General features: G+C 66.8%; 50 protein-coding genes and 1 pseudogene (1 of these 51 only partly in view). 31 read left to right on the top strand and 20 right to left on the bottom strand.

What is annotated here, in order from left to right:
* The 7 genes from mltG to DMX10_RS18505 all read left to right on the top strand — a co-directional run.
* Positions 1-108 carry the 3' end of an endolytic transglycosylase MltG gene (gene mltG / locus DMX10_RS18535; protein WP_111262426.1) on the top strand. Its footprint begins 948 nt before the window's first position, so only the last 108 of its 1,056 coding nucleotides appear in the window; its start codon lies beyond the left edge, outside the window; its stop codon occupies positions 106-108.
* A complete protein-coding gene (gene tmk / locus DMX10_RS18530; RefSeq protein ID WP_111262425.1) occupies positions 105-737 on the top strand; it encodes a dTMP kinase in 633 nt (210 codons plus the stop codon). Before mltG ends, tmk begins: the two co-directional genes overlap by 4 nt.
* On the top strand, positions 730-1,716 hold the full coding sequence (locus tag DMX10_RS18525) for a DNA polymerase III subunit delta' (protein ID WP_111262424.1): 987 nt from the start codon (positions 730-732) through the stop codon (positions 1,714-1,716). Before tmk ends, DMX10_RS18525 begins: the two co-directional genes overlap by 8 nt.
* 35 nt (positions 1,717-1,751) lie before the next feature.
* Positions 1,752-2,108, top strand: a complete 357-nt coding sequence (locus tag DMX10_RS18520) for a PilZ domain-containing protein (protein ID WP_021217603.1) — start codon at positions 1,752-1,754, stop codon at positions 2,106-2,108.
* A gap of 54 nt (positions 2,109-2,162) precedes the next feature.
* On the top strand, positions 2,163-2,948 hold the full coding sequence (locus tag DMX10_RS18515; protein WP_111262423.1) for a TatD family hydrolase: 786 nt from the start codon (positions 2,163-2,165) through the stop codon (positions 2,946-2,948).
* 556 nt (positions 2,949-3,504) lie between these two features.
* The gene (locus tag DMX10_RS18510; RefSeq protein WP_021217601.1) at positions 3,505-4,143 is read left to right on the top strand and encodes a TetR/AcrR family transcriptional regulator; all 639 of its coding nucleotides are present in this window, start codon (positions 3,505-3,507) and stop codon (positions 4,141-4,143) included.
* An 86-nt stretch (positions 4,144-4,229) separates the two neighbouring features.
* Positions 4,230-5,198, top strand: coding sequence for a GTP 3',8-cyclase MoaA (locus tag DMX10_RS18505; protein WP_111262422.1), 969 nt, complete (start codon positions 4,230-4,232; stop codon positions 5,196-5,198).
* A gap of 32 nt (positions 5,199-5,230) precedes the next feature.
* On the opposite strand, the gene DMX10_RS18500 is transcribed toward DMX10_RS18505, so the two are convergent.
* The 6 genes and pseudogenes from DMX10_RS18500 to DMX10_RS18480 form a co-directional block, all read right to left on the bottom strand.
* Positions 5,231-6,310 carry an HD domain-containing phosphohydrolase gene (locus tag DMX10_RS18500; protein ID WP_111262421.1) on the bottom strand — a complete coding sequence of 360 codons (1,080 nt, stop codon included), beginning with the start codon at positions 6,308-6,310 and terminating at the stop codon, positions 5,231-5,233.
* Entirely contained in the window at positions 6,300-9,161 is a 2,862-nt protein-coding gene (locus tag DMX10_RS18495) for an ATP-binding protein (protein WP_111262420.1), read from the bottom strand. The genes DMX10_RS18500 and DMX10_RS18495 overlap by 11 nt, the downstream gene beginning before the upstream one ends.
* Positions 9,162-9,284: 123 nt before the next feature.
* A complete protein-coding gene (locus DMX10_RS33655) occupies positions 9,285-10,148 on the bottom strand; it encodes a methyl-accepting chemotaxis protein (RefSeq protein WP_371921706.1) in 864 nt (287 codons plus the stop codon).
* Positions 10,140-10,898: pseudogene (locus DMX10_RS33650) on the bottom strand (MCP four helix bundle domain-containing protein); the annotation flags it as partial. The pseudogene DMX10_RS33650 and the gene DMX10_RS33655, both read right to left, overlap by 9 nt.
* Before the next feature lie 391 nt (positions 10,899-11,289).
* Complete coding sequence (locus DMX10_RS18485; protein ID WP_111262419.1) at positions 11,290-12,276, bottom strand: diguanylate cyclase domain-containing protein; 987 nt, start codon at positions 12,274-12,276, stop codon at positions 11,290-11,292.
* Positions 12,277-12,281: 5 nt separating this feature from the next.
* Positions 12,282-16,382 (bottom strand): CHASE domain-containing protein, encoded by a 4,101-nt coding sequence (locus tag DMX10_RS18480; protein ID WP_111262418.1) that lies wholly within the window; start codon positions 16,380-16,382, stop codon positions 12,282-12,284.
* Positions 16,383-16,687: 305 nt separating this feature from the next.
* Between DMX10_RS18480 and DMX10_RS18475 the strand changes: the two genes are divergently transcribed.
* The 7 genes from DMX10_RS18475 to DMX10_RS18445 are packed head-to-tail and all read left to right on the top strand — an operon-like array spanning position 16,688 to position 22,991.
* Entirely contained in the window at positions 16,688-17,362 is a 675-nt protein-coding gene (locus DMX10_RS18475) for a thermostable hemolysin (RefSeq protein ID WP_111262417.1), read from the top strand.
* A complete protein-coding gene (locus DMX10_RS18470) occupies positions 17,352-18,818 on the top strand; it encodes an AMP-binding protein (protein ID WP_111262416.1) in 1,467 nt (488 codons plus the stop codon). The genes DMX10_RS18475 and DMX10_RS18470 overlap by 11 nt, the downstream gene beginning before the upstream one ends.
* 8 nt (positions 18,819-18,826) lie before the next feature.
* A complete protein-coding gene (locus DMX10_RS18465; protein ID WP_111262415.1) occupies positions 18,827-19,510 on the top strand; it encodes a TenA family transcriptional regulator in 684 nt (227 codons plus the stop codon).
* Entirely contained in the window at positions 19,497-20,303 is an 807-nt protein-coding gene (locus tag DMX10_RS18460) for an SDR family oxidoreductase (protein ID WP_111262414.1), read from the top strand. The genes DMX10_RS18465 and DMX10_RS18460 overlap by 14 nt, the downstream gene beginning before the upstream one ends.
* Positions 20,300-20,935, top strand: a complete 636-nt coding sequence (locus tag DMX10_RS18455; protein ID WP_111262413.1) for a tetratricopeptide repeat protein — start codon at positions 20,300-20,302, stop codon at positions 20,933-20,935. Before DMX10_RS18460 ends, DMX10_RS18455 begins: the two co-directional genes overlap by 4 nt.
* 8 nt (positions 20,936-20,943) lie before the next feature.
* Entirely contained in the window at positions 20,944-21,606 is a 663-nt protein-coding gene (locus DMX10_RS18450; RefSeq protein ID WP_111262412.1) for a response regulator, read from the top strand.
* Positions 21,603-22,991: a sensor histidine kinase gene (locus DMX10_RS18445; protein WP_111262411.1), complete on the top strand. Its 1,389-nt coding sequence runs from the start codon at positions 21,603-21,605 to the stop codon at positions 22,989-22,991. Before DMX10_RS18450 ends, DMX10_RS18445 begins: the two co-directional genes overlap by 4 nt.
* Here DMX10_RS18445 and DMX10_RS18440 read toward each other — a convergent pair.
* Positions 22,988-23,536 carry a cytochrome b/b6 domain-containing protein gene (locus DMX10_RS18440; protein ID WP_111262410.1) on the bottom strand — a complete coding sequence of 183 codons (549 nt, stop codon included), beginning with the start codon at positions 23,534-23,536 and terminating at the stop codon, positions 22,988-22,990. The genes DMX10_RS18445 and DMX10_RS18440 overlap by 4 nt on opposite strands.
* Positions 23,536-23,802: a PepSY domain-containing protein gene (locus DMX10_RS18435; protein ID WP_111262439.1), complete on the bottom strand. Its 267-nt coding sequence runs from the start codon at positions 23,800-23,802 to the stop codon at positions 23,536-23,538. The genes DMX10_RS18440 and DMX10_RS18435 overlap by 1 nt, the downstream gene beginning before the upstream one ends.
* Positions 23,803-24,186: 384 nt before the next feature.
* Here DMX10_RS18435 and DMX10_RS18430 point away from each other — a divergent pair, with 384 nt between their 5' ends.
* Both DMX10_RS18430 and DMX10_RS18425 read left to right on the top strand, forming a co-directional pair.
* Positions 24,187-24,789: a DUF4823 domain-containing protein gene (locus DMX10_RS18430; RefSeq protein ID WP_111262409.1), complete on the top strand. Its 603-nt coding sequence runs from the start codon at positions 24,187-24,189 to the stop codon at positions 24,787-24,789.
* 10 nt (positions 24,790-24,799) lie between these two features.
* Positions 24,800-25,360: a DUF1285 domain-containing protein gene (locus tag DMX10_RS18425; protein WP_111262408.1), complete on the top strand. Its 561-nt coding sequence runs from the start codon at positions 24,800-24,802 to the stop codon at positions 25,358-25,360.
* Between the two features lie 58 nt (positions 25,361-25,418).
* Here the strand turns inward: DMX10_RS18425 and DMX10_RS18420 are convergent, their stop codons facing one another.
* Entirely contained in the window at positions 25,419-27,083 is a 1,665-nt protein-coding gene (locus DMX10_RS18420) for an electron transfer flavoprotein-ubiquinone oxidoreductase (RefSeq protein ID WP_111262407.1), read from the bottom strand.
* A gap of 324 nt (positions 27,084-27,407) precedes the next feature.
* Between DMX10_RS18420 and DMX10_RS18415 the strand changes: the two genes are divergently transcribed.
* Complete coding sequence (locus tag DMX10_RS18415; RefSeq protein ID WP_111262406.1) at positions 27,408-28,157, top strand: electron transfer flavoprotein subunit beta/FixA family protein; 750 nt, start codon at positions 27,408-27,410, stop codon at positions 28,155-28,157.
* On the top strand, positions 28,158-29,087 hold the full coding sequence (locus tag DMX10_RS18410) for an electron transfer flavoprotein subunit alpha/FixB family protein (protein WP_111262405.1): 930 nt from the start codon (positions 28,158-28,160) through the stop codon (positions 29,085-29,087).
* Between the two features lie 61 nt (positions 29,088-29,148).
* Here DMX10_RS18410 and DMX10_RS18405 read toward each other — a convergent pair whose 3' ends face one another.
* On the bottom strand, positions 29,149-30,072 hold the full coding sequence (locus tag DMX10_RS18405) for an alpha/beta fold hydrolase (RefSeq protein WP_111262404.1): 924 nt from the start codon (positions 30,070-30,072) through the stop codon (positions 29,149-29,151).
* A gap of 114 nt (positions 30,073-30,186) precedes the next feature.
* Here DMX10_RS18405 and DMX10_RS18400 point away from each other — a divergent pair, with 114 nt between their 5' ends.
* The 10 genes from DMX10_RS18400 to DMX10_RS33455 all read left to right on the top strand — a co-directional run bounded on the left by DMX10_RS18400 (position 30,187) and on the right by DMX10_RS33455 (position 40,709).
* Entirely contained in the window at positions 30,187-31,008 is an 822-nt protein-coding gene (locus tag DMX10_RS18400) for an ABC transporter substrate-binding protein (protein WP_111262403.1), read from the top strand.
* A 39-nt stretch (positions 31,009-31,047) separates the two neighbouring features.
* The gene (locus DMX10_RS18395; RefSeq protein ID WP_111262438.1) at positions 31,048-31,377 is read left to right on the top strand and encodes a DUF4398 domain-containing protein; all 330 of its coding nucleotides are present in this window, start codon (positions 31,048-31,050) and stop codon (positions 31,375-31,377) included.
* Entirely contained in the window at positions 31,374-32,183 is an 810-nt protein-coding gene (locus tag DMX10_RS18390; protein WP_111262402.1) for an OmpA family protein, read from the top strand. Before DMX10_RS18395 ends, DMX10_RS18390 begins: the two co-directional genes overlap by 4 nt.
* A 209-nt stretch (positions 32,184-32,392) precedes the next feature.
* Positions 32,393-33,832 carry a PLP-dependent aminotransferase family protein gene (locus tag DMX10_RS18385; RefSeq protein ID WP_111262401.1) on the top strand — a complete coding sequence of 480 codons (1,440 nt, stop codon included), beginning with the start codon at positions 32,393-32,395 and terminating at the stop codon, positions 33,830-33,832.
* Positions 33,833-34,036: 204 nt separating this feature from the next.
* Positions 34,037-35,800: a VWA domain-containing protein gene (locus DMX10_RS18380; RefSeq protein ID WP_111262400.1), complete on the top strand. Its 1,764-nt coding sequence runs from the start codon at positions 34,037-34,039 to the stop codon at positions 35,798-35,800.
* Between the two features lies 1 nt (position 35,801).
* Positions 35,802-36,392 (top strand): RNA polymerase sigma factor, encoded by a 591-nt coding sequence (locus DMX10_RS18375; RefSeq protein ID WP_256604834.1) that lies wholly within the window; start codon positions 35,802-35,804, stop codon positions 36,390-36,392.
* Positions 36,389-37,192 carry a hypothetical protein gene (locus tag DMX10_RS18370; protein ID WP_111262398.1) on the top strand — a complete coding sequence of 268 codons (804 nt, stop codon included), beginning with the start codon at positions 36,389-36,391 and terminating at the stop codon, positions 37,190-37,192. Before DMX10_RS18375 ends, DMX10_RS18370 begins: the two co-directional genes overlap by 4 nt.
* Before the next feature lie 59 nt (positions 37,193-37,251).
* Complete coding sequence (locus DMX10_RS18365) at positions 37,252-39,690, top strand: hypothetical protein (RefSeq protein WP_111262397.1); 2,439 nt, start codon at positions 37,252-37,254, stop codon at positions 39,688-39,690.
* Entirely contained in the window at positions 39,687-40,025 is a 339-nt protein-coding gene (locus DMX10_RS18360; protein WP_111262396.1) for a hypothetical protein, read from the top strand. The genes DMX10_RS18365 and DMX10_RS18360 overlap by 4 nt, the downstream gene beginning before the upstream one ends.
* Before the next feature lie 87 nt (positions 40,026-40,112).
* On the top strand, positions 40,113-40,709 hold the full coding sequence (locus DMX10_RS33455) for a hypothetical protein (protein ID WP_146603031.1): 597 nt from the start codon (positions 40,113-40,115) through the stop codon (positions 40,707-40,709).
* Between the two features lie 416 nt (positions 40,710-41,125).
* Here DMX10_RS33455 and DMX10_RS18350 read toward each other — a convergent pair whose 3' ends face one another.
* The 8 genes from DMX10_RS18350 to DMX10_RS18315 form a co-directional block, all read right to left on the bottom strand.
* Positions 41,126-42,952, bottom strand: a complete 1,827-nt coding sequence (locus DMX10_RS18350) for a long-chain-acyl-CoA synthetase (RefSeq protein ID WP_111262394.1) — start codon at positions 42,950-42,952, stop codon at positions 41,126-41,128.
* Positions 42,953-43,119: 167 nt separating this feature from the next.
* Positions 43,120-43,944: an NAD(P)-dependent oxidoreductase gene (locus tag DMX10_RS18345; protein ID WP_111262393.1), complete on the bottom strand. Its 825-nt coding sequence runs from the start codon at positions 43,942-43,944 to the stop codon at positions 43,120-43,122.
* Positions 43,945-44,057: 113 nt separating this feature from the next.
* Positions 44,058-46,049, bottom strand: a complete 1,992-nt coding sequence (gene atuF / locus DMX10_RS18340) for a geranyl-CoA carboxylase subunit apha (protein WP_111262392.1) — start codon at positions 46,047-46,049, stop codon at positions 44,058-44,060.
* Positions 46,050-46,290: 241 nt separating this feature from the next.
* A complete protein-coding gene (atuE, locus tag DMX10_RS18335; protein ID WP_111262391.1) occupies positions 46,291-47,085 on the bottom strand; it encodes an isohexenylglutaconyl-CoA hydratase in 795 nt (264 codons plus the stop codon).
* On the bottom strand, positions 47,082-48,239 hold the full coding sequence (gene atuD / locus DMX10_RS18330; RefSeq protein ID WP_111262390.1) for a citronellyl-CoA dehydrogenase: 1,158 nt from the start codon (positions 48,237-48,239) through the stop codon (positions 47,082-47,084). The genes atuE and atuD overlap by 4 nt, the downstream gene beginning before the upstream one ends.
* Before the next feature lie 49 nt (positions 48,240-48,288).
* Positions 48,289-49,905 carry a geranyl-CoA carboxylase subunit beta gene (gene atuC, locus DMX10_RS18325; RefSeq protein ID WP_111262389.1) on the bottom strand — a complete coding sequence of 539 codons (1,617 nt, stop codon included), beginning with the start codon at positions 49,903-49,905 and terminating at the stop codon, positions 48,289-48,291.
* A gap of 3 nt (positions 49,906-49,908) precedes the next feature.
* Positions 49,909-50,778 (bottom strand): SDR family oxidoreductase, encoded by an 870-nt coding sequence (locus tag DMX10_RS18320; RefSeq protein WP_111262388.1) that lies wholly within the window; start codon positions 50,776-50,778, stop codon positions 49,909-49,911.
* 7 nt (positions 50,779-50,785) lie between these two features.
* On the bottom strand, positions 50,786-52,579 hold the full coding sequence (locus DMX10_RS18315) for an acyclic terpene utilization AtuA family protein (RefSeq protein ID WP_111262387.1): 1,794 nt from the start codon (positions 52,577-52,579) through the stop codon (positions 50,786-50,788).
* Positions 52,580-52,788: 209 nt separating this feature from the next.
* Here DMX10_RS18315 and DMX10_RS18310 point away from each other — a divergent pair, with 209 nt between their 5' ends.
* The 3 genes from DMX10_RS18310 to DMX10_RS18300 all read left to right on the top strand — a co-directional run bounded on the left by DMX10_RS18310 (position 52,789) and on the right by DMX10_RS18300 (position 55,157).
* Positions 52,789-53,412 (top strand): TetR/AcrR family transcriptional regulator, encoded by a 624-nt coding sequence (locus DMX10_RS18310; RefSeq protein WP_197970226.1) that lies wholly within the window; start codon positions 52,789-52,791, stop codon positions 53,410-53,412.
* A 54-nt stretch (positions 53,413-53,466) separates the two neighbouring features.
* A complete protein-coding gene (locus tag DMX10_RS18305) occupies positions 53,467-54,261 on the top strand; it encodes an ABC transporter substrate-binding protein (RefSeq protein WP_111262386.1) in 795 nt (264 codons plus the stop codon).
* A 110-nt stretch (positions 54,262-54,371) separates the two neighbouring features.
* On the top strand, positions 54,372-55,157 hold the full coding sequence (locus DMX10_RS18300) for a substrate-binding periplasmic protein (protein WP_371921705.1): 786 nt from the start codon (positions 54,372-54,374) through the stop codon (positions 55,155-55,157).
* Here the strand turns inward: DMX10_RS18300 and DMX10_RS18295 are convergent.
* Both DMX10_RS18295 and DMX10_RS18290 read right to left on the bottom strand, forming a co-directional pair.
* Entirely contained in the window at positions 55,108-55,866 is a 759-nt protein-coding gene (locus tag DMX10_RS18295) for a CPBP family intramembrane glutamic endopeptidase (RefSeq protein WP_111262385.1), read from the bottom strand. The genes DMX10_RS18300 and DMX10_RS18295 overlap by 50 nt on opposite strands.
* 49 nt (positions 55,867-55,915) lie before the next feature.
* Positions 55,916-56,083 (bottom strand): DUF2897 family protein, encoded by a 168-nt coding sequence (locus DMX10_RS18290; protein ID WP_111262384.1) that lies wholly within the window; start codon positions 56,081-56,083, stop codon positions 55,916-55,918.
* Positions 56,084-56,721 lie beyond the last annotated feature (638 nt).

Below are 56,721 nucleotides of genomic sequence, written 5' to 3'. Positions count from 1 at the left end.
TCCGAATCGCTCGCCGACCACAACCAGGCGGTGCGTGAATACCAGTTGAAGCGGCGCGCGGACTATCGCTCCAGCCCCGCTCCCATCACCAACAAGGACACCCCGTGAGCGGCCTGTTCATCACGCTCGAAGGTCCCGAAGGGGCCGGCAAGAGCACCAATCGCGACTTCCTCGCCGAGCGCCTGCGCAGCCACGGCATCGACGTGCTGCTGACCCGCGAACCCGGTGGCACGCCGTTGGCCGAGCGCATCCGTGAACTGCTCCTGGCGCCCAGCGATGAAGCCATGGCCGCCGATACCGAGCTGCTGCTGATGTTCGCTGCCCGCGCCCAGCACATCGCCGGGGTGATCCGCCCGGCGCTTGCCCGGGGCCAGGTTGTGCTTTGCGACCGTTTCACCGATGCCACCTACGCCTACCAGGGCGGAGGGCGAGGGCTGCCCGTCGAGCGCATCGCGTTGCTGGAGAACTTCGTCCAGGGCGAACTGCGTCCTGACCTGACCCTGGTCTTCGACCTGCCCGTGGATGTCGGCCTCAGCCGTGCCGCCGCACGCGGTCGCCTGGACCGTTTCGAGCAGGAAGACCGCAGCTTCTTCGAGGCCGTGCGGCAGACCTACCTGCAGCGGGCCGCCGCAGCACCTGAACGCTACCGTGTGCTGGATGCCGCCGCCCCGCTGGCCGACGTCCAGCAGACCCTCGAAGCCCTGCTGCCCGAACTGCTGGAGCGTTGCCGTGGCTGAAGCCTATCCCTGGCAGGAATCGCTCTGGCAGCACCTCGCCGGTCGTCCGCGCCATGCCCACGCCTATTTGCTGCATGGCCCGGCCGGCATCGGCAAGCGGGCCCTGGCCGAGCGCCTGATGGCGCGTCTCCTGTGCCAGAAGCCCGAGGGCCTCGATGCCTGCGGCCAGTGCAAGTCCTGCTACCTGCTGGCCGCCGGTACCCACCCGGACAACTTCGTGCTGGAGCCGGAAGAAGCGGACAAGGCGATCAAGGTCGACCAGGTCCGCGAGCTGGTCGAGTTCGTGGTGCAGACCGCACAACTCGGTGGGCGCAAGGTCGTCCTGCTCGAACCCGCCGAAGCGATGAACCTGAACTCCGCCAACGCCCTGCTCAAGAGCCTGGAAGAGCCTTCGGGCGACACCGTGCTGCTGCTCATCAGCCACCAGCCCAGCCGGCTGCTGCCGACCATCAAGAGCCGCTGCGTGCAACAGGCCTGCCCACTGCCGGGCGAGGCCGACAGCCTGGCCTGGCTGGCGAAGGCACTGCCGGATGCCGACGAGCAGGTCCGTCGGGACCTGCTGGTGCTGGCCGGCGGCTCACCGCTCACCGCGCAGCGCCTGCACGGCCAGGCGGTGCTGGAGCAGCGCGCCCAGGTGGTGGACGGGGTGAAGAAGCTGATCAAGCAGCAGGTGGGGGCCAGCCAACTGGCCGAAGGCTGGAACGCCGTGCCGCTGATCCTGCTGTTCGACTGGTTCTGCGATTGGGCACAACTGATGTTGCGTTACCAACTGACGGGCGATGAAGACGGCCTGGGCATGGCCGACATGCGCAAGGTCGTCCAGTACCTCGCCGGCAAGGCACCCCAGCACAAGGTGCTGGGGTTCCAGGACTGGTTGCTGCAGCAGCGGCAGAAGGTACTGGGCAAGGCCAACCTCAACCGTGTCTTGCTTCTCGAAGCCTTGCTGGTGCAGTGGGCAAGCCTGCCCGGACCGGGCTAGAATCCACCGCTGAGCCAGCTAGCCAGGAAAGCCGCATGAGCCTGCCACCCAATCTGGGCCCGCGTAACGGGATCCTGTCCTTGACCATCAAGGACAAGTCCGTGCTGTATGCCGCCTATATGCCCTTCATCAAGAACGGCGGCCTGTTCATCCCGACGAACAAGAGCTACAAGCTCGGCGACGAAGTGTTCATGCTCCTCAACCTCATGGACGAGCAGGAAAAGATCCCGGTGGCCGGCAAGGTCGTCTGGATCACCCCGAAGGGCGCCCAGGGCAACCGTGCCGCCGGCATCGGCGTGCAGTTCAACGATGGCGACACCGGTGCGCGCAACAAGATCGAGACCTACCTCGCAGGCGCCCTCAAGTCGGACCGCCCCACCCACACCATGTAAAGCCGCGCCGGCCCCTCGTGGCCGGCGCCTGCTGACGTCCAAGTGATCCGAACCATGCTGGTCGATTCCCACTGCCATCTCGATCGCCTCGATCTCGCCGCTCATGGCGGTTCCCTCGATGCGGCGCTCGAGGCTGCCCGTGCCCGCGGTGTCGGGCAGTTCCTCTGCATCGGCGTCAGCGCCGACAACGCCGCCGCGGTCAAGGACCTGGCCAGCCGCTATGCCGACGTGCATTGCTCCGTTGGCGTGCACCCGCTGGACCTGGCCCCCGGTGAAGCACTGGCGCTGGACTGGCTGCTGGGTGAGCTCGACCATCCCCGCGTTGCCGCCATCGGCGAGACCGGCCTCGACTACCACTACGAGCCCGAGGCCGCCGAGTTGCAGCAACAAGCCTTCCGCCTGCATCTCGAAGCCGCCCGCATCACCGGCAAGCCGGTGGTCGTGCACACCCGCGAGGCGCGCGCCGATACCCTGGCGCTGCTGCGCGAGGCAGCGCTGCCCCAGGCGGGCGTGCTGCACTGCTTCACCGAGGATTGGGAAATGGCCAAGGCGGCCCTGGACATCGGCTTCTATATCTCGCTGTCCGGCATCGTCACCTTCCGCAACGCCGAAGCGCTGCGCGAAGTCGCCCGGCAGGTGCCGGCCGACCGCCTGCTGGTCGAGACCGATTCGCCCTACCTGGCCCCCATTCCCCATCGAGGCAAGCCCAACCTGCCCGAGTACGTGCGGGAGGTCGCCGAGTTCCTCGCCCAGCTGCGCGGGGTGGAGTTCGAGCGCTTCGCCGAGCAGACCACCGCCAACTTCCGGCGCCTGTTCCCCTTGGCGCGCCTGGCGGGTTGAAACTCGCGGGCAAAAAAAACCCGGGTTCTGGGGGATGAATCCGGGTCAAGACCATTAGGAGTAAAACAAAGGTACGCGATCCTCGGTACCTTGACTGGTGGGGCACTTGGGGGGAGATGCCGCACGCCAGTCATTTGAGTATTGGTCAATATCCCCTACCGTCCAGACGCGATTGCTCGTTTTTTAAACAGATTTGGAATACGCGCAGGGCGTCTGAGTCCTCAAGCGTCTGCCGACTGGGCCTGTGCCCGCTGGTGACGGCCTTGCCTCTTCCTGACCGGGCTGCGCTCAATGGTCGCACCCCGAATCCATGCGCTGGCGTGCGTCATCTTATGCGGGTGGTGTGGCGTTGTGATCCGAAAGCCTACTGCGGGCGCGCTTCGCGTTCATCGGTATTACCGCTGCAAGCCATCTGGTTCGCGGTTTCCAGAGCGTTCGAGCGCGCCCTGAAACATGTCGAACCCATCTGGCAATAGGCTCATAGTCGGATGTTCCGTGCATTTTGGCGCTAATTAGGCATAATACGCGGCTTGATTTTTGACCCTACAGTCCCTTTATGCAGAAAGAACCCCGTAAAGTCCGTGAGTTCCGCCGTCGCGAGCAGGAAATCCTCGACACCGCCCTGAAACTGTTCCTGGAACAGGGTGAAGACAGCGTCACCGTCGAGATGATCGCCGACGCGGTGGGCATCGGCAAAGGCACCATCTACAAGCACTTCAAGTCGAAGGCGGAGATCTACCTGCGCCTGATGCTCGATTACGAGCGTGACCTGAACGAGCTGCTGCATTCGGCGGATGTGGACCGTGACAAGGAAGCGCTGTCGCGCGCCTATTTCGAATTCCGCATGCGTGACCCGCAACGCTACCGCCTGTTCGACCGCCTGGAAGAGAAGGTGGTGAAGAACAGCCAGGTGCCCGAGATGGTCGAGCAACTGCACAAGATCCGTGCGTCCAACTTCGAGCGCCTGACCCAGCTGATCAAGGGTCGCATCGCCGAAGGCAAGCTGGAGGACGTCCCACCCTACTTCCACTACTGCGCGGCCTGGGCCCTGGTGCATGGCGCCGTGGCGCTCTACCACTCGCCGTTCTGGAGCAACGTCCTCGAGGACCAGGAAGGCTTCTTCCAGTTCCTGATGGACATCGGCGTGCGCATGGGCAACAAGCGCAAGCGCGAGAATGACGCCCCATCGGGCTGAGTGATCGCGCCCAGCCGGATGGCAAATGCATGGGACTGGCGATGGGGCGGCGATATACTTCGCCCCATTCCCCGTCGGAGCGTCCCATGATCGTCGACCGCCAAGGCAGGCGCTTCCGCAACCTGCGCATCAGCCTGACCGCCGCCTGCAACTACGCCTGCACCTACTGCGTGCCGGACGGCAAGCGCCTGGTCGCGGCACAGGACGAGCTTTCCGCCGAGGCCATGGTGCGCGGCGTGTCCTACCTGATGGAGGCCGCCGGCATCGAGCGCCTGCGCATCACCGGCGGCGAGCCGCTGGTGAGCCCCAAGCTCGATCACTTCCTTCGCGGCGTCAGCGGCCTCGGCCTCGATGACATCAGCCTCACCACCAACGGCCAGCTGCTCTCGCGCAAGCTGCCGCTGCTGGTCGATTGCGGCATCCGCCGCCTCAACGTTTCCCTCGACACCCTGGATGCCGATGCCTTCCGGGGAATCGCCCGTGGCGGTGACTTGAAGACCGTGCTGCAGGGGCTCGCCGAGGCCCGGGCGGCGGGGCTGAAGATCAAGCTCAACATGGTGCCCCTGCGTGGACAGAACCTGGACCAGGTCATGCCGCTGCTGGAGTACTGCCTGGAGAACGGCTTCGAGCTGCGCTTCATCGAGCTGATGCGCATGGGCCACCTGGCTCGCGATGGCGTCGGCTTCCAGCAGCAGTTCGTCGGCCTCGACGAGCTGCTCCGGCTGATCGGCGAGCGTCACGAATTCGTCCAGGCCGAGGCGCCGGTGGATGCCACCGCGCTGCGCTATGCGATTCCCGGCCAGGGGCATTTCGGCATCATCGCCAACGAGAGCGTGCCGTTCTGCCGGACCTGCTCGCGCCTGCGCCTGTCCTCCACCGGCTGGCTGCATGGCTGCCTGTCATCGAGCAACCGTCACTACGTCGGCGACCTGCTGGACAAGCCTCGCCACCAGGCCCTCCCGGGCCTGCAGCGGCTACTGGTCAAGGCCCTGGCGGACAAACAGGACATCGCCTTCTCCGGCGGCGTCACCGTCATGAAGATCATCGGCGGCTGAACGCCCGATCCCGATGGGTGCGGCGCCGCAGTTCAGGTCGCATGCCTGCGCTCCTCGTAGGCATCGTCCTCCACCAGCAGCGCCTCGATGGCGGGGAAGCAGCTCTCCATCGCGGCGACGAGCCTCGGATCGAAGTGGCTTCCCGCCTGCTCGCGGATGAAGGCCTGGGCGCGAGCGCTCTCCCAGGCCCGCTTGTAGGGGCGGTCCATGCGCAGCGCATCGTAGACATCGCAGAGGGCGACTATCCGCGCCGAGAGGGGGATGGCCTCGCCGACCAGGCCACGTGGGTAGCCGCTGCCGTCCCACTTCTCGTGGTGGCAGTAGGCGATCTCGGCGGCCATCTCGCTGAGCTCGGTGCCGGGGTCCTCGTGCAGGATGGTGTAGCCGATCACCGGGTGTTCCATCATCTGGCTACGCTCCTCCGCCGTCAGCGTGCCCTGCTTGAGGAGGATGCCGTCGCTGATGCCTATCTTGCCCAGGTCATGCATCGGGGCTGCCAGCCGTATCGTCTCGCACCAGGCGCTGGGCATGCCCAGCTTGGCGGCCACCATCGCGGCGGATTCCCCGATGCGCATGATGTGATCGCCAGTGTCGTTGTCGCGGTAGCAGGCGGCCCTGCCCAGCGCGCGTATGGCCGAGCGGTAGCTTTCCTCCAGTTGGGCCGTTCGGGCCTGTACCTTGCTCTCCAGGTCCCGATTGAGCTGCTCGAGGCTGGCGGTGGCGTGCGCCAGGCTCAGGCAGTTGCGCATCCGCAGGAGCAGTTCGGGCAGGTCCACCGGCTTGGTCAGGTAATCGTTGGCACCCAGTTCGAGACCACGCCGACGGTTTTCCGGGTCGTTCAGCGCGGTGAGGATTATCACCGGGCAGCGCGAACGGTTCCGGCCACCCAGATGGCCAAGGATTTCAAAGCCATCGGGTGCCGGCATGTCCAGGTCGAGCAGCAGCAGGTCCCATGGATTGGACCTCAACCATTCCAGGCCCGCTGCGGAATCGGTGAAGCTGGTGACATGGCGCAGGCCGAACGCCTTGACGCTGGATTCCAGGAGCCGGAGGTTGGCCGGGATGTCGTCGATGATGACGATGCGGGTTTCCGGGGGGATGCTAGAGAACATCTGACTCCTCCTGAATCATCAGCGCGCTGACCAGCTCGCGCATCTCGTCGATGTTGATCGGCTTTCTCAGCACCGCCTTGAAGGCGTAGTGCTGCAGGGCGCGATGATCCGGTGCTTCGCTGAGCAGGATGACGGGGATGTCGCCGCCTCCGGGGAGCGTCTTCAGGCGATCGGTCGCTTCGGCGCCCGGCACCGTGCAGTCCATCAGGAGCAGGTCCGGGAGCTCCTTGTCCAGCGCCTGCGCAAGCCCGTCGCCATGCTCGAACGGTGTCACCCGGGCGACACCGCGAAGCGCCTGCGCCACCCGTTGCTGGCTGGCCGGCTGATCATCGAGGTAATACACGCTCAGTGGCCTTGGCCCACGCTGCCTGGGCGTCTCCTCGGGAGCGAGGGAGAGCTCGATCCAGAACCGGCTGCCCACGCCCGGCTCGCTGTGCAGGCCCATGCAGCCCTGCATCAGTTCGGCCAGCTCGCGACACAACGACAGCCCGATCCCGGTGCCCTGGATGGACGTGTTCTCCTTGCCCAGGCGCTGGAAGGGTTCGAACAGCGCTTTCTGCAAGGCCGGCTCGATGCCTTCGCCGCCATCTTCCACGTAGAGGCGCAAGCGGCCGCCGATGGTTTCCGTGCCCATCGCCAGCAGGCCGGCAGGGCGGTTGTACTTGATGCCGTTGGACAGCAGGTTGATCAGCACCTGGCGCAGGCGCCTCGCGTCGGCCATGACGTGCACCGGCCCGTCCGGCAACTGCACGTGCAGGTCGAGGCCCGCCGTCTCCGCCTGTGCCCTGATCATCTCGGAGCATTCGAGCATCAGTGCACCGATCTCCACCGAGCGCAGGGTGAGCCGGGGGGCCTCGGCCTGCAGGCTGGACCAGTCCAGCAGATCGTCGACCAGTTGCCCCAGGTGTCCGCTGGCCAGCAGGATCTCGTCCAGGGGCTGCGTATCCGCCTGCTCCTCCTCGGCCTTCATGCGCAGCAGCTGTGCGAACCCGTGGATGGCGTTGAGCGGCGTGCGCAGCTCGTGGCTGATGCTGGAGATGAAACGCGATTTCGCCTGGCTGGCGGCCTGGGCCTCGCGCGTGCGATGACGGAGGTCCTCCTCCACCTGCTTGAGTACCTGGATGTCCACGAAGGTGCCGGCGGCAAGGCGCCTGTCGGGCTCCTGCTCCAGATGGAGTATCCGGCCGCGGCAGAGCATCCAGATGATCGACTCGTCAGGCCCGAGCACACGCAGCTCGAGATCGATGCGGGTGAGGTTGCCGATCCGCAGCCCCTGCAGTGCGGCGTCGAGCCTGGGAACGTCCTCGGGAGCGATGCGGGAGAACAGGTCCGCCCGGGCCAGCTCGCTGTCAGGCAGTTTGAAGCGTTTGCCGAACTCCCCGCGAAAAAGCAGGCGGTCCTTCGCCAGGTCGTACTCCCAGAGCCCGGCGGTGACGCTTTCGATCACCAGCTCCAGGCGTTGCTGGGTCGAGCTGCGCTGCATTTCGCTGAGATTGAGCTGCTCGCCCATGACCATCACGGATTCGGCCATCTGGTCCAGTTCATGGATAGAGGACACCGCACGCCTCGGGTGCCATTCACCCCTGCCGATCCTTCTCAGCATCTCGGCGATGCCGTCGATCGAGTCCCGCAGCTTCTCGCTCAGGCTTCTCGCCCTTATCCACATGTAGGTGAAGAAGCAGAGATAGAAACCGATCATCCCGGCGATCAGCAGGTAGCCGATCGCCTGGTAGTGGCCGGCCAGCGAGTTCGTCGCCGCCATCACTTCGCTCTTGTCCGCCAGGGCGACCAGGCGCCATCCGGCGGGTTGGATCTCGTCCCAGGCAACCAGGTGCGTCTTGCCGCGCAGGGTGATCTCCGCATGGCCGCCGGGATTTTCCGCGAGCAGCCCGGCCAGGGCCCTGGTATCGGGACGGCGGTCCAGGTTGAAGTCGTCCGGCTTGAAGCGTTCGGTGCGGACCGCCTCCCGGTAGGTGTGCCCCGTCAGTTCCCGCAAGTCGAAGTCATGCTCTGCCGCACGGGGCAGCGCCAGGATGTTCATGTCCTTGCTGACGAGCACCAGGTAGCCGCCCCAGCCGATATGCAGCTTGCCGATCTCCTGGAGGATGCCGTCCACCGTGAGGTCCATCCCGACCACGCCCTCCAGGAAGCCGTCGCGGTAGACGGGGAAGATCGAGGATGCCATCCAGCCGTTGCCGGCCGGGTCGAGGTAGACGTCGGTCCAGCGCTGCAGGCGATCCGGGTTGTGGGCCGCATCCGCCAGGTAGTAGAAGTTGTAAGCGGGGATGCGCATGTTGTGCGGGTACAGCAGGTCGGTGCGAAACCACGGGTAGATCCTGTTGTAGCTGTCCCAGGCATTGAAATAGAGGCTGGAGATCAGCGGCTGGTGACGCTTCATCTCCTTCATCAATGGGTCGAGCATCGAGAGCCGTCGCGCCCTTTCCTGGCTGGCCTTGCCGGCGGACGAAAGGCTGGAGTAGAACGATGCCGCCCCGCCCAGGTCCTCGGGGCTGTAGCGGGCGCCATCCTCGGTGGTGGCGAGCTGCTCGATGGGCGCGAGGGAGGCAGTGGAAAGTGCCAGCTCGGCCAGGTGGCCGAACAGTTCGGTGTTGCTCGCGATGTGCGCCAGGTGGTCCTGGATGATCTGGGCGTTCTGGTTGGCCGTAGCCTCCAGGCTGTCGAGTGCGTTCTGCTGCAGGTAGGTGATCTGGGCATCGCGCATCTGCTGGTTGCTCAGCAGGTAGCAGGCGATCAGTACCGTTTCGACCAGGATCAGCGGCAGCAGCGCGCTCTGCACGAAGGCTTTCCAGATCCACTGGCGCAGGCCGATCTTGCGGGCGATTCCACTCATCTACCTTTCCTTGCGCGGTGCGCCGGGCATTGCCGTATCCACAGGCTATCCCAGCCGGGGCTGCGCCGATCCCGAGCGATCAGAACGACTCGAGATAAGCGCAGCGGCGGCTATTGCGATCCGTCACAGGCGGAACGAGGCGACGGCGGACTTGAGCTCCACGGCCAGGCGCGACAGGTCCTGGCTGGAGGCGCGGGTCTGGTTGGCTCCCGCCGAGGTCTGGGTGGACAGGTCGCGGATGTTCACCAGGCTGCGGTCGACCTCGCGTGCTACAGCTGCCTGTTGCTCGGCAGCGCTGGCGACCTGGACGTTCTGTTCGTTGATCGAGGCGATGGTCCGGGCGATGTCGCCCAGGCTGCCATCGGCGGCCTGGGCGAGGTCCACCGTTGTCTGGGCCAGGCGCGAACTGCTCTGCATCGTGGCGACTGTGGCGCTGGCCTCCTGCTGCAGCTGGTTCACCATCTGCTCGATTTCCTGGGTGGATTGCTGGGTGCGCTGTGCCAGCAGGCGAACCTCATCGGCCACCACCGCGAAGCCGCGCCCCTGCTCGCCGGCACGGGCGGCCTCGATGGCGGCGTTGAGGGCCAGGAGGTTGGTCTGCTCGGCGATCGAGCGGATCACATCGAGCACCTTGCCGACGTCCTGCATCTGCCGGGCGAGCTTCTCGACACGCTCGGCGCTACCGGTCACGTCGGTCGCCAGGGCGTTGATCGAGCGCACCGTCTCACCCACCTGCTCGCGGCCATGGCGCGTGGCGGTGTCGGCCTGGCGCGAGGCGTCCATGGTCGTGGCCGCGTTGTGCGCCACCCCATCCACCGCCGCACTCATCTGGTTGCATGCCGTGGCCGCCTGCTCGATTTCCTGGTTCTGCCGCAGGAGGTCCCGGCTGGTGTCTTCGGTCACCGCATGCAGTTGCTCGGAGGCCGAGGCGAGCTGGGTGGAGGAGTCGGCGATGAGGCTGATGGTCTGCCGCAGGTTCTGCTGCATGCCGCGCAGGGCGCTCATGAGGGAGGTCGCCTCGTCGTGCCCTTCAACCGGAATGTCACGGCTCAGGTCGCCCTGGGATACCTGGCTCGCCACTTCGACCGCCTGGTTCAGCGGCCTCACGATGCTGCGCGAGAGGAGGAGGGCAAGGATGACGGCCAGGCCGACGGCCCCGGCGAGGATCAGCCAGACCAGCAGGTTGGCGTGTTGGAATGCGGAGTTGCTGGCCGTCGAGGCCTGCCTGGCTCCCTCCTCATTGATTTCGATCAAGGCCTTGAGGTCGGTGCTGAGCGCACTGCCCAGTTCATTGAGCCTGGTGGTGACGATCGATTCGGCTTCTTCCCGCTCACCGGCTGCCAAGCGTTCTATCACTGCGCGGCGGACCTCCAGGTAGCCGCGCAGGTGCTCGACATAGCGATCGAAGAGCTTCTGCTCCTCGTCGCTCGAAATCAGTTTGATGTAGGTGTCCTGGGCTTTTTGCAGGGTGGCTTCGTCCGTGACGAGGCGGGCCTTGGCCGCTTCATCGAATGTCACCAGGGCCCGCAGCGTGGAGGCTCGAAGCTGGAGGGTCGCCTCGTCCATGTGGCTGATCGCGACGATGCTGGGCAGCCAGTTTCCATCGACCGCTTGGGAGCTGTCATGCATCTGGTGCATCTGCATCAGGGAGCCGCCCCCGACCAGCATCAACAAGGTGACCAGCACCGCAAAGCCTGCATTGATGCGGGTGGAGACACGCAAAGAGCGAATCAGCATGATGATCTCCCACGTTGCACGGGTGTAGCGATGGGTATGCCCGGTAGAAGGTTTAGGTCATGGGCGGATGTTTAACGAGCCGTTCGTGAAAAGTGCGTGAATTCAAGAGTACGGCCATCTCAGGGTGGCGTTACCGCGATATGCCTGAGTCACTGATGGCAAAGTGCTTTTAGCGTATTTCCAGTTGTTCCCATGGTATTTCCATTGGCGACAGGCGGTATCAGACTTTAGTGGCTAGTTGAATTGTCGATAATAATTCGCACTGGAATTCGCTTGCCGTTATTGATTGCAGGTAGCGCTCTATTGGGCAGGGCCCGTCTTGTCGAGCTGTGTCGCATCGGCGATTTCAATAGCGCGTTCAATCTTCCAGGCCCTTGTGATCCTTGCACCGCTAGCCTTTCTTGATACCCGAACCACTCGCTGGCAATAACGCTGCAAGTTCGATGTTCCTGAATCGGCTGCAATCCCGTCCCGCTTCCTTGGCCTCGTACAAGGCGGCATCCGAAAACTCGAGAAGCCTTGCGATATCCGGTACGACTTCATTGCTTTCACTGGAATGCGGCCAACTGGGACTTTCTTCATCGAAACTGGCGACGCCGATTGAAACAGTCACTTTCCCGTGGGGGCTGTCGAGATGAGGGATATTCAAGTGCCTGACGCTGTCCCCCAGTTGGTCGGCTATACGGCAGGCACCGACATGGTCGGTTTCGGGCAATAGCACGGCGAACTCTTCGCCGCCATAACGGGCCACCAGGTCGGCGGGCCTGTTGATGCAGGCACGCAGGGCGTGCGCGGCGGCGATCAGGCACTGGTCGCCCTGCAGGTGGCCGTTGCGGTCGTTGTAGCGTTTGAAATAGTCGATATCCATCAGCAGCAACGAGAAGGGTTGCCCGTTGCGGCGGGTCCTGAGCCATTCACGTTCGATGTTCTGGTCGAGGAAGCGGCGGTTGGCCAGGCCCGTCAGGCCATCGGTCTGCGCCAGCAGGTTGAGCCGGTCCATGGCCAGCTTCAGGTGCAGGTGCGTCTTCACCCGCGCGTTGACGATGGCGGGGCGTATCGGCTTGCCGATGAAGTCCACCGCGCCCAGGGCGAGGCCCGCTTCCTCCATGCTCGCCTCGGTGTGGCTGGTGATGAAGATGACCGGGACGTCGCGCAACCCCATTTCGGTCTTCATCCGTTCACAGACCTCGAAGCCGCCCATGCCGGGCATTTCGGCATCCAGCAGGACCAGATCGGGCCTTTGCTCCTGTACCGCCCGGAGTGCATCGGGGCCGTTGGTGGCGAAGCGGACCTTGCCGAGGCTGCCGATCGCCTTGCTGAGGATGCGGATCGCCGAAGTGTCGTCATCGACGATCAGCAGGGAGGGTGTGTAGTCCATGGGTGTCACTCCTTGGCCACGAGGCCTGCGGACTCGAGCAGGTGCAACGCCTGTTCGAAGTCCAGGTTGTCGATCGCCTGCCAGACCTGTTCGGCCAGCGCCTGGCTGGAAATCCGGATGGCAGGGTATGCCTGGGCGAACTGCTCCAGCGCGGCCATGTCGTGGTCGCGCAGGTGGTCGATCAGCCTCGCCAGCGCGGGGCCTGCTGCCAGGTGGTCCGCGTCGCTGCGGGGGAGGGTGATCGCCTCGATGACGCCCGTCTGGCGTTCGAGTTCGAGATAGGCCTCCACCAACTGCCCGAGCAGTGCCGGCAGGTGTGGGGCGTCGGGTTCGACCCGCAGCAGGGTCTCCGCCTCACCTGCAAGCTTGTGAAGGCGCCGGGCACCGAGCATGCCCGCCGACCCCCTGAGCTTGTGCAGGCGCGCTGTCAGCCCGGGCGGGTCGTCCTGCAGGCGCCGCCGGGTCGCTTCGTCGTCGCGGAATTCGCCGAACTCGCTGAACAGCCGCCGCAGCGAGGAGTTGAACAGCTCCAGGTCGTGACTCATGCGCTGGGCGACTTCAACGGTATCGATGCCTTCTATCGTCGGCCAGGGGCGGGAAGGCCCGGTGGGCGCCTCGATCGGACGTATGGGCAGGGGAGCGCCCCGGGAGTCCTGGACCGCCCGGCGGATGGCGCGGATCAGCACCTTGGGTTCCAGGGGTTTGCTGAGGAACTCGTCAATTCCGGCCGCCTTGGCCTGGCGACGTTCTTCCGGCAGCGCTCCGGCGGTCAGGGCGAGCACGGGCAGTCGTTGCAGGCCGAGTTCGCCACGCAGTCGGCGGGTGGCCTCGAACCCGTCCATTTCCGGCATGTGCAGGTCCATCAGCACCACATCGAAGGCGGTGGTGTCCTCGCGCAGACAATCCAGCGCCTGGCGGCCGTTCATGCAGGTCTGCACCTCGGCGCCCTGCTGCTGTAGCATGAGACTGGCCACCTCGAGGTTGATGTCGCTGTCATCCACCAGCAGCAGCCTTATGCCCTCCAGCCACCGGGCCTGGGTGATGTCCAGCTCGGTGGCGTGGATCAGTTTCTCGCCGTGGCCGTTGGGATGCCCGAGGCTGGCGGCAGCGATGGCGTTGTAGAGATCGGAGCCGTCCAGTGGCGTTCGGGCGTGATGGTCCACCAGTGCATCTTCCAGGGTGGGTGCAGCCGATGTCCGTGGCGCCGAGAACACCACGCTGCTGGGCATGCGTTCGCGTCCCAGCAATGCCCTGAGCTGTTCGAGCGTCTCCAGCACATCGGCGCCGGCCAAGTGGTCGAGTAGCAGGACATCGGCCAGTGGATGGCGGCGTGCGAGCCGTTGCCCGAGGTGTTCGAGCAGGTCTTCCCGTCTGAAGAATGGGGTGGCTCGCCAGCCCAGCGAGCGGCACAGCTGGGTGAGTCGCTGGCGTTCGCTCTCGTCCTGGCTCACCACCAGCACATCCAGGCTGGACGTGTTATCCGACAGGGCCTGTTCGTCGATGATCGGATCGAACGGCAGGCGTACCCAGAATTCGCTGCCCACCCCGAGGGTGCTGCGCACACCGACCGTCCCGCCCATCTTCTCGGCCAGGCCGCGTACCACCGACAGGCCCAACCCCGTGCCGCCGAAGCGACGGGTGGTGGAGGTGTCTGCCTGGGTGAAGGGGGAGAACAGCCGCTCGATCACCTTGGCATCGATACCACAGCCGGTGTCCCGGACGCTGATGCAGAGCCAGCAGCGTACGTCGGTCTCGTGGGTGCACTCGACGTTGACCTCGATGCTGCCGGCGGCCGTGAACTTGAGGGCGTTGCCGATCAGGTTCATGAGGATCTGATTGAGTCGCAACGCGTCGCCGGCAAGTTGTTCGGGCAGCGCATCGGCCTTGACCTCGAACCGCAGGCCCTTGGCTTCGGCCTGGGGCGCGAACAGTTCGGCGAGGTCACCGAACAGCCGATGGGGACGGAACGGGCTGTTCTCCAGAAGCATCTCGCCGGCCTCGATCTTGGCGATGTCGAGGATGTCGTTGATGATCCCCAGCAGGGAGCGCCCGGCGATCTGCAGCTTGCCGAGCAGTTTCTCCTGCTGCTCGTCCAGGCGCGTGCCCTGCAACAGGTGGGCGATGCCGATGACCGCGTTCATGGGGGTGCGGATCTCATGGCTCATGTTCGCCAGGAACAGGCTCTTGGCGGCGTTGGCGCTTTCGGCCGAGGCTTTGGCCGCAAGAAGCTCGGCGCTGTTGCGCAGGCGCTCGGTGATGTCCTGGGCGATGGCCAGGTGACCGATGAGCGCACCGGTTTCCGTGCGAATGGAGGTGATGACCATGGACACCTGGATCTGCGAGCCCCCCTTGCGGATGTAGGTCCACTGGCGTGTTTCCGCGCCTTGCTCGTCGGGTTTGCAACGGAATACCTCCATCCCCTCGATGGGGCGGCCGTATTCGCGGCTGAGTTCGACCGCACGTGCCTGGACTTCCTCTGGCAGGTGGAAGTCCAGGAGATTGCGGATGCCGATCATCTCGGCGGCGGTATAGCCCAGCAGCAGTTCCGCGCCTCGGTTGAAGACGACGATCTCGCCCTGCATGTCCACCGCAATGATGGACACCTCGGAGGAGGCGTCGAGCACCGCTTGCAACAGGCCTGCGACCCGGGAGAGCTCGGCGGTGCGTTCGCTGACCTGCTGCTCGAGGCTGGCGTTGAACTGGCGCAGGTAGTCCTCCGCGCGCTTGCGGTCGCTGATGTCGTGCATCAGCTTCGCCGCGCCGAGGATGCTGTCGTCGGCCTCGCGGATCAGGCTGCAGGTGATGGTCACATCGATCAGGCGACCCTCCTTGTGCAGGCGCTGGGTCTCCAGCGTCGGGCCGCGCTCCCCCCGCGCCACGCGTTCGAGCAGCGCTTCGTCCTCGGCCAGGCGCTCCTGCGGAACCAGCAGGGGGGCCAGGGGGCGGCCGAGGATCTCCGCCTCGGTGTAGCCGAACATCTGCTCGGCGGCACGGTTCCAGGTGATGATCCGGCCATCCAGTGCCTCGCCGATGATCGCGTCGCTGGAGTTCTCGACGATGGTCGCCAGCCGCGCCTGGCCGGCCATCACCTGGTACTGGCGCTGGCGTGACAGCAGCAGGGTGCCGACCATGCCGGTGACCAGGAGGCTGGCCAGCAGCCCGACCACGAACACCCTGGCGGGATGCACGGGGTCCAGGGACTCGACGAAGGCGGCGTAGGCGCTGACCTCGAACAGCCAGGTCCGCCCGTAGACCTCTCGTTCGAAACTGTAGGTCTGGACCCGCTCGCCGTCCGGGCTCTGGTGGTGGGTTTCGAAGATGAGCTTGCGCTGCGGGGCGTCGGTCTTGTCGTAGATCGCCAGGTGGAGGCTGTCCACGGGCAGGTCGAGGTCGGTCATCACCTCGCTCATCGCCAGCGGGGCATAGCTCCATCCGAGGATTTCCTCATGGCGGGACGGGAGATCGGCAGGGGTATCCGGGGTGCTGTAGACGGGCAGCAGGAACAGGAAGGAGCGATAGGCCTCCCTGGATTCGTTGATGAAGGTGATGGGGGCGGTGAGCGTGGCCTTGCCGCTGAGCATCGAGCGCTGCGCGGCGATCCGGCGCAGGGGCTCGGAGGCGATGTCCAGGCCGATGGCTTCGATATTGACCTCCGGCGGATCGATGTACTGGATCACGTAGCGCTCGCCCTGGGAGGGGGCGAACTGGTGCAGGGTGAAGTTCGGCTGGCCGTCGGCCCTGACCCGGCGCAGGAAGTCCGCCTCCTCGCTGACCTTGACCCGGCGGATGAAACCGAAACCGCGGGCCCCGGGGAACTCTTCCTGGAGGTTGCGCGCCCGGCTGTAGCGGGTGAACAGGTCGAGGGTGACGTTGCCTATGCCCAGCATGTGGATGGCGCCGCGCCAGCCCCTGAGGCGGAACTCGTAGATGCGCAGGCGCGACATGAGGTCGCCTTCGACCTCGCGGCTTTCATCCTTCAGGGCCTGCTGCACGTGGTTGTCGATGGAGCGGACCTGCTGGAGGCTGGCCAGCGCGCTGAGCAGCAGGCCCGAGAGCAGTACCGCTGCCATCCAGATGGCGATGTAAGTCCATGACTTTGCCTTCATCCACTCGGGTCTCTCGCCGGTTGGAGGCCGAGGCGAGCTTGGCGGCGCGCATCGAACCCTGACTTTCCTGTCTTTTTCCGTAAAGGCGGCAGCGTACTTATGCCCAATGTCACGATGACATCATTGGCTCTATGGAGAGGAAGCCGACTCGCTGTTGCCTCCTCACTATAGATGGCCCTTTGCCTGGCTTCCCGGCCAATGACGTCGCCTGCGGCCGACCTGCCGTCGGCCCGGGCTCGCTTCAGACTCCATTCAGATTGGCTGCGGATACTCGCCCCCATCGAAACGCACGTTGGGGGCCAGACATGATCCAGTCGCAATGGGAATCGTTGTTCCCGCTTCACTTCGGCAGCCTGGGGGAGCGCCACGCCTTCCTGGACCTGCACCTGCAGGGGGACCCGGGGCGCGCGGAGCTGGAGCTGTTCGTCCAGCGTGGCTTCAAGCAGGCGCATGGTGCGGATATCCAGCACTTCCTGCCGGAGATGCTCGGCCTCTACGACGGCCGGGCCACCCTCGACGCCGCCGTGGGCATCCGTCTGGCCAGCACCGGGCAACTGTTCCTGGAGCAGTACCTGGATGAGCCGATGGAGGCTGCGCTGGCGCCGCGGGTGGGCGAGGTGCCCCGGGCGGCCCTGGTCGAGGTCGGCAATCTTGCGTCGCTGTCGGCCGGTGGCGCACGGCTGCTGATCATCGCCGTGACCTGGCTGCTGGCCGCAAGAGGCCTGCGCTGGGTGGCGTTCACCGGCACCTCCACCCTGGTCAACAGCTTCCACCGCCTCGGGCTCGAACCCATGGTGCTGGGCCACGCCGATGCCGAGCGCCTTGACGACCCGGGCAGCAACTGGGGCACCTACTACGAGCAGCGCCCGCAGGTGTTCGCCGGGGACATCCAGCACGGCCATTCCGAGCTGGAGCGTCGAGGCATCTTCCAGCGCCTGGGTTTCCCGCTGCTGCAGGGGGAGAACGGTAATGCGGCCTGATACCCGCTGGTTCCGCCAGCTCCTGGAACAGCATGCCGGGGGCGAGCCGCAGCGCTGCGCGATACGTGGCATCGAACACCGCTACACCTATGCGCAACTGCTGGATGAGCTGGCCGTGCGTGAGTCGCGGCTGCGCGCGCAGCCGGCGGGGCCCATCGCGCTGCTCCTGGACAATGGCCCCGAGGCCCTGTTGTGGGACCTGGCCGCGTTGCTCAGCGAGCGCCCCTGCATCGTGCTGCCGCCGTTCTTCACTGCGTCCCAGCGGGCCCATTGCCTGCAATTGAGCCAGGCGCCGCTGGTGCTCGCTGGCGAGGCGCTGACCGACGAGCTGCATGCGCTGGGCTACCTGTTCAGCGAGGGATTCTGGAAGCGCCCGGTCAGCGCGCCGGCGATGCTGCCGGCGGCCACCGCCAAGATCACCTACACCTCCGGCAGCACCGGCACGCCCAAGGGTGTATGCCTGTCGGCCGAGTCGCTGCTGCGTGTCGCGCGGGAGCTCGAAGCCGCCAGTCGCTCCACGGGGCCGAGCCGCTACCTGGCGGTGCTGCCGCTGGGCGTGCTGCTGGAGAACCTGGGCGTCTACGCGGCGCTGATCGCCGGCGCCGAGGTGACGCTGCTGCCCCTGGACCAGTTGGGCATGAGCGGGGCCAGCGGCATCGACCTCAAGCGGCTGCTGAGCTGCATCCTGCTCAGTGGCGCGCAGAGCCTGATCCTCGTGCCGCAGCTGTTGCTGGGCCTGGTCACGGCCATCGAGCGCGGGCTCACGCAGGTCGGTGCATTGCGCTTCGTCGCGGTGGGCGGGGCGCGGGTCTCGGCGAGCCTGCTGGCGCGTGCCCAGGCCATCGGCTTGCCGGTGTTCGAGGGCTATGGCCTCTCCGAGTGCGCGTCCGTGGTCTGCCTCAATCGCCCGGAGGCCAACCGGCCCGGCACGGTCGGGCGTCCGCTGCCCCATGTCGAGGTGCGCCTTGCCGAGGATGGCGAGGTGCTGGTGCGGGGCTCGACCCTGCTCGGCTACCTGGGCGAGCCGCCGCCGGTGTCCGCCTGGTGGCCGACCGGCGACCTGGGGCACTTCGACGCCGACGGCTACCTGCACATCCTGGGTCGCAAGAAGAACCAGTTCATCACCAGCCTCGGTCGCAACGTCAACCCGGAGTGGGTCGAGGCCGAGCTGACCCAGGACGGCACCATCCTCCAGGCCTACGTCCAGGGGGAGGGGCTCGCCCACAACCTGGCGCTGCTCTGGCCGCTGTCCCCGGAGACGACCGACGCGCAGCTGGAGGCCGCCGTGCAGCGCTGCAACCGTGCGTTGCCCGACTACGCCCGGGTGCACCGCTGGGTGCGGCTGGCCGAACCCTTTACATCCGCCAACGGGCTGCTAACCGGTAACGGCCGGCCGCGTCGCGAAGCGATCTACGTCCGCTACCAGACCCTTCTCAACCAACTCGCCAACGAATGAGGCCCACCATGTCTTTCTTCGACTCGCTGCAAGCTGCAACCCATGAGGAACGCCAGGCGCTGTTCGGCGTCCCGGTGATCCGCGATGCCCTGGGCGGAACCGTCAGCCTGGAGGGCTACATCGCCTTCCTGACCCAGGCCTACCACCACGTCCGCCACACGGCGCCCCTGATGATGGCCTGCGGTGCGCGCCTGCCCAGCCGGCTGGAGTGGCTGCGCAAGGCGGTGTGCGAATACATCGACGAGGAGTACGGCCACGAGCAGTGGATCCTCAATGACATCGAGGTCTGCGGCGGCGACCCCGAGCAGGTGCGTAACGGCAGCCCGTCGCTGCCCATCGAGCTGATGGTGGCCTACCTCTACGACACCATCGCGCGGCACAACCCGGTCGGGCTCTTCGGCATGGTCAACGTGCTGGAGGGCACCAGCATCGCCCTGGCCACCCACGCGGCGGGCAGCATCCGTACGTCCCTCGACCTGCCCGCCAATGCCTTCAGCTACCTGAGCTCCCACGGCGAGCTGGACCAGGACCACATGGCCACCTACCGCCAGTTGATGGACCGCCTCGACCAGCCGGAGGACCAGCAGGCCGTCATCAGGACCTCCAGGGTCGTCTACGGGCTCTATGCGGACATGTTCCGTGGCCTGCCGCGCGCCAGCGTCCGCGACGAGGTGCGTCATGCGCTTGTCTGACTGCCGTGCCGTGCTCACCGGCGCCAGCGGGGGGATCGGCCTGCAGTTGGCCGAGCAGTTGTGCGAGGCGGGGGCCCAGGTCCTGGCGGTGAGTCGCCACGAGGGCAGCCTGGCGGCGCTGCGGCAGCGCTTCCCCAACCAGCTGCGCTGGCAGGAGGCCGACCTCAACCAGGCTTCCGGACGCCAGGACGTGCTGAGCGCTGCCTGGCAGATGGGCGGGACCAACCTGCTGATCAACGCGGCGGGGATCAACCACTTCGCCCTGTTCGAGCAGGCCAGCGAGGAGGGCATCGCGGAGCTGCTCGACCTCAACGTCAAGGCGACCCTGCAGCTGACCCGCCTGTTGCTGCCGCTGTTGCGCCGGCAGGAGCACGCGCTGATCACCAACATCGGTTCCACCTACGGCTCGATCGGCTACCCCGGCTATGCGGCCTATTGCGCCAGCAAGTTCGCCCTGCGCGGCTTCTCGGAAGCCCTGCGCCGCGAGCTGGCGGACACGGCCGTGGATGTCCTCTATGTTGCGCCGCGCGCGACCCGCACCGCGATGAACGGCGCTGCCGCCAGGGCGCTCAACGATGCCCTCAAGGTCGGCACCGACGACCCCGGCGACGTCGCCATCGCGGTGCTCGAGGCGATCGAGCGCAATCTGCGCGAGCTCTACCTGGGCTGGCCGGAGAAGCTGTTCGTGCGCCTGAACCACCTGCTGCCGGGGCTGGTCGACCGCGCCCTGCGCAAGCAACTGCCCTTGATTCGTCACCACAGCCGCCCGGGGGCGGGGGAGATCGGCAAATGAAACGACTGATGCTCATCGGCCTGCTTTTCGCGTCATCCTTCGCCTTCGCCCTGGACGGTGCCGGGCAGCAGCGCCTGGCGGATATCCAGACGCGCTGGGCGCAGATCCAGTACCGCACGGCTGAGTCGGAGCGCGCGGCGGCGTTCGCCAGGCTGGCCGCCGACACCCAGGCCTTCACCCGCCAGCAGCCGACCGCCGCCGAGGCCTGGATCTGGAACGGCATCGTCACCAGCAGCTGGGCCGGCGCCGAGGGTGGCCTCGGGGCGCTGGGCAAGGTGAAGGACGCCCGGGCCAGCCTCGAGAAGGCGCTGGCGCTGGACCCCAAGGCCCTGCAGGGTTCCGCCTACACCAGCCTGGCCGCCCTCTATGACCGGGTCCCCGGCTGGCCCATCGGCTTCGGCGATGCCGAGAAGGCCGAGACGTTGTTGCAGGAGGCGCTGCGCCTGAATCCCGATGGCATCGACAGCCTGTATTTCTGGGGGGACCACCTGTACCGTCAGGACCGCTTCGCCGAGGCGAGGCAGGCCCTGGAGCGCGCGTTGCAGGCCGCTCCCAGGCCTGGTCGCGAGCTGGCTGACCAGGGGCGGCGGGAGGAGATCGATGCTTTACTCAAGACCCTCAAGGACAAATAGGACTGGGCATGCGCCTGTTGCTGGTTGAAGACGACACTGCGTTGGGGGAGGGCCTGCGGACGGGCCTTCGCGAGGAGGGGTACACCATCGACTGGCTGCAGGATGGCGCCAGCGCATTGCATGCACTGACCCAGGAGAACTTCGACCTGGTGATCCTCGACCTCGGCTTGCCGCGGATGGATGGCATCAACGTGCTCAAGCGCCTGCGTGGCAGCGGGTCGGTGCTGCCCGTGCTGGTGCTCACGGCGCGCGATGGCATGGAGGATCGCATCGCCGGGCTCGACGCGGGGGCCGACGACTACCTGATCAAGCCGTTCGACCTCAACGAGCTCAAGGCGCGGTTGCGTGCCTTGCTGCGTCGCAGCAGCGGCCGTGCCAAGGTGCTGATCGAGCATGGCGGAGTCAGCCTCGACCCCGTCTCGCAGCAGGTCCACTACCAGGGCCGGCCGGTCGTGCTGACCCCGCGCGAATACCTGCTGCTGCACGAGCTGCTGGCACAACCGGGGAAGGTGTTCAGCCGCGAGCGCCTGACCCAGCTGTTGTACGGCTGGGACGAGGAAGCGGAGAGCAACACCCTCGAGGTGCACATCTATCACCTGCGCAAGAAGCTGTTCAGCGAGCTGATACGGACCGTCCGCGGGATCGGTTACCTGGTGGAAAACAGACTATGACGTCGTTGCGGCAACGCACCCTCTGGCGGGTGGTGATCCTGCTCATCCTCGGTACCGGCCTCCTGGCGCACTACAACTACCGGGACAGCAGCCACGAGATCGCCGAGGTCTACGACGCCCATCTGGCCCAGAACGCCCGCCTGCTGCAGGGCGTGATGAGCCTGCCGCTCGCGCCCGCCGACCGGGGGCGGCTCTACGATGCCTTCGACGAGGCCCTGCGCCAGGCCGGCAGGCCGGGTGTCGGGCACCCCTACGAGAACAAGCTGGCGTTCCAGGTCTGGCGCGACGGTGGCGAGCTTCTGGTGCATACGCCCAGTGCGCCACGGATCGATCCGTCGCAACGCCTTCCGGGGTTCTCCGACATCGTCATCGAGGGCAAGCAGTGGCGTGGCTTCCTGCTGCCGGTGCCGGCGCAGCAGGTGTCGATCTGGGTGGGCGAGCGCAAGGATGTCCGCGGTGACCTGGTCGGGCGCATCGTCCGCCATACCCTGTTGCCGTTCCTGTTCGGCGCTCTGGTGCTGGCACTGCTGGTGTGGTTCGCCATCGGCTGGGGGCTGCAGCCTCTGCAGAACATGGCGAACGTCATCCGCGGGCGCCATGCCAAGTCGCTCGAGCCCTTGCAGCTGGCGCCCCTGCCCAGCGAACTGGAGCCGATGCAGGCCGCCATCAACCGGCTGCTCAGCCAGGTCGCCGACCTGCTCAGGCGCGAGCAGCGCTTCATCGCGGATGCGGCCCATGAAATGCGCACGCCGCTGGCCATTCTCCGCCTGCATGCGCAGAACGTGGAGGAGGCCCGGACCGAGGAAGACCGGGCTCGGGCGCTGGGCTTTCTGATCGGCGGGGTGGATCGGCTGAGCCGGGTGGTGAACCAGTTGCTCACCCTGGCGCGGATCGAGCCGCGGCTCGGCCAGCGCCACCTGGAGGATGTCGACCTGGCCAAGGTGGCCATGGACACGCTGGTGGAGATGACGCCCTGGATACTGGAGCGCAACGTGGAGCCCGTGCTGGACATCGAGCCGGGCGCCTGCCATGTCCGGGGCGACGCCATGAGCATCGGCATCGCACTGCAGAACCTGGTCAGCAATGCGGTCAATTTCTCCCCGGTCGATGGCGTGGTGAAAGTCGGCCTCACCGTTCGCGAGGGGCATGTCGAGCTGTCGGTGGAGGACGAGGGACCCGGTGTTCCGGCCGATCGCCTGGCGGTGGTGTTCGAGCGCTTCTTCAGCGATGGCCACGAAGGAGGCGCCGGCCTCGGGCTGCCCATCGTGCGGACCATCATGGAGCACCTGGGCGGTGCCGTCCGCCTGGAAAACCGGCCCGGCGGCGGAGCCCGGGCCACCCTGGAGTTTCCCTTCACGGGGGCGGCCGGGCGGCCCGCAGCCTAGTGGGGCTCGTCGTCGCCCGGTAGCGGGCGGCGGCGACCGGTGATCATCGAAAGCGGCAGGTTGTCGCGCACGCGCAGGCTTTCGAACACGGCGGCGGCCATGTGCAGCGACACGAGCAGGGCCAGGCCGTTGGCGATCCAGCGATGCGCATCCTCCGGCCATTCGGCGCCCCACAGCGCATCGACTTCCTGCATCAGGTAGCCGGTGAGCCCGAGCAGCGCCATGGACAGCATCATCAGGATCATAACCAGCGCGCCGAGGGGCGAATGCCCCAGGCGGTGGTGCGGCGCGCGGTTGCGCAGGGCGCGCAGGTGCGCGGCGAGGCGCCCGGGGGTCGGCCAGAAGTCGCGCCAGCGGGCGCTGCGTGGGCCGATGAAGCCCCACGGCACCCGCACCAGCAGGCAGAAGCAGGCGTAGTAGCCCAGCCAGGTGTGCCAGGCGTCGCCTTCCTCGGTGAACAGGTAGTTGGCGAAGAAGGCGCCGGCGACCGAGGCATGGAACAGGCGGACGACGGGGTCCCAGAGCCGGATGGTCGCCCCGCCCATCAGTTTTCCACCCGGCTCTTGACCGGCTGGCCGGTGACCGGGTCGTGATAGATCTCGACCTTGCGCTTGTCCTTGTCGAAGCCGTAGATCTCATAGCAGTTGCCGGAGGTGATCTTGAACTTGCTGATCTGGTAGCCCTGTTCCTTCAGCTGTGCCTGGAATTGCTCGGGGTCCTTCCAGGTGGAGCGTTCGGCGGTGGTGCACTGGGGGGAGGCGAGGGCCGCGGTGCTGGCGATGAGCAGGGCGGGAAGCAGCAGGTAGCGCATGATGAAGTCCTCGATGGAGTTGGGAGGCTTCACTCTGCGCGCCGAAGCTTAAGGGATTCTGAGGGGCGCTATATCGACATTCGGGCGCGGTTGATGGAGGCTGTGCCGCCTGCATCTCTCCTGGCTCCCGGGGTCTGCTCTTGCAGGGGCCGATTCGCGCCAGGGTTTCGACGGTGCCGCGCCCCGGATGGAAAGCCCGCTGCGCACCCTGGCGCAGGGCCGCAATGCGCGGGAGCGGCTTGCGCGGGCGCGCTGGCAGGCGCTCGAGGGGCTGTGCCGGGCTACGGGGGCGACCCGGATTGGCGGCGTGGTACGTGATGGCGCGGAAGCTGCATCGCTGCGCCGAGTGCCGGTTTTTCGTCGCCGGCCGTGGAGGATTTGAGAATGCGTAGTTTGATGCTGTTGCTGGCGCTGCTGGCACTCGGGGGTTGCATGAAGGTCAGCGACATGACCCTCGGCGCTCGCGAGCAGATGAGCGACGCCGGGCTGCTGGATCACAGCGAGACCTATCGCTCGATGTCCTGGCGGCTGCAGCCGGATTCGTTCATTTATATCGCCCAGAGCAGTTTCATGCCCCAGGGCGGCACTCACACCAGGGCGAACGTGGTGGCCGAGGAGGCCTTCAAGGGGTTCGTCGAATACTTCCCGCTGGTGCGCCGTGCGAGCCAGCCGGTGAGCCTGGAGCAGGCGATGAGCGAGGCCCGTTCGCTCGGGGCCAACTACCTGCTCTACAGCCGCTTCGCCGATGCCGATGATCGCATCGGCACGGTGGAGGAGTGGGAGGATCAGGAGGCGGTGGATCGGCTCGGTGTCGATAACGGCGTCATCCAGTTGATGCTGATCGAAACCGGTAACCGCTATCTGGTGGACACGGCACGGATCACCCACCGGGGTGGCCTGTTCACCTTTCATGACCAGAAGCCCGAGGATCTGATCGGGCCGCCGTTGAGACAATACGCGCGCAGCCTCATGGGGCTGGGCCGCTGAGGAGGATGTGATGAACGACCCGGGCAAGGCAGGCGATCTGCTGGCGCAGATTCCCAAGGAGAAGGGGCTGCCGCCGGTGCACCTGTGGAACCCCGATTTCTGTGGCGATATCGACATGCGCATCGCCCGCGACGGGACCTGGTACTACCTGGGCACGCCCATTGGCCGCAAGCCGATGGTCAGGCTGTTCTCCACCATCATCCGCCGCGATGGCGACGACTATTTCCTGGTCACGCCGGTGGAAAAGGTCGGCATCACCGTCGACGATGCGCCCTTCGTGGCGGTGAGCGTCGAGGTGAGCGGGGAGGGCGAGGCGCAGGTGTTGCGCTTCGTCACCAATGTCGAGGACGAGGTGGAGGCGGGCGCCGAGCACCCGATCCGGGTCGAGACCGACCCGATCACCCAGGAGCCGGCGCCCTACGTTCATGTGCGCACCAACCTGGAGGCGCTGATCCATCGCAATGTCTTCTACCAACTGGTGGAGCTGGCGGTGGTGCGCGAGCTCGATGGGCGCAACTGGCTGGGCGTTTGGTCCGGCGGGCAGTTCTTCCCGATCGGCGAGGAGCCTTGACAGGGGCTTTTCGCAGGCAACAAAAAAGGCCCCGAGGGGCCTTTTTCGTTCATCGCGTTTACATGTTGGGGTAGTTCGGGCCACCGGTGCCTTCCGGCGCCACCCAGGTGATGTTCTGGGCCGGGTCCTTGATGTCGCAGGTCTTGCAGTGGACGCAGTTCTGCGCGTTGATCTGGAAGCGCTTCTCGCCGTCTTCCTGGGTCACGACCTCGTATACGCCGGCCGGGCAGTAACGCTGCGCGGGCTCGTCGTAGAGCGGCAGGTTCTTGGCGATCGGGATGCTCGGGTCGGTGAGCTTCAGGTGGCAGGGTTGTTCCTCTTCATGGTTGGTGTTGGAGAGGAATACCGAGCTCAGCTTGTCGAAGCTGAGTTTGCCGTCGGGTTTGGGGTAGTTGATCTTCGGTGCTTCGCTGGCCTTCTTCAGGCAGGCGTGGTCCGGCACGTTGTCGTGCAGGGTGAAGGGGATCTTGCCGCCGAAGATGTTCTGGTCGAGCCAGTTGATGCCGCCGCCGATGACCGGGCCGAACTTGTGCAGCGCGGCACCGAAGTTGCGGCTGCGGAACAGCTCGTCATACAGCCAGCTGGCCTTGAACGCGTCGACGTAGGCAGTCAGCTCGTCGCCGCCTTCCTTGCCGCCCAGCAGCGCTTCGGCCACGGCTTCGGCCGCGAGCATGCCGGACTTCATGGCGGTGTGGCTGCCCTTGATCTTGGCGAAGTTCAGGGTGCCCAGGTCGCAGCCGATCAGCGCGCCGCCCTTGAAGACCATCTTCGGCAGCGAGTTCAGGCCGCCCTTGCAGATGGCACGGGCACCGTAGGCCACGCGCTTGCCACCTTCCAGGTACTGCTTGATCACCGGGTGGTGCTTGTAGCGCTGGAATTCGTCGAAGGGCGACAGGTGCGGGTTGGAGTAGGACAGGTCGACGATCAGGCCGACCACCACCTGGTTGTTCTCCAAGTGATAGAGGAAGGAGCCACCGGTATTGTCGGTGCCCATGATCGACAGCGGCCAGCCGGCGGTGTGCACCACCAGGCCCTGCTCGTGCTTGGCCGGGTCGATGTCCCAGATTTCCTTGATACCGATGCCGTAGTGCTGGGCGTCGGCTTCGGAGTCCAGGTTGTACTTCTTGATCAGTTGCTTGCCGATGTGGCCACGGCAGCCTTCGGCGAACAGGGTGTACTTGCCACGCAGTTCCATGCCGGGGGTGTAGTAGCCTTCCTTCGGATGGCCTTCGCGATCCACGCCGAGGTCGCCGGTGATGATGCCGCGTACCACGCCGTTCTCGTCGATCAGCGCTTCCTGGGCAGCGAAGCCCGGGTAGATCTCGACGCCCAGGCCTTCGGCCTGCTGGGCCAGCCAGCGGCACAGGTTGCCCAGGGAGATGATGTAGTTGCCCTCGTTGTGCATGGTCTTGGGCACGAAGAGGTCGGGGATCTTGATCGCGCCTTCGGCATCCTTGAGCATATAGATGTCGTCGCGCTTGACCGGGGTGTTCAGCGGAGCGCCGAGTTCCTTCCAGTCAGGGAACAGCTCGTTCAGCGCACGCGGCTCGAACACGGCACCCGAGAGGATGTGGGCGCCGACTTCGGAACCTTTCTCGACCACGCATACGCTGATCTCCTGACCAGCTTCGGCGGCCTTCTGCTTCAGTCGGCAGGCGGCGGACAGGCCAGCAGGGCCGGCGCCGACGATGACGACGTCGAATTCCATGTATTCGCGTTCCACAGTCATTCTCCTCAAGGCTCTCTTCGATGTTTTATGTGGGAGGGCTAGGCTCGATCCCTGACCAGAGCTGGCGCATTATATCCACACCCTTTGGCCGGTCCAATACAAACGTTTGTTTGAATTTTGTAGAAGCCTGATAGGATAAGGCTCTGCGGCTTATGGCGGGGTATTTTCCCGTATTGACCGGAATAGGCGTTACGGTCAAGATACGGGCGGTTTTGCGCTCGCCGTATGGGCTGACCGTCGGTTCCGGCCGACGAGCATCACCCGCCAGAGGCTCGTCCTTGGCGACATTCTTATTCACCGGAGAGTAACGAGGAATCCATGAAGGTTCTTGTAGCTGTCAAACGAGTGGTCGACTACAACGTCAAGGTTCGCGTCAAGGCGGACAACTCCGGCGTCGACCTCGCCAACGTCAAGATGTCGATGAACCCCTTCTGCGAAATCGCCGTGGAAGAAGCCGTCCGTCTGAAGGAAAAAGGCGTGGCGAGTGAAATCGTCGTCGTCACCATTGGCCCGGCCACTGCTCAAGAGCAGCTGCGTACCGCCCTGGCCCTCGGTGCTGACCGCGCCATCCTGGTCGAAAGCGCAGAAGAGCTCAGCTCCCTGGCCGTCGCCAAGCTGCTGAAAGCCGTCGTCGACAAGGAACAGCCCCAGCTGGTGATCCTTGGCAAGCAGGCCATCGACAGCGACAACAACCAGACCGGCCAGATGCTGGGCGCCCTCACCGGCTACGCCCAGGGCACCTTCGCCTCCAAGGTCGAAGTCGCCGGCGACAAGGTCAACGTCACCCGTGAGATCGACGGCGGCCTGCAGACCGTAGCCCTGAACCTGCCGGCTATCGTCACCACCGACCTGCGCCTGAACGAGCCGCGCTACGCGTCGCTGCCGAACATCATGAAAGCCAAGAAGAAGCCTCTGGACACCGTCACCCCGGACGCCCTGGGTGTTTCCACCGCTTCCACCGTCAAGACCCTGAAAGTCGAAGCGCCTGCTGCCCGCAGCGCCGGCATCAAGGTCAAGTCCGTGGCTGAACTGGTCGAGAAACTGAAGAACGAGGCGAAGGTAATCTAAATGACTATCCTGGTTATCGCTGAACACACCAATGCCGCCCTGGCCGCTGCCACGCTGAACACCGTTGCCGCTGCCCAGAAGATCGGTGGCGACATCCACGTCCTGGTCGCTGGTGCCGGTGTCGGCGCCGCTGCCGAAGCTGCCGCCAAGGTCGCTGGCGTTTCCAAGGTCCTGGTGGCCGACAACGCCGCCTTCGCTCATCAGCTGCCGGAAAACGTCGCGCCGCTGATCGCCGAACTGGGCAAGGGCTACAGCCACATCCTGGCGCCCGCCACCACCAACGGTAAGAACTTCCTGCCGCGCGTCGCCGCCCAGCTGGACGTCGACCAGATCTCCGAGATCATCGCGGTCGAGAGCGCCGATACCTTCAAGCGCCCGATCTACGCCGGTAACGCCATCGCCACCGTGCAGTCCTCGGCTTCGGTCAAGGTCATCACCGTGCGCACCACCGGTTTCGACGCCGTTGCCGCCGAAGGCGGTTCCGCTGCCATCGAAGCTGTCGGTGCCGGTAGCGACGCTGGCAAGTCCGCCTTCGTTGGCGAAGAACTGGCCAAGTCCGACCGTCCGGAACTGACCGCAGCCAAGATCGTCGTTTCCGGCGGCCGCGGCATGCAGAACGGCGACAACTTCAAGCACCTGTACGCGCTGGCCGACAAGCTGGGAGCTGCCGTCGGCGCTTCCCGCGCTGCCGTCGACGCCGGTTTCGTGCCGAACGACATGCAGGTCGGCCAGACCGGCAAGATCGTCGCTCCGCAGCTGTACATCGCGGTCGGCATCTCCGGTGCCATCCAGCACCTGGCGGGCATGAAGGACTCCAAGGTCATCGTCGCCATCAACAAGGACGAAGAAGCCCCGATCTTCCAGGTGGCTGACTACGGCCTGGTGGCTGACCTGTTCGAAGCCGTACCGGAGCTGGAAAAACTGGTCTGACCCAGCTTTCCGCACCCACGAAAAACCCGCTCATCGAGCGGGTTTTTTGTTGCCCGGGGAATCACCGCGAATCGAGGAAGGCCTGGTAGTGCGCGGCTGTCTCGGCGGGGCGTTCGATCATCGGCACGTGTCCGCAGTCCTTCATCACCACCACGCTGGGCTTGGCCAGCAATGGCTTCATCACCTCGATGCTGGAGACATCCAGGACGCGGTCGCGGTCGCCCCAGAGCAGCAGGGTAGGGGCGGTGATCTTCGGCAGCTCCGGTTCCAGCGGCACATAGCGCTGCACCAGATGCTGGAATACCTGATCGTAATGTTCGCGGTTGGCCGCCGCCTGTTCGGCGAGATAGCGCTTGAGGGGGCCGGGTAGCGCCGGTTTCTCGACGAAGATGAAATCCATCAACGGGTCGTAGTCCGCGACCGATGCCACCACCAGCGGGTTGGCATCGCCGCGCTCCAGCCGCTCGTACAGCTCGCTCTTGTGCGGGGCGGTGATCCCGGCGTTGTCGAACAACGCCAGCGAGCGCACCTGCTGTGGATAGCGCGCGGCGTAGAGGGCGACGATGTGTCCGCCCATGGAATTGCCCACCAGGTGCACCTTGCCCGCGCCCAGCGTGGCGATGAAGGAGGCCAGGCGCTCGGCCTGGGTGCCGACGTCGTAGCTGCCGGCCGGGCGGCTGCTGTCGCCGAAGCCCGGTAGGTCCGGGACGATCACGTGGTAGCGCTCGGTGAAGTGTCGCGCCATGCGCAGCCAGTTGTCCTTGTTGGCCCCGAAACCGTGGACCATGACGATGGTTTCGCCGCTGGCCGGGCCACCCTCGTAATAGGCGATATCCAGGTCGCCGACCGTCACGTCGCGGGTGGAAAGCCCCGCCAGCTGGCACTCCACGAAACGTGCCGTGGTCATCAGGGCGGCGGGGGAGAAGTACAGGGTGGCAGCCAGGGCTGCCAGCACCGTCACAAGTCCGACAAGCAGTTTTTTCATGGCGCGTCCTTATCGCAAAAAATTATTGCAGTTCGCCTAAGCTAGCATGACGCTAGAGCGACGCAGCGCAGTCGCTGCATCGCCCAAACCAAGGTCCGGTCCAGGAAGTCCCTGATGCACATACGCCCCTTCATCGCCCCGTTGTTGCTGGTCCTGGCCACGCTGCCGGGGCTGGCTCATGCAGCCGGCAAGTGCGAGCGCCTGGTCGCCACGGGCAACCCGGAATATCCGCCCTACCTGTGGCGCGACCCGCAGAACCCCAAGCTGCTGGTCGGCGCCAACGCCGATCTGCTCAAGCGCGTGGGCGACGAACTCGGATTGAAGATCGACATCCTCTATACCGGCCCCTGGTCCCGCGCCCAGGATGAGGTGCGCACCGGTCGCGTGGACCTGATCGCCGGCGCCTTCCTCACCCTGCCGCGCCTGGAGACCATGGACTACATCCACCCGGCCTTCCTCGACACGCCCAGCGTCGTATGGGTCAAGCGCGGCCACGGCTTCCCCTACACCCAGTGGCAGGATCTGCTCGGCCATACCGGCGGCACCCTGGTGAACAACAGCTTCGGCCAGGCCTTCGACGCCTTCGCCAAGGCGAACTTGACCCTCGAAGAGGTCCCGAGCCTGACCCAGGCCTACCAGAAGCTGGTGCTGGAGCGCACCGAGTACGTGCTCTACGAGCATTACCCGGGCCTCGCCCTGGCCGACACCCTGGGCATGGCGGACGACCTCGAAGCGCTGGAGCCGCCGATCTCCAGCGAGGGCCTGTACCTGACCCTGTCCCACAATTCGGCCTGCAACGATCCCTGGCTGCGCGGACAACTCGCGAAAAAAATGACAGAATTGACCGCCGCAGGTGTGCCGCAAGTCCTCTTGCAGCGCAATCTCGAGCGTTGGAAGGCCCAGCAGTTGCAGCCGGCCAGCGCCCCGAAACCCTAGGAATCCCTCGTGATCGAACAACGCATTCTGGCCCTCGGCCTGGCCGTCCTCGCCCTGGCCGGCTGTGCCAACGACCCCGCTCCCGTGGAGCAGCTCCGCCTCACCGAGCAGGCCGTGGCCCAGGCCCGTGCCGTGGGTGCGAGCGCCGAGCAGAGCCCCGACATGAAGCTGGCCGAAGAGAAACTCGCCCGCGCGCAGAAGAACATGGGCGAGCAGGACTACAAGCGTGCCCGCATCTTCGCCGAGCAGGCCGAACTGGATGCGCGCCTGGCCGAGTCCAAGGTGCTGACCGAGAAGAGCAAGGCCCAGCTGGTCGACCTCAGTGCCCGCATCAATCGCCTGCGCAAGCAGCTGGGAGAGATGCAATGAGCCCTCGCATCGCCCTCGGCGGCCTCCTGCTGAGCCTTGGCCTGTTGGCCGGTTGTGCCAACCCGCAGCGCGCCGAAGACAGCCTGGAAGCCGCGCGTACCCGCTTCCAGCAGGTGAAGGAAGACCCGGACGTGCTGCGCAGTGCGCCCAAGGACGTGATCCGCGCCGGCGAATCCCTGGCCCGCGCCGAGCGCCTGTCCAACTACCTGGGCAACGACCAGGACGTCGAGCACTACGCCTACCTCAGCCAGCGCTACAGCGAGATCGCCAGCCAGCACAGCGAGCTCAACCTCAACCAGGAGCGTGCCGCCAAGCTGCAGATGGACCAGGAGCGCCTGCAACTGGCCCTCCGCGAAGCCAAGCTGCTCAGCGTCCAGCAGCAGGGCGACTGGATGGAAGAACAGATGGTCAGCCTCGCCGCCACCGAGACCGACCGCGGCCTGGTGATGACCCTGGGCGACGTGCTGTTCGACACCGGGCGTGCGGAACTCAAGGCCTCGGCCAACCGCACGCTGCTCAAGCTGGTGCAGTTCCTCCAGATCAACCCGCGTCGCGTCGTGCGCATCGAGGGCTACACCGACAGCAGCGGTGCCCGCGAAGAGAACCTCGCCCTGTCCCGCGATCGCGCGCAGGCGGTGGCCGACGTGCTCGGCGACCTCGGCATCGATGCCAAGCGCATGGAAGTGGTGGGCTACGGCGAAGCCTTCCCCGTTGCCGAGAATGCCTCCTCCCACGGGCGGGCGCAGAACCGCCGCGTCGAGATCGTGTTCTCCGACGAGAAGGGCAAGCTCGGCGAGCGCCGCTGACGGCAATCGTTCGAAAGACCCCGGCGGCTTCGGCCCCCGGGGTTTTTTATTGCCCGTACAGCTGCGCCGGAAGCGGCGGGCCCGTTGGAGTGACACGATACAGTCACTGGCGAAAGCGCACTGTATGGCCCACAATTCAACGCTCTGTACCGGTGCAATTTGTTACTGCTCGGGTACTGTTTCGGTCCAGTGAACCAGGTGCCGCCGCCATGACCAATCTGTTGCTCTATCAACGCATCGCCCAGCAACTGGCCGAAGACATCCGTCGCGGCGTGTACCAGCCTGGCGAGCGCGTGCCCTCGGTCCGCAAGATGAGTTCGCAGCTCAATGTCAGCCACGCCACCGTGCTGCAGGCCTACGCCAACCTGGAGGACCAGGGCCTGATTCGCGCGCGGCCGCAATCCGGCTTCTACGTGCACCAGACCCCGGCCCTGACTGCCTCCACCCCGGACATCGCCCGTGTCGAGCGCCCCGGCCTGGTCACCCGCGCCAGCATCATCAACCAGGTGCTCACCGAGTCCCGCCGCGAAGGCGTGTTCCCCCTGGGCGCCGCCGTGCCCCACGTGGACTACCTCCCCGTGCGCGCCCTGCACCAGCAACTGGCCAAGGTCACCCGCTTCCACAGCCCGCGCGCCTTCAGCTACATGTTCAGCCCCGGCTTCGAGCCGCTGCGCCGGCAGGTGGCGATCCGCATGCGCGACGCCGGCGTGGTGGTCAACCCCACCGACGTGGTGATCACCCATGGCTGCGTGGATGCGCTGCAGATGAGCCTGCGCGTGCTGACCCGTCCCGGCGACCTGATCGCCGCCGAGTCCCCCACCTACTACGGCCTGCTGCAGCTGGCGGACCTGCTCGGCCTCAAGGTCATCGAGATCCCCAGCGACCCCACCACCGGCATCAGCCTCGAGGCGCTGCAGCTGGCCGCCAACCAGTGGCCGATCAAGGCGCTGGTGCTCACCTCGCGCCTGAGCAATCCCCTGGGCGGCACCATCCCCGAGGAGCGCCAGAAGCAGCTGCTGCGCCTGGCGTCGGACTTCGACATCCAGATCATCGAGGACGATATCTACGGCGAGCTGATGTTCGAACAGGGCCCCTCAAAGGCGCTCAAGGCCCACGACCGCGAAGGGCGCGTGGTCTACTGCTCCAGCTTCTCCAAGACGCTGTCGCCGGGCGTGCGCATCGGCTGGATCATCGCCGGCAAGTACCAGGACGAGATCCAGCGCCTGCAGACCTTCAGTACCCATTCCGCCTGCAGCGTCACGCAGATGGGCGTCGCCGCCTACCTGGAGAACGGCGGCTACGACCGGCACCTGCGCTACATCCGCCAGGAGTACCGCAAGAACCTCACCGCCTTCCAGCTGGGGGTGCAGCAATACTTCCCCGAAGGCACGCAGATGAGCCGGCCCAACGGCGGCTTCATCCTGTGGATCAGCCTGCCCGCCAAGGTCAACACCAAGGACCTGCACGTCCGCGCCTTGCAGCAGGGCATCAGCATCGCGCCGGGGCTGATCTTCAGTAACACCGAGCAGTTCAACCACTGCGTGCGGCTCAACTGCGGCATCCCGTGGAACCGCGAGGCGGAGCGCGCCATCATGACCCTCGGCATGCTCGCCAAGCAGCTGTGCCAGGAGGCCGGCAGCTTCTTCTGACACCAGGCGCGCCCCGGGCTGAAGCCCGGTGCCCCTATTGCGGGAGCGGTTTCAGCCGCGATGGCCTGGCACGGCGATCGCGGTTGAAACCGCTCCCACGCCCCGCGCCCAGCCCGGAAATAATTTCATCACCCCTTTAACCCGACCTGATCGCCGCCCCCGTCTACTGGTGCGTATGGACATTCCGTCCCCAGGAGACACGCCATGACCACCCCCGCCGCACTGCTCCGCCAACCCCTCGCCGCCGGTTTCGCCGCCGGCCTGCTGCTCGCCCTGGCCGCCTGCCAGGGGCATGAATCCGGCACCACGCCCGGTGCGAGCGAGACCAAGGCCGAAGCCGAGGTCAGCGGTTCGGTGAGCGCCAACGACGACGCGCGCCTGCAGGAACTGGCCAAGCCCGCCGCGGAGCCGAACGCCGCCTATGCCCCTGCGACAGTGGCCAAGCGCTCGGCCCCGATCGCGGTGGCGGGGTCGATGGCCATGCCCGTGGCCCCCGCGCCCATGAGCGACGCCCTGGCCGCCGGCTACCGCGACGAGGGCCGCGAGCGATATGCGCACCTGGCCGACAACCCCATCCACGCCGTGGCCAGCGACCCGGTTTCCACCTTCAGCATCGATGTCGACACCGGCGGCTACGCCAACATCCGCCGCTTCCTCAACGACGGCCAGCTGCCGCCCAAGGACGCGGTGCGCCTGGAAGAGCTGGTCAACTACTTCCCCTACGCCTACCCGCTGCCCCAGGGCGACGTGCCCTTCGGCATCGGCACCGAACTGGCGCGTTCGCCCTGGAACCCCGAGGCGCGCCTGCTGCGCATCGCCATCAAGGCCTCCGACACCCAGGTCGAGCAGCTGCCGCCGGCCAACCTGGTGTTCCTGGTCGACGTCTCCGGCTCCATGGACCGCCGTGACGGCCTGCCCATGGTGCAGGGCACCCTCAAGCTGCTGGTGGACCAGCTGCGCGCCGAGGACCGTGTCTCCCTGGTCACCTATGCCGGCGAGGCCCGCTTGGTGCTCGAATCCACCCCCGGCAGCGAGAAGGCGAAGATCCGCGCCGCCATCGACCAGCTCGCCGCCGGCGGTTCCACCGCAGGCGAGTCCGGTATCCAGATGGCCTATGCCCAAGCGCAGAAGGGCCTGCTGAAGAACGGCATCAACCGCATCCTCCTGGCCACCGACGGCGACTTCAACGTCGGCATCAGCGACTTCGAAAGCCTCAAGCAACTGGCCGCCGAGAAGCGCAAGGGGGGTGTCTCGCTGACCACCCTGGGCTTCGGCACCGACAACTACAACGAACAGCTCATGGAGCAACTGGCCGATGCCGGCGACGGCAACTATGCCTACATCGACAGCCTGCGCGAGGCGCGCAAGGTGCTGGTCGACCAGCTCAGCTCGACGCTCAAGGTGGTGGCCAGGGACGTCAAGCTGCAGGTCGAGTTCAACCCCGCCCAGGTCAGCGAATACCGCCTGCTGGGCTACGAGAACCGCGCGCTCAAGCGTGAGGACTTCAGCAACGACAAGGTCGACGCCGGCGAGATCGGCGCGGGCCACACCGTCACCGCGCTCTACGAGATCGTCCCGGCCGGCGGCAGGGGCTGGCTGGAGCCGCTGCGCTACCAGCAGGCGCAGAAGGCCGATGGCAAATCCTCCGAGCTGGCCTGGCTGCGCATCCGCTACAAGGCGCCGGGCAGCGAGCAGAGCAAGCTGCTGGAGCGTCCCATCGCCGCCGCCGAGGTGCCCGCGATCGCCGGGGCCAGCGAAGACCTGCGCTTCGCCGCCGCCGTGGCCGCCTTCGCCCAGCAGCTCAAGGGCGGGCAGTACACCGGCAGCTTCGGCTTCAACGACACCCTGGCGCTGGCCCGAGGTGCCCGTGGCGATGATCGCTTCGGCCTGCGCGGCGAATTCGTGCAACTGGTCGAACTCGCACAAAGCCTGCAAAATCCAACTCCTTCACAGGCACGGATCGAGTGACTTGAGCGAACTCATCACGGATGACGACGCCGCGCTGCTGCGGCGCTACCGACACGGCGATGCCGAGGCCTTCGGCGTGCTCTACGCACGCCATCGCCTCGGCCTCTACCGTTTTCTCTGCGGGCTGTGCGGCGACGCCGGCCTGGCCGAGGAGATCTTCCAGGAAACCTGGCTGAACCTGATCCGCAGCGCCACCGAGCAGCGCGAACAGGTGGCGTTCAAGACCTGGCTCTACCAGATCGCCCGCAATCGCCTGATCGACCATTGGCGCAAGCACGGGCGGCTCCATGGCCGCGTCGAGGAGTTCGACGAGCAATTGCACGGCGATGCCCTGCCGGGCAGCAGCGACGACCCGGAGGAACAGTTGAGCCTCAGCCGTGATCGCCAGCGCCTGCAGGCCGCCCTGGAGGAATTGCCCGGTGAGCAGCGCGAAGTCTTCCTGCTGCGCGCCCATGGCGAGCTCGAACTGCACGAGATCGCCGAGATGACCCGCACGCCCGCCGAGACGGTGAAGAGCCGCCTGCGCTACGCGTTGCAGAAGCTACGTCGGTTGCTGGCCGATCCGGCTGCCACCGAGGAGGTATCCACATGAACCAGGAGCCACGCAAGCCGGATGGGCTGGAGCGCGACCTGCTCGCCCACTTCCGTGCCCATGATGCCGGCGAGCCTTCCGCCGAGCTGGATGCGCGCATCCTCGCCGCGGCCCGCGATGCCGTGCGGCCCGCCAGGCCGGGCCTGGGCGAGCGCCTGCACGCCTGGCTGTTCGGCCCCGGTGGCCGCCAGCGCTGGTCCGTGGCCTTCGCCGGCCTGGCCTGCCTGGGCATCGGTGTCAGCCTCACCTGGCGCAACCTCGATCGCCCTGACCTCGACTACGGCAACAGCGCCCCGGCCCCGGCGGCGATGATGATGCCGGCGCCCATCGTGCCCGCCGCGCCCGCTGCTGCACCGATGGCCCGCTCCAGCGTCGCTGCCGGCGACACCGCCGTTGCCGGGAGCATGGAGAGTGCCCCGGAGCCGTCCATCCAGGCCTACGCCGCTCCGGCGCCGGCCGAGGCACCGCAGATGGCCCGCGAGGCGAAGAAGATGGCGGCCTCGCGCCTGGCCGAAGAAGCCCAGCGCCAGGCGCCGGTGGCGGCCCTGAGCGATCAGGCCGACGCGCACGAGCAGGCCGCCGAGGCGCTGAAGGCCGAAGCCTCCACCCTGGCCGCCAAGCCGCGCATGGCACCGGGCAAGGCCAAGGAAGCCACCCTGGTGGAGCAGCTCGAAGAGCTGCTGCAACTGCGCGAGCAGGGCGACACCCAGGCCGCCGACGCGCTGCTGGCGCGCCTGCGCCAGGATCACCCGCAACTGGATATCGAGGCCGAGCTGGAACGGCTCGGGGAACGCCGCTAGTCCGGCTTCGGCGGTGAACCAGCACCGCCGGGACCGCGACCGGAGCAAGGAGCGCGTGATTGTCCCTTTCATCTTCCGGGCACGACGAAAAGAGCCTCGGCCGCCTGCTGCTGGAGCTGTGCGTCCAGCTCGCGCTGACCCTCCTGCCCATCATCCTCTGCGCCATGCTGCCCCTGCCGCTGTCGGCGGCCCTGGTGCTGCTGCACGTTCTCGCCCTCGGCCTGGCGGCATGCACCGGGCGCGAGGCGCTGGCCCGGCGCATCAGTGCGCAACTGTCCTGCGCCATGATCGGCTTCGGCATCGGTGTGGGGCGGCTGCTGCCTGGCTACTGGGGCATCTTCGCCGGCATCGCCGCGGTCTTCCTCGGCCTTGCCTCAGTGGCGGCGTGGGAGCGTCGCCTGGGCCTTGCCGAGCCCGAGCCGGGCGCCAACGCCTGGGGCAGCGGCGGCCCGTTGCTGACGCCCGAAGGTGAACCCGTGCGCAGCTTCAACTGGGGCGAGATCGCCATGGGCGGGCCCGCCTGGTGCGACCACCTGCTGCCCGACGGCGTGGTGCTGGAGGGGCTGGGCAGCTCGCTGTGCTTCTCCAGCGACGGCCGCTACCTGGCCGCGCCCATCCCCTCCCGGGGCGAGTGGGGCCTGGTGATCTTCGACCGCCAGCTGCGCCGCCTGCATCACTGCACCAACGCTCCGCAGTTCTGGGAGCTGGATGCCTTCGATGGCGAGGTGCTGCGCGGTCGCCACAGCCCACTGGTGTCCAACCAGGCCGTCGTGGCGCGCCTCGATACCTTGCTGGCCGATGCCCGCAGCGAAGACTTCATCGCCGTGGGCGATCTCTGGCTCAGCCCGGACCGGGCCGCACACCTGCCCGCCGCGCGCGATTTCCCCGCCCCGACGGGCAGCCACCGCCTGCGTGGCGTTCCCCACCTGCCGGGCACCCTGCGCGAGCTGGACAACCCCCTCGCGCCCCTGGCCAACCCCGCCTGCGAACTGGTGCTCGACGACGAGCCCAGCGGCCTGCTGCTGGCCGACGGCGAAGCGGTCATCTGGCGGGAGGATGGCAAGGCGCTGGTATGCCGCGCGCGTCCCGTTGCCGAGCTGGAACGGGGCTGGAGCAACGACTGCTGGTTATGGGCGGAGGGCGAGGGCTGGCGCCTGCTCGACGAGCCCTGGCAATCCCTTGAGGGCGAGCCCCGTCTCAACCTGGGCGCGCCGCTGCGCCTCGACGGTCGCCGCACCTGGCGCGCGGCCTACCTCGACTATGCCGGCACCGACCGCCTGGGCTTCGGCTATGGCCTGTACAGCATCCACGGCGACAGCGAGATCCTGGCCGGGGTCGATGAGCTGGGCCGTGCGCTGGCCGGCGAGCACCGGCTGACGCAACTGTGCCTCGGCGTCTCGCTGGACGGCGCGGGGCGCAGCGGCGCCAGCCTGGAGCTGCAGCCCATGGCCAATGGCGAGGTGCCGCGCCTGGAGTGGCTGCGCGAGGGTGCGGACGGCCGTCAGGGCGCATTCGCCTGCCGCATCGGCGACTGGCTGCTCGACGGTGAATGGTGCCTGGATCACCGGGTTTCCGACTGCGGGCGTTACCTGGCCCTGGTGGCGTTCGCCGAGGCGCCGGCCGCTCCCCATCGCCTGGTGGTGGCGGATGTCCGCGAGCGTCGCCTGCTGGCGCTGGAGCGCCCCTTGGCGATCGCCCGGCTGCACGACTTCCGCGAGGGCATCGTCAGCCTTGCCCATGTGCTCGGGCGCCTGCCCGAGGGGTGCGAATCCAATCCCCTGCAGCGTTTCACCGAAGCGGCCCCGGACGCACGGCGGGCTGCCGCCTTCATGGCCGCTGGCGGCGAGCGTTTCTACTACGAGGTGGCGCGGGTGGCGGTCGACCCGGATGCGCTGCGCCTGGTGCCGACCTGGCGGCTGGCCGAGCGCCCGCCGGTCGCCAATGCGCTGGGGGATTTCGTCCTGCCTGCGCCCGGTGGCGTGGATGCCGCCTGGCTGTTCGGCTGCGAGAACCGTTTCGCCGACAGCTACCTGCGCGAGCAGGAGCCCCGCATGGGTGGGTGCCTGCTCACCGCCTCCGGCTGCGCGATCGCCGACCTGGGGCCGGCGATGATCTGGTCGGCCGATGGCCGCTTCCTGGCGCTGACCCGCTTCGGCGAGTACCACGATCCACGGGCCGGCAGCCATCCGCTCTGGCACCTGCTGGTGCTGGATACCCACGAACACCGCCTGTATCGCTGCGCCGATCCCATCGGCCTCATGCCGCGCTTCGAAGGCTTCGATGGCGAGGGCCTGTGCATGCGCGTCCACGCCTACGCCCATGAGGTGGAAGACGATGCCGGCGAGCCGCGTCGTTTCAGCCTCGATGAGCTGCTGGCGCTGCGAGCGGAACCGCTGCGCCGCGAAGGGGGCCTCTGGCTGCCCGATGCGGAGCGGGAGCGCATCGACCTCTGGCAGCACCTGGATTCCACCCACCTCGACCCCTGGAGAGCCCCATGACCGACAGCCCTTCCGCCATCTTCTCTCTGCTCAGCTCCATCGGCCTGCTGCCCCTGGTTGTGACCTGGCTCCTGGGCTGCGCCATGGCCGCGCGCTTCTGGCGTGCCCAGCCCCGCGCCGCCGGCCTGTGCCTGGCCAGCATGCTGATCCTGCTGGTGTGGCAGGGCATGACCATCGGCCTGCACGCGCTGATCCCGATCCTGGCCTTCGATATCTGGCCCGACGCGGAGCCCATGTATTTCTACGCGGCCATCAACCTGCTCGGCAGCCTGGTTCACACCCTGGCCTTTGGCCTGCTGATCTGGGCGGTGTTCACCGGCCGGGAAGGGGTGTAAAACTTTGGCAAGTTCCCGGCCCCGGGGTTGCCAGGGCGGGATCGAGGGGCGAGCATGGCCCTTCATGCCTTGCCCTGCACACTGCCCATGACCCGTTTTCCCTTCTACCTGCCGTTGCTGCTGGGCCTGCTCGCCGGCTGCGAGCAGGACGCACCGCCCCCGCAGAAACCACCCGCCAGCCCGCCTCCGGTGACCGAGGTCGCGAAGCCCGAGCCTGCCGCCCCGGCCAGGGAGGCACCTGTGGCCAAGCCGGCCAGCGAGCCCCCCAGGGTGGCGAGTGAGGCGCCCAAGCCCGTGGCCAAGCCCGTGGCCAAGGCCGAGTCCAAACCCGAAGCCAAGTCGCAAGCCAAGCCGCAAGCCAAGCCCAAGGCCGAGGCCAAGCCCGTGGCCAAGGCAGCCCAGCCCGCCACCAGCCCGGCCGGCAATGCGCGCAAGCCGGAGAAGACCGAACTGCCCAAGGCCCAGCTCGACCTGCGCCTGCCCAGGCACCTGGTGGAAAAGCTCGAGCCCGAGATGGTCGAGGAACGCAAGGCCGAGGAGCCCCTGCTGCCGCCGATGTTCACCGAGAAGGCGCCCGAGCAGGGCCCCTTCCAGCTCAACGGCAAGCTGCTGACCAACGAGAAGGAAGACGACTACTGGCGCTCCGTGGAAGGCGCCGAGCTGCAGTTCGAGTTCAAGCAGTAACGGCGCTAGTCGCAGCGCAAGGTGGACCCCGTTTCACCGGTCCACCTTTCGTGCTCGCCGGCGACCCCGCTGGTGGATGGAAAGGGCGCCATCCACCCTACACGCCGGTTGGCACTGGGGTTCGGGTTGGGCGCGGTGCCTTAGGTTGGCGCCGAGCGCAGAGAGGCCCAACACAGCCAGGTCCGGTCTTGCGGCGGGCTCTCCCTGTGGGAGCGGCTTGAGCCGCGAAAGATCTGCAGCCGGCTCGGGGCGGCGAGTCGCCGGGTATTGCATCGCGAACGGATTCGCTCCCACGAGGCGGGCGCCGGTGCTTGCTGCAGGATCTCCTGGTGGATGAACAGAGCGTCATCCACCCTACGTCCGGCCCAACTCCGCGTTGCCAGCCCTGGCCCGCGAACCCGCGTCGAAGGGTGGGGTCAGAAGCGGTACTCCCCGCTCTGGATCGCCTGGTGCAGCGTGCTGTCCAGGGGGCGGAACGCGTCTTCGCCGGGCAGGCGCACGAACAGCGGTTCGCTGACCTGGCTGGGGTCGAAGCCGTTCTTCTTGAGGTCGGTCTTCTTGTACTTGAAGGTCCCGGTGGTCTCGATTTCCTCCAGCAGGCGGATGAACAGCGGCGCCGCGTAAGGCGGCAGTTCACGGTCCAGGTGGGCGGCCACGGCCTGGGCGTCGAGCTGCGAACCGCTGCCCAGGCGCAGTGCGGCCATGCCGCAGCGACCGTTGGTCCCGGGGATCTCCACGCCATAGACCACCGCGTCCTCGACGCCGCCGAAGGCGCCCAGCACGCTTTCCACCTCGGTGGTGGAGACGTTCTCGCCCTTCCAGCGGAAGGTGTCGCCGAGGCGGTCGACGAACTGGGCGTGCTTGCAGCCGATGTCGCGCATCAGGTCGCCGGTGTTGAACCAGGCATCGCCCTTCTTGAACACGTCCCGCAGGATCACCGACTCGCTCTTGGCCGGGTCGGTGTAGCCGTCGAAGGGCCATTTGGCGCTGATCTCGCTGATCAGAAGGCCCGGTTCGCCCTTGCCGACCTTCTCCAGGTAGCCCTTGTGGTCGCGCACCGGCCGGTCGTTTTCCAGGTCGTAGCGGACGATGGCATAGGTGGCCGGCGAGAAGCCCACGGTGTTGTCGAAGTTGAAGACGTTGGTGAAGCCGATGTTGCCCTCGCTGGAGGCGTAGAACTCGGTGATGCGCTCGATGCCGAAGCGCTCCTTGAACTCGGCCCAGATGGCCGGTCGCAGGCCGTTGCCGATCATGCAGGTGAGGGTGTTGTTGCGTTCCTCCTCGCTGGGCGGCTGGTTCAGCAGGTAGCGGCACAGTTCGCCGATGTAGCCGAAGCAGGTGGCCCGGTACTGCGCGACGTCCTTCCAGAAGCTGCTGGCGGAGAACTTGCGGCGCAGGGCGATGGCGGCGCCACCGGCCAGCACCGAGGCCCAGCTCACGGTGACCGCGTTGTTGTGGTAGCAGGGCAGGGTCAGATAGAAGACATCGCTATCCGTCAGCCCCAGGCCGGAGTGGCCGAAGCCGCCATAGGCCTTGATCCACTTGCCGTGGCTGAGGATCGAGGCCTTGGGCAGGCCCGTGGTGCCCGAGGTGTAGATGTAGAAGCAGGGGTCCTTGAGGCGCACCCTGGCGGTTTCCGCCGGATTGTCGGCGCTGTGCTCGCCCGCCATGCGCATCAGGTTGTTCCACCCGCGCGGTGCCTGGCCCGGGTCGCGCCGGGTGTCGGCGTCGTCGATCCAGTAGCGACGCCCGCTCGTATTGCCCAGTTCGGCCTCCACTTCCTCGAAGGCTTCGCGCAGCTCCTCGCCGACCAGGTAATGGGTGGCCTTGACCAGGGTCAGGCTGTGGGCCAGGACCTTGCCGCGCTGGGTGGTGTTGACCAGCGCGCCGATGGCGCCGAGCTTGGCCAGCGCCGCCAGCAGTGCGAGGACCTCGATGCGGTTCTCCAGCATCACCGCCACCACCTTGCCGTGGGACACGCCCTCGGACTTGAGCGCGTGCGCCAGGCGGTTGGCCCAGGCGTTGAATTCGGCATAGGTCAGGCGCCGGGTCTCGTCGATCACCGCCGGGCGCTGGGGGAATTTCTGCGCGGCACGCTCCAGGGCCCAGCCCAGGGACAGCGACTTCTCGCGGTTGCGGATGCCGGTGTAGTACAGGCCCAGCAGCATGCGCGGCACACGTGGCAGATTGCCCGGGAGGCGGGCGAGGAAGCGGAACGGGGAAATCAGATCGGCCTGGGTCATGGCTCTCGCACTTTGTCGTTGTTGTGGGCAGGCAATGGCGCTTTCACGACTGTAGAAGCCGCTCGGGCAAAGCGGTATGACCGTGGCGCGGGGAACGCCGGGCAGATGGGCAAATAGCGACGCCCGCCCCGCGCGGCGTCCGGCACGGGGCGGGCGTGGCCCGGGCGTCAGTCGAGGAACAGGTCCGGCACCAGGCTGCCGCCCTCGGGATCGAAGCGGTAGCGCTCGAAGTCGGTCTGGCCCTGTTCGCGGAGGATCTCCTCGTCCACCAGCAGGCGGCCGGTGATGCTGCGGCCGGTGCTGGAGAGGATGGCGTGGGCGGCGTCGGCCATGATCGCCGGGGTGCGCGAGCGCTTGAAGGCGTCGCGGCTGCCCAGCTCGAACTCGATGGCGGCGGTGGCGATCATGGTCTGCGGCCACAGCGAGTTGACGCTGATGCCGTACTTCTTGAACTCCTCGCTCATGCCCAGGGTGAGCATGCTCATGCCGTACTTGGTGACGGTGTAGGGGCCGTGCTGGGCGAACCACTTGGGCGCGAGGTTGAGCGGCGGGGAGAGGTTGAGAATGTGCCCGCCCGCGCTCTGCTTCAGGTAGGGCAGGGCGGCCTGGCTGCAGACCATCACCGCGCGGGTGTTGATCTGGTACAGCAGGTCGAAGCGCTTGGGCTCCAGTTGCTCGACGCCCACCAGCTTGATGGCACCGGCGTTGTTCACCAGGACGTCGATGCCACCGAAGTGCCCGGCGGCCTGGGCCATGGCATCACGCACCGCAGCTTCGTCGCGCACGTCCAGTTGCAGGGCCAGGGCCTTGCCGCCAGCGGCCTCGACCTCCTCGGCCACGCTGAAGATGGTCCCGGCCAGCTTGGGATGGGGCTCGGCGCTCTTGGCGGCGATGACGATGTTGGCGCCATCGGCAGCGGCGCGCAGGGCGATCTCGCGACCGATGCCACGGCTGGCACCGGTGATGAACAGGGTTTTGGCAGAAAGGCTCATTGCAGTGCTCCTGAATTGTTGTTGTCGGGTATGGAAGCCGGAAGCCGGAAGCTAGAAGCCGGAAGCTAGAAGCCCGCCCGCACCAGCCTGCTCTTGTCTTCCAGCTTCAGGCTTCAAGCTTCAAGCTGCTCTTCCACTTCCACCAACACCTGGCGGCTCTTGACCTGGTCGCCGGCGGTGGCCTGGACGCGGCGGACGATGCCGTCCACCCCCGCCTTGAGCGGGTGTTCCATCTTCATCGCTTCCAGCACCACCAGCAGTTGGCCCTTGGCGACGCGATCGCCTTCGCCCACGAGGACGTCGACGATGGCGCCGTCCATGGGGGCCTTGACGGTGCCGGAGCCGGCGCCGCCCTGGCCGCCGGCGGGTTCGTGGGTGATGTCCAGCAGTTCGACGTTGCCCTGCCGCCCATGCAGCCACAGGCGCGGGCCGTCCAGGTGGTAGGCCAGGCGGCGGCGAATACCGTCCAGCTCCAGGGTGGCCCAGCGGCCATCGCTGGCGAGCAGGTGCAGGGCGATGGCCTGTTCGCCGATACGGGCCAGCAGGCGCGGTTGCGGGCCGCTGGCTTCGACTTCCAGCTCCACCGCCAGCTTCTGTTCGCCCTGGCGCAGGACGAAGCGCCAGGGCGCGCTGCCGGCGCTGCGCCAGCCGGCGAGGCCGGGCTGGTGGGCGCGGGATTGGGCGGAGGCCTGGTAGAGCAGGGCGGCCGCGACGGCCAGCTCGCTGGCCGGCAGCACCTGCGGGGCGAGGCTCGGGTCGTTGGCGAAGTGCTCGCCGATGAAGGCCGTGGTGGCGTGGCCGGCGGCGAACTCCGGGTGGGCCAGCAGGTTGGCGAGGAAGCGCTGGTTGCCCTTGACGCCCAGCAGCACGCAATCCTCGACGGCGCGTACCAGCTTGCGTCGGGCTTCGTCGCGGGTGGCGCCCCAGGCGATCACCTTGGCCAGCATGGGGTCGTAGAAGGGCGTCACCGGCTGGCCCTCCACCAGGCCGTGGTCGATGCGGATGCCCGGCAGGAGGGCAGGCTCCCAGCGCAGCACGTCGCCGGTCTGCGGGAGGAAGTTGCTGGCCGGGTCCTCGGCGTACAGGCGCACCTCCATGGCGTGGCCATCGAGGCGGATGTCGTTCTGGGCCAGGGGCAGCGGCTGGCCGGCGGCGACCTGGATCTGCCAGGCCACCAGGTCGAGCCCGGTGACCAGCTCGGTGACCGGGTGCTCCACCTGCAGGCGGGTGTTCATTTCCAGGAAGTAGAAGCGGCCCTCGGCGTCGAGGAGGAATTCCACGGTGCCGGCGCCGGTGTAGTTGACCGAGGCTGCGGCCTTGACCGCGGCCTCGCCCATGGCACGGCGCAGTTCCGGGGTCATCACCGGACAGGGGGCTTCCTCCACCACCTTCTGGTGGCGGCGCTGCACCGAGCAATCGCGCTCGCCCAGGTAGAGGAGGGTACCCTGCTGGTCGCCGAACACCTGGATCTCCACGTGGCGCGGGCGGATCACCGCGCGTTCGAGGATCAGCTCGCCGGAGCCGAAGGCGTTCTGCGCTTCGGAGCGCGCGGTGCGGATCTGCGCGGCCAGCTCGCCGGCTTCGTGCACCAGGCGCATGCCGCGACCGCCGCCACCGGCGCTGGCCTTGATCATCAGCGGGTAGCCGATGCGCTCGGCCTCGCGGGCGAGGGTCGCGTCGTCCTGCTCGGCACCCTCGTAGCCGGGGATGCAGGGCACGCCGGCTTCGAGCATGGCGATCTTCGACAGGCGCTTGCTGCCCATCAGGTGGATGGCTTCGACGCTGGGGCCGATGAAGACGATGCCGGCGGCCTCGCAAGCGCGGGCGAACTCGGCGTTCTCGGAAAGGAAGCCGTAGCCGGGGTGCACGGCGTCGGCGCCGGTGCGCCGGGCGGCGTCGATGATCGCCTCGACCTTGAGGTAGGACTGCGCCACCTGGGCCGGGCCGATGCACACCGCCTCGTCGGCGAGCTGCACGTGGCGGGCGTCGCGGTCGGCTTCGCTGTACACCGCCACGGTGCGGTAGCCGAGCGCTTGCGCGGTGCGCATCACCCGGCAGGCGATCTCGCCCCGGTTGGCGATCAGGATCTTGTTGAATGCGGGCATCTTCGTGCTCCTGCTGGGGGCCGGAGGGTGTCCGGGGCCCGGGCTGTGTGCGTTCGGTGTTGCGGTGGACGTGAAGAGCGACATCCACCCTACGGGGTGCCTCGGTGTTGCGTGGGGATCGGGTTGGGTCGATCCGCCTGTTGTGTTCGGTGTTGCGGTGGATGTGAAGAGCGACATCCACCCTACGGGTGCCACGGTGTTGCTTAGGGTGGGTCGCGCTTTATCGATCCACCGCTGGTGTTCACTGGGCCCAGGTCGGTTTGCGCTTTTGTACGAAGGCCATGGTCCCTTCGGCGCCTTCGGCACCGGTCACGGCGTCGGCGAACCATTGGGCGGCGTCGTCCAGCAACGGGCCCAGCTCGCGTTCCTCGGTGGCCAGCAGCAGTGCCTTGGTCCGTGCGTTGGCCCCGGGGGCGCAGCGGCGCACCTGCTCCAGGGTGGCGCCGAGGCGTGCGTCGACGGCGGCGTCATCGGCCTCGGCGAAGTGCACCAGGCCCAGGCGCAGCGCCTCGTTGCCGTCGAAGCGCGCGGCGGTGAGGGCCAGGCGGCGGGCCTGGGTCAGGCCGATGCGCTTGACCACGAAGGGGGCGATCTGCGCGGGCAGGATGCCCAGGCCGGTTTCCGGCAGGCCGAATTGCGCGCCCTGGTGGGCGATGGCGATGTCGGAGATGCAGGCCAGGCCGAAGCCGCCGCCGAGCACGGCGCCTTCCAGTACGGCGATCACCACCTGCGGGGCGGCCTGGGCTTCCTCCAGCAGGCTGCCGAAGGCACGGTTCAGCTCGCGGTAGGCCTCGGCGCCGGCGGCGCGCGCCGAGGCCATGTCCTTGATGTCGCCGCCGGCGCAGAAGTGCCCATCGGCGCCACGCAGCACCAGGGCGCGCACGTCACCGCCCTGGCGCACGGCGGCCAGCACCGCGCGCAGTTCGCCGACCATGGCCAGGCTCATGGCGTTGCGCGCGTCCGGGCGGTTCAGGGTGACGTGGAGCACGCCGCCCGCCTGCTCCAGCAGCAGGGTTTCGCAGGCGGGCAGGCTCATTTCTTCTTACCGGGCAGGATGCCCATCAGCTTGCTGATGATGCCCAGCATGATCTCGTCGGCGCCGCCGCCGATGGAGACCAGGCGGGTGTCGCGGTAGGCGCGGGAGATGTGGTTGTCCCACATGAAGCCCATGCCGCCCCAGTACTGCAGGCAGGAGTCGGTGACTTCGCGGCCCAGGCGCCCGGCCTTGAGCTTGGCCATGGAGGCGAGGCGGGTGACGTCCTTGCCCTTCACGTACATTTCGGTGGCCTGGTAGACCAGGGCGCGCAGGCATTCCACCTCGGTCATCATCTCGGCCATGCGGAAGTGGATGACCTGGTTGTCGATCAGCGCGTTGCCGAAGGTCTTGCGCTCCTTGCAGTACTCGATGGTGGCGTCGATGCAGTGCTCCAGGCCCTTGATCATGTTGGCCGCGCCGAACAGGCGCTCTTCCTGGAACTGCAGCATCTGCATCATGAAGCCGGCGCCTTCGTGGCCGATGCGGTTGCGCTGCGGCACGCGGACGTTGTCGAAGAACACCTGGGCGGTCTCCGAGCTGCGCATGCCGAGCTTGTCCAGGTGCGGGCTGACGCTGACGCCGGGGGTGTTCATCGGCACCATGATCAGCGACTTGTTGACGTGGGGCTTGTCGTCGGAGGTATTGGCCAGCAGGCAGATGAAGTCGGCGGACGGGGAGTTGGTGATCCACATCTTGCTGCCGTTGATCACGTAGTCGTCGCCGTCCTTGCGGGCGCTGGTCTTGAGGCCCGCGACGTCGGAGCCGGCGCCCACTTCGGATACGCCGATGCAACCGACCATCTCGCCGGCGATGGCCGGGCGCAGGAACTCCTCGCGCAGCTCGTCGGAGCCGAAGCGCGCGAGCGCCGGGGTGCACATGTCGGTCTGCACGCCGATGGACATGGGGATGCCGCCGCAATGGATGGTGCCGAACTCTTCGGCGGCGACGATGGAGTAGCTGTAGTCCAGGCCCATGCCGCCGAATTTCTCGGGCTTGGAGATGCCCAGGAGGCCCAGCTCGCCGGCCTTCCTGAAGATGTCGTGGATGGGGAAGCGACCTTCCTTCTCCCACTGGTCGACGTGCGGGTTGATTTCCTTGTCGACGAAGTTGCGGACGGTACGGCGAAGCTCTTCGTGTTCCTGGGTAAAGATCATCCTGTCGTTCTCCTCTTGGGGTGCGTCGTGCGCACCGTGATCGTTCGGTTCAGAAACGGGCGACGCCGAAACTGTTGGCTTTCAGCGGTCGCCGCTGGGCTTCCGCGCAGATGTCCAGCAGGTAGCCCAGCAACTGGCGGCTGTCGCGGGGGTCGATCAGGCCGTCGTCCCACAGGCTGGCGGTGCCGTAGAGCGCGGTGGACTGGCTGTCGAGCTTCTGGGCGGTGACCTGTTCGAGCATGTCGAGCATCTTCGGGTCGGCTTCCTTGCCCTCCTTGGCGTGCTTCTCCTCGGTGACGATGCGCAGCACCTTGCCGGCCTGGGCGCCGCCCATCACGGCGGTGCGGCTGTTGGGCCAGGCGAAGATGAAGCGCGGGTCCAGCCCGCGGCCGCACATGGCGTAGTTGCCGGCGCCGTAGGAGCCGCCCACCACCAGGGTGAGCTTGGGCACGGTGGCGTTGGCCACCGCCTGGATCATCTTCGAGCCGTGCTTGATCACCCCCAGCTGTTCCGACTCGGTGCCGACCATGAAGCCGGTGGTGTTGTGCAGGAACAGGATGGGCGTGTTGCTCTGCTCGCAAAGCTGGATGAACTGCGCCGCCTTGGCGGCGCCGCGCGGGGTGATCGGGCCGTTGTTGCCGATCAGGCCGCAGGGCTGGCCCTCGATGCGCAGGTGGCCGCAGACGGTCTGGCTGTCGAACTCGTTCTTGAAGTCGAGGAACTCCGAGCCGTCGGCGATGCGCGCGACGATCTCGCGCACGTCGTAGGGCTTCTTCGGATCGGCCGGCACCAGGCCCAGCAGGTCGCTGGCCGGGTACAGCGGCTCGCGCCACTGGCGCTGCTCACGCGGCGGCAACTGGGCGTTCCACGGCAGCATGGCGAGGATGTCGCGGGCGATGCGCAGGGCGTCGGCGTCGTTCTCCGCCAGGTACTCGGCGGTGCCGGCGACCTGGGCGTGCATCTCGGCACCGCCCAGCTCCTCGTCCGTGGCCACCTCACCGGTGGCGGCCTTGAGCAGGGGCGGGCCGGCGAGGAACATCTTGGCCTTGCCGCGTACCACCACCACATAGTCCGAGAGGCCCGGCTGGTAGGCCCCGCCGGCGGTGCTGGAGCCGTGCACCACGGTGATCTGCGGCAGGCCCATGGCGGACATGCGCGCCTGGTTGGCGAAGCCGCGCGCACCTTCGACGAAGATCTCCGCCGCGTAGTTGAGGTTGGCGCCGCCGCTCTCGGTCAGGGCGATCACCGGCAGCTTGTTCTCGAAGGCGATCTGCTGCAGGCGCAGGGTTTTCTTCAGGCCGGTGGGGGAGATGGTGCCGCCCTTGATGGCGCTGTTGCTGGCGGTGACCAGGCAGCGCACCCCGGCCACGTAGCCGATGCCGGCGATGATGCCGCCGCCGGCCTGGGTGCCGTCCTTGTCGTCATGCAGCTTGTAGCCGGCCAGCGACGAGAGCTCGAGGAAGGGCGCCCCGGGGTCAAGCAGCAGGTTGAGGCGCTCGCGGGGCAGCAGCTGGCCACGCTTCTCGAACTTGGGCTTGGCCTCGAAGGCCTTGTCCAGGACCTTGCGCTCGACATCGCGGAAGCTGTCGATGGCGGCGAGCATGGCCTGGCGGTTGCGGGCGAACTCTTCGCCCTGGGTGTCCAGTTCGGAGTGGATGACGGCCATGGCTTACTCCTCGTCCTTGAACACGGCGGGCATGTAGGCCCGGTGGAAACCGTTGTAGGACTCGCTGGCGCGGGCCTTGCCCAGGGTCCAGGCGCGGGTGCCCTGGCTGGCGGCGCCGTCGATGCGGATGGTGTTGCCGCTGATGAAGTTGGCGCCGGGGGTGAGCAGGAAGACGATGGCGGCCGCCACCTCGGATTCGGTGCCGATGCGCTGCAGCGGGACGTGGTCCTTGAGGGAGCGGATCATCGACTTCATGGATTCAGGGTAGGTGTCCATGCCGCTAGAGGCGATCCAGCCCGGCGCCACGGCGTTGACCCGCACCCCGGCGTGGCCCCACTCGTAGGCGGCGGTCTTGGTGAAGTTCTCCATGCCGGCGCGGGCGGCGCCGGAGTGGCCCATGCCGGGCATGCCGCCCCACATGTCGGCGAGCATGTTGACGATGCTGCCGCCGGTCTTGCTCATGCTCTGCAGGAAGACCTCCTTGGCCACCAGGAAGCCGCCCACCAGGTTGGTGCGCACCACGGTCTCGAAGCCCTTCTGGTTGATGCCGATGAGCGGCGCGGGGAACTGGCCGCCGGCGTTGTTGACCAGGTGGTGGATGGGGCCGCGCTCGGCCACCACGGCCTTGACCATGGCCTTGACCGCTTCTTCGTCGCGGATGTCGCAGGCCTGCCAGCTGGCGCTGCCGCCGTCCTCGATGATCTCGCCGGCGGTGGCTTCGAGCTTTTCCGCCTTGCGCCCCACCAGCACCACGTGGGCGCCGAGGTGGGCGAGCTCGTGGGCCACGCAGCGGCCGATGCCGCTGCCGCCGCCGGTGACGAGGATGGTCTGGCCGCTGAACAGGCCGGGTTTGAACACGGAATCGTAGGCCATCGCGTGCTTATCCTTTCAGGCTGTCGGCCAGGGCGCGGGGCACCGGGACCGGGAATTCGAGCAGTTGCTGGGCGAAGGCCTTGCCTTGCGGGTCGATGCGCAGGCTGGCGACGCCACCGCCGCCCAGGGCGTTCTCCAGGAGGAAGTTGAGGCTGTGGCTGCCAGGCAGGTACCAGCGCGCCACGCGGCCGATCTGCGGGTCGAGCACATGGCCCATCCAGTCGACCACCGCCTCGGGGGTCAGCGCCTCGGCGATCCAGGGCAGGTAGTCGCTCTGGCGCGCCATGACGCCGATGTTGCTGTGGTTGCCCTTGTCGCCGGAGCGCGCCACGGCCAGCTTCACCAGCGGCACGCTGGCCTCTGCCGGGCCCTGGGGCGCGGGCGGGGCGATGTCGTCGGCCAGGCTGGCGGCGTCGAAGGCTTCCAGCACGGGCAGGGCCACGGGGTGGCGTTCGCCGGCCAGTTCCACGTCCAGGTCGCAGGCGGCCTTGTCCACCAGGAAGGAGAACAGGCGGATCACCGGGTACACGGTCGGGCGCCCGCCGACGATGCCGGTGAGGCCCGGCGCCATGCCGGTGGCGGCCTGGGCGATCTCGCGGGAGAAGAGGATCAGTGCTTCCTTCTTGGCGTGGCGCACGGCCAGCTTGACCACGATCTCGCGGCTGTCCTGCCTCCGGCCGTGCGGCCCGTAGGTGGCCTCGCTGCCGAGCAGCTCGATGCTCACCTCGCGGTAGGGGCCCCAGCCGCGTGCGGCGAAGATCTCCTCGGTCTTGGCGATGATGGCGCGGCTCACGCGGTCGGCCTTCTTCACCGCGTCGATGCCGGCGATCAGGCAGCTGGCGGTGCAGCGGAAGCCGTCCGGGTGGGTGGCACTGACCTTGTACTGGTCGGTGGGCGGCAGGCCATGGGCACCCTCGACGCTGACGCGGTGCTCGCCGACCTGGGCCAGGCGCACCCGGGTGAAGTCGCAGACCACATCCGGCAGCAGGTAGGCACGGGGGTCGCCGATCTCGTAGAGCATCTGCTCGCCGACGGTGAAGGGCGTCACCAGGCCGCCGGTGCCGGCGGGCTTGGTCACGGTGAAGCGGCCATCGGCCTCGACTTCGACGATGGGGAAGCCGATGTGCTCGTAGTCGGGCACCTGCTCCCAGTCGGTGAAGTTGCCACCGGTGCACTGGGCGCCGCATTCGATGATGTGGCCGGCGAGGGCGGCCTGGGCCAGGCGGTCGTAGTCGTTCCAGCTCCACTTGAATTCATGCACCAGGGCGGCGCTGACCACCGCGCTGTCCACCACCCGGCCGGTGATGACGATATCGGCGCCTTGCTCCAGCGCGGCGACGATGCCCGGCGCGCCGAGGTAGGCGTTGACCGAGACGCACATGGGCGGCAGCGGCGCGCCGCTGAACATCTCGGTGACGCCGGCCTTGGCCAGGGCGGGGAGCTTGGGTTGCAGGTTGTCGCCATGCAGCACGGCGATCTTCAGGGTGACGCCGGCCTTCTCGCAGGCGGCGGCGAGGGCGGCTGCGCAGGCCTGGGGATTGACCCCGCCGGCGTTGCTGATCACCCGGATGCGTTTATCGGCGATGGCCGGCAGCAGTGGCGCCAGGACCTCGACGAAGTCGGTGGCGTAGCCCTCGTCGGGCTTCTTCATGCGAGCGCCGGCGAGGATCGACATGGTGATCTCCGCCAGGTAGTCGAATACCAGGTAATCCAGCGGCGCACCGTTCACCAGCTGTGCGGCTGCGGTGGAGGTATCGCCCCAGAAGGCGGAGGCGCAACCGATGCGTACGGTTCTAGTCATTGTTCGGGCCCGTATCACTCGAAGGAGGTGTTGGTGACATTACCAAGCAAGCGCTTGGTTGAAAAGTATGCCCGAGCAGTTTTTTACCCAAGCGCTTGCTTGGGCGGCGGGTGCAGCATAGATTTCACGAATCAAGACAGAGACTTGCGCCCCATTCTTAAGTTGGATGGGCAAGCGCCGTGCAGCCGAGGTAGTGGGGATAGATGAGCCTGGACGACCAAAAAGCCCAAGAAGTGATGCGCGAACTGGTGGCCACCGGGCAGGTGACCGATCCCGAGAGCGCCCGCGGCAAGCTGCTGCAGACCGCCGCTCACCTGTTCCGCAGCAAGGGCTACGAACGCACCACGGTGCGCGACCTGGCCGGCGCCGTGGGCATCCAGTCGGGCAGCATCTTCCATCACTTCAAGAGCAAGGACGAAATCCTCCGCTCGGTGATGGAGGAGACCATCCTCTACAACACCGCGCTGATGAAGGCCTCCCTGGCCGATGCGACCAACCTGCGCGAACGGGTGCTGGCGCTGATCCGCTGCGAGCTGCAATCGATCATGGGTGGCACCGGCGAGGCGATGGCGGTGCTGGTCTACGAATGGCGCTCGCTGTCGGAGGAGGGCCAGCGCTACATCCTCGAGCTGCGCGATGCCTATGAGCTGCTCTGGCTGGATGTGCTGGGCGAGGCCAAGGCCCAGGGCTACTTCAATGCCGATCCCTTCATCCTGCGGCGCTTCCTCACCGGCGCGCTGTCCTGGACCACCACCTGGTTCCGCCCCGAGGGCGCGATGTCCCTCGACCAGCTCTGCGAGGAAGCCTTGTCGCTGGTGATCAAGGAAGTCTGAAGGCCCTTGAGCTAGTCTTGCCAGCGTGCGGGTTTCCTCTTCTCCGGGGCTTCGATGTCTGCCGTTCGGCTTGTGTTTTCGGGTGTTGTACTGCTTGCGTTGTGCCTTTGCTGCACCAGCGCGTCAGCGGCACGGCCCCGGGAAATACTGGTCGGCGGCTACCACTTCCCGCCCTACCTGATAAAGCCCGAAGAGCAGGGCCAGGGCCTGGTTCCCGACCTGGTGGCGCAGCTCAACCGGCTCCAGGGGCGGTTCCACTTCAGCATCGTGCCCACGTCGGCCGCTCGCCGTTACCGCGATCTGGAGCAGGGCCGCTATGACCTGATGCTGTTCGAGGACCCGGACTGGGGCTGGAACGGCGTGCGCTACCAGGGCATCGACATGCGCACCTCCGACGCCGAGGTCTACATCGCACGCAAACAGCCGGGGCGCGGGCAGGCTTTTTTCGATGACCTGGCCGGCAAGCGCCTGGCGCTCTACAGCGGCTATCACTACGGTTTCGCCGGCTTCAATGCCGATCCCGAGTACCTCTTCAAACGCTTCTCCGCCACGCTGACCTACTCCCACGACAGCAATCTGCTAATGGTTTTGCACGGTCGTGCCGATATAGCCGTGGTCACGCGCTCCTACCTGGATCTGTTGTTCGCCAGGGAGCCGGCGCTGCGCGACAACCTGCTGGTTTCCCGTCGGATCGATCAGGAATACCATCTGCACGCGATGCTGCGTCCGGATGCGCCGATCACCCGCGATGAGATGGCCGGCTTGCTCCAGAACTTGCAGGACGACGAGGCATTCCAACGGCTGCTGGCCAAGTACCAGCTGACGTTCAAGAAAAACGACCGACGATGAACGAGCGGCGCGATATCGGGGACACCATGGTTTTTGCATCAGCCTGCCAGGCAGGCCTTCGCTACGGATCGGCGAGATGGGGATTTAGGGATTCTTTCTGCCATGCACTGTTGGCCGTGCTGTTTCTGGCCGCTTGTGGCAGCGCCCAGGCGACCGAGCTGGTGCGGGTCGGCGGCGCGCACTTTCCCCCCTATGTGATCAAGCCCGAGTCCGCCGAGGCCACCGGCCTGCTGCCGGAGTTGCTGGCGGCACTCAACGGTCAACAGCACGAGTTCGAATTCGTCATGCTGCCGACGGCCATCCCCCGGCGCTTTCGCGACTTCCAGGCCGGTCGCATCGACATGGCGGTGTTCGAGAACCCCGACTGGGGCTGGCAGGACATCCCCGGCGCGCGCATCGACATGGGCCTGGAGGATGCCGAGGTGTTCGTCGCCCAACGACGCGTCTCCCGTGACCAGGAGTACTTCCGCACCCTGGTGGACAAGCGCCTGGCGCTCTACAGCGGCTATCACTATGGGTTCGCCGGCTTCGATGCCGACCCCGAGTACCTGACCCGCGAATTCAACGCGCTGATGACCTATTCCCACGACAGCAACCTGCTGATGGTGCTGCGGGGCAGGGCGGACATCGCCCTGGTCACCCGGTCCTACCTGGGCATGTACCTGGAGAAGAACCCCGATCAGGCCGGGCAGTTCCTGGTGTCCACCCGTGTCGACCAGCATTACCGTCACTACGCGCTGCTGCGCCCCGGCGCGCCGATCAGCCCCGAACGCTTCACCGCGCTGCTGGAGCAATTGCGCGCCAAGGGCGACCTGCAACGCATCTTCGGGCGCTACCAGATCCAGGTCAGCCCAGCTTCACTGGATAGCTCAGCATTGCCAGATGGCAGAGATTGACCGCCAGGTGCAGCGCGATCGCCACCCCCAGTCGCCCGCTGAAGTGGAAGGCCAGCCCGTAACCCAGGCCTGCCACGGCTGCCACGGCCGCGAACAGCGGGCTGAACGGCAGGTGCACCGCGCCGAACAGCAGGGCGGTGATCGCCACCCCTGCCGACGCGCCCAGGCGTGACACCAGCGCGCTCTGCAGCAGGGCGCGGAACAGCAATTCCTCCGCCAGCACCACCGCCAGCAGGTTGACCGGCAGCCAGCGCCACACCAGCTCCGGCCATTTCGGCATCCAGTCCACCAGGCCAAGCCCCAGGGCCAGCCCCGGCACCGCCAGCAGCGTGGCCACCGCTGTCAGCGCCGTGGCGCGCCAGCGAGCCGCCATCACCTGCGGCGGTCGGCCCAGCCACCAGGCCAGCAGCGTCATGCCCACCAGCGTCTTGTCCCAGGACAGGCGCAGCGCGTAGAGCGGCGCGTCGGCACTCAGGCGCAGCGGCTCGGCCAGCGGCAGGGGCGAGAACCCGGGGACCAGATGCGCGGCGAAGGCGATGCTGCCCAGCAGGGTGACGGGGAACCACAGGCGCGCCGGGAGTTTCGGCGCGGCCAGGACCCAGAAGGCATAGGCCAGCCCGCAGGCCAGCCCGGTAGGGGACACCTGCCCGAAGCCGTGGCCCAGGGCGAGGGTGAAGAGCGGAAGCAGGATCTGCAGATGGAGCGGCATGGCACCTCCTTGTAGCGGTGCCGCACTGTAACCGCCGAGCGGGCGGGTGTCAGCGCTCCTTGGCTTCCTTGGCGTCCATCTCGGCATTGCGTTCATGGATGCGCTTGAGCTGCTCCTCGGTCAGGGGCAGTTTCTTTGCCGTGTCGCGCAGCATCATCAGGCCGCCGACTATGGAGCCGATGGCGAGAATCAGGATCAACCAGGCATACCAGGGCATGGGAATCTCCTTCGAGGTGGGGCCGCTACTGTAATTCGAACGCGCTGCGCTTGCCGCGTTCCCTTGGCGTTCGCCCGTGGTGATCGGTGATTGCCTGCACGACCGATCGCGAATGGATTCGCTCCCACGAAGAGCGGGCGAATGAATTGGCTCTGTCTGCGTTAGCTGTTGTGGATTCAACAGAAAGGCTCAAGAACGGTGCTTTCAGGACGATTCTGGATTCCTGACACATCCACCGCATGGGTTTCGCTTCGCTCTACACCATCCTACGAAAGCCACCAGCCACGGCATCCACCCGGTGGTGATGCGCACATCAATGTGAAGTGTTGAGCACCAGAGCTGGAGCAGCGGCCAAACGCCCCTTCAGGAGGCCGAGCGCAATCGTCGTTTCAGGGGTTGAGCGACATGGATGTCGCGAGAGCCGCGATGGGCCATGGATGGCCCTTCGCGGCGTGCCCCTGAAACGATGATGGAGCGAGGGAACCCGACGCAGTCGGGCCGTATGCAGGGGTGTATGGATCAACCACATGGGTAACAAAAGAGTTCAGTCACATGGGTGACACTTTCAAGGATAGATAACCCTCCTTCTGCTCTTGCTCATCTACGCGACCAATCACAACCGGGCCGAAATGCACGGC

Source organism: Pseudomonas sp. 57B-090624, from assembly GCF_003234055.1.
GTDB lineage: Bacteria > Pseudomonadota > Gammaproteobacteria > Pseudomonadales > Pseudomonadaceae > Metapseudomonas > Metapseudomonas tohonis.
Note: the sequence above shows the minus strand (reverse complement) of the source record. Positions and strands in the feature narration are given on the sequence as shown.

Excerpts from the sequence above, each read along its gene's own strand:
- DMX10_RS18520 (WP_021217603.1), top strand. The coding sequence starts at position 1,752 with ATGAGCCTGCCACCCAATCTGGGCCCGCGTAACGGGATCCTGTCCTTG.
- DMX10_RS18515 (WP_111262423.1), top strand. The coding sequence starts at position 2,163 with ATGCTGGTCGATTCCCACTGCCATCTCGATCGCCTCGATCTCGCCGCT.
- DMX10_RS18510 (WP_021217601.1), top strand. The coding sequence starts at position 3,505 with ATGCAGAAAGAACCCCGTAAAGTCCGTGAGTTCCGCCGTCGCGAGCAG.
- DMX10_RS18505 (WP_111262422.1), top strand. The coding sequence starts at position 4,230 with ATGATCGTCGACCGCCAAGGCAGGCGCTTCCGCAACCTGCGCATCAGC.
- DMX10_RS18500 (WP_111262421.1), bottom strand. The coding sequence starts at position 6,310 with ATGTTCTCTAGCATCCCCCCGGAAACCCGCATCGTCATCATCGACGAC.
- DMX10_RS18495 (WP_111262420.1), bottom strand. The coding sequence starts at position 9,161 with ATGAGTGGAATCGCCCGCAAGATCGGCCTGCGCCAGTGGATCTGGAAA.
- DMX10_RS33655 (WP_371921706.1), bottom strand. The coding sequence starts at position 10,148 with ATGCAGCAGAACCTGCGGCAGACCATCAGCCTCATCGCCGACTCCTCC.
- DMX10_RS18485 (WP_111262419.1), bottom strand. The coding sequence starts at position 12,276 with ATGGACTACACACCCTCCCTGCTGATCGTCGATGACGACACTTCGGCG.
- DMX10_RS18480 (WP_111262418.1), bottom strand. The coding sequence starts at position 16,382 with ATGAAGGCAAAGTCATGGACTTACATCGCCATCTGGATGGCAGCGGTA.
- DMX10_RS18475 (WP_111262417.1), top strand. The coding sequence starts at position 16,688 with ATGATCCAGTCGCAATGGGAATCGTTGTTCCCGCTTCACTTCGGCAGC.
- DMX10_RS18470 (WP_111262416.1), top strand. The coding sequence starts at position 17,352 with ATGCGGCCTGATACCCGCTGGTTCCGCCAGCTCCTGGAACAGCATGCC.
- DMX10_RS18465 (WP_111262415.1), top strand. The coding sequence starts at position 18,827 with ATGTCTTTCTTCGACTCGCTGCAAGCTGCAACCCATGAGGAACGCCAG.
- DMX10_RS18460 (WP_111262414.1), top strand. The coding sequence starts at position 19,497 with ATGCGCTTGTCTGACTGCCGTGCCGTGCTCACCGGCGCCAGCGGGGGG.
- DMX10_RS18455 (WP_111262413.1), top strand. The coding sequence starts at position 20,300 with ATGAAACGACTGATGCTCATCGGCCTGCTTTTCGCGTCATCCTTCGCC.
- DMX10_RS18450 (WP_111262412.1), top strand. The coding sequence starts at position 20,944 with ATGCGCCTGTTGCTGGTTGAAGACGACACTGCGTTGGGGGAGGGCCTG.
- DMX10_RS18445 (WP_111262411.1), top strand. The coding sequence starts at position 21,603 with ATGACGTCGTTGCGGCAACGCACCCTCTGGCGGGTGGTGATCCTGCTC.
- DMX10_RS18440 (WP_111262410.1), bottom strand. The coding sequence starts at position 23,536 with ATGGGCGGGGCGACCATCCGGCTCTGGGACCCCGTCGTCCGCCTGTTC.
- DMX10_RS18435 (WP_111262439.1), bottom strand. The coding sequence starts at position 23,802 with ATGCGCTACCTGCTGCTTCCCGCCCTGCTCATCGCCAGCACCGCGGCC.
- DMX10_RS18430 (WP_111262409.1), top strand. The coding sequence starts at position 24,187 with ATGCGTAGTTTGATGCTGTTGCTGGCGCTGCTGGCACTCGGGGGTTGC.
- DMX10_RS18425 (WP_111262408.1), top strand. The coding sequence starts at position 24,800 with ATGAACGACCCGGGCAAGGCAGGCGATCTGCTGGCGCAGATTCCCAAG.
- DMX10_RS18415 (WP_111262406.1), top strand. The coding sequence starts at position 27,408 with ATGAAGGTTCTTGTAGCTGTCAAACGAGTGGTCGACTACAACGTCAAG.
- DMX10_RS18410 (WP_111262405.1), top strand. The coding sequence starts at position 28,158 with ATGACTATCCTGGTTATCGCTGAACACACCAATGCCGCCCTGGCCGCT.
- DMX10_RS18405 (WP_111262404.1), bottom strand. The coding sequence starts at position 30,072 with ATGAAAAAACTGCTTGTCGGACTTGTGACGGTGCTGGCAGCCCTGGCT.
- DMX10_RS18400 (WP_111262403.1), top strand. The coding sequence starts at position 30,187 with ATGCACATACGCCCCTTCATCGCCCCGTTGTTGCTGGTCCTGGCCACG.
- DMX10_RS18390 (WP_111262402.1), top strand. The coding sequence starts at position 31,374 with ATGAGCCCTCGCATCGCCCTCGGCGGCCTCCTGCTGAGCCTTGGCCTG.
- DMX10_RS18385 (WP_111262401.1), top strand. The coding sequence starts at position 32,393 with ATGACCAATCTGTTGCTCTATCAACGCATCGCCCAGCAACTGGCCGAA.
- DMX10_RS18380 (WP_111262400.1), top strand. The coding sequence starts at position 34,037 with ATGACCACCCCCGCCGCACTGCTCCGCCAACCCCTCGCCGCCGGTTTC.
- DMX10_RS18370 (WP_111262398.1), top strand. The coding sequence starts at position 36,389 with ATGAACCAGGAGCCACGCAAGCCGGATGGGCTGGAGCGCGACCTGCTC.
- DMX10_RS18360 (WP_111262396.1), top strand. The coding sequence starts at position 39,687 with ATGACCGACAGCCCTTCCGCCATCTTCTCTCTGCTCAGCTCCATCGGC.
- DMX10_RS33455 (WP_146603031.1), top strand. The coding sequence starts at position 40,113 with ATGACCCGTTTTCCCTTCTACCTGCCGTTGCTGCTGGGCCTGCTCGCC.
- DMX10_RS18350 (WP_111262394.1), bottom strand. The coding sequence starts at position 42,952 with ATGACCCAGGCCGATCTGATTTCCCCGTTCCGCTTCCTCGCCCGCCTC.
- DMX10_RS18345 (WP_111262393.1), bottom strand. The coding sequence starts at position 43,944 with ATGAGCCTTTCTGCCAAAACCCTGTTCATCACCGGTGCCAGCCGTGGC.
- atuF (WP_111262392.1), bottom strand. The coding sequence starts at position 46,049 with ATGCCCGCATTCAACAAGATCCTGATCGCCAACCGGGGCGAGATCGCC.
- atuE (WP_111262391.1), bottom strand. The coding sequence starts at position 47,085 with ATGAGCCTGCCCGCCTGCGAAACCCTGCTGCTGGAGCAGGCGGGCGGC.
- atuD (WP_111262390.1), bottom strand. The coding sequence starts at position 48,239 with ATGATCTTTACCCAGGAACACGAAGAGCTTCGCCGTACCGTCCGCAAC.
- atuC (WP_111262389.1), bottom strand. The coding sequence starts at position 49,905 with ATGGCCGTCATCCACTCCGAACTGGACACCCAGGGCGAAGAGTTCGCC.
- DMX10_RS18320 (WP_111262388.1), bottom strand. The coding sequence starts at position 50,778 with ATGGCCTACGATTCCGTGTTCAAACCCGGCCTGTTCAGCGGCCAGACC.
- DMX10_RS18315 (WP_111262387.1), bottom strand. The coding sequence starts at position 52,579 with ATGACTAGAACCGTACGCATCGGTTGCGCCTCCGCCTTCTGGGGCGAT.
- DMX10_RS18305 (WP_111262386.1), top strand. The coding sequence starts at position 53,467 with ATGTCTGCCGTTCGGCTTGTGTTTTCGGGTGTTGTACTGCTTGCGTTG.
- DMX10_RS18295 (WP_111262385.1), bottom strand. The coding sequence starts at position 55,866 with ATGCCGCTCCATCTGCAGATCCTGCTTCCGCTCTTCACCCTCGCCCTG.
- DMX10_RS18290 (WP_111262384.1), bottom strand. The coding sequence starts at position 56,083 with ATGCCCTGGTATGCCTGGTTGATCCTGATTCTCGCCATCGGCTCCATA.